Below are 57,671 nucleotides of genomic sequence, written 5' to 3' on the forward strand. Positions count from 1 at the left end.
TCGAAAAAGCACAGGCCGTGGCCGCGCCGGGCCTTGACCTGGTACATGGCGATGTCGGCCTGCTTGAGCAACTCGGCCGCCGACTGCCGCGAGTCGCCGAACACGGTGGCGCCGATGCTGCAGTTGCTGTGGTGCGTCTGCGCCCGCAACTGGTAGGGCTTGCTGAGCGCCAGCAGGATCTTCTCGCCGATGCGCCGCGCCAGCGTGGCGGCCTCCTGCGGGTCGCGCGCCAGATCGCACAGCATGACCACGAACTCGTCGCCACCCAGCCGCGCCACGGTGTCGGTGGTGCGCACGCAGTCCTTCAAACGCACCGCCACCTGCTGCAGCAGCAGGTCGCCCACCTCGTGGCCCTGCGTGTCGTTGAGGGTCTTGAAATGGTCCAGGTCCAGGAACAAGAGCGCGCCCAGTTCCCGCGAGCGTGCGGCCGTGGCGGCGGCCTGGTTGAGCCGGTCCAGCAGCAGGCGCCGGTTGGGCAGCCCGGTGAGCAGGTCGTAGAAGGCGAGGTTCTCGATCTCGGCGCTGGCCATGCGCAGGTCGGTCACGTCGTGGTAGGAAATCATCAGCCCGCCCTCGGGCGTGGCGCGCTCGGTGATCTGGATGAAGTGGCCGTTGGGCAGCATCTGCTCGTGCGTGCCCTCCGGGTGGCGCTGGAGCGCCAGGCGCTGCTCGACCCATTCGCGCCGCTGCCCTGCGCTGGCCTCGGGCAGGTGGTGCAGCACCGTCGCCTCCAGCAGCGAGCGGAACGGCAGGCCATCGGTCATCACGCCGCGCAGCCAGGGAAAGATGTCTTCGAAGCGGCGGTTCCACTGCAGCACCTCCAGATCGCGGCCCAGCAGCACGAAGCCGGTCACCATGGAGCCGAGCGCCTGGTCAAGCGTGGCCTTGGAACTGGCCAGCGCCATGCGAGCGCGGTTCATGCGCGTGAGGTAGGCGATGGTGAACAGGCCCGCGGCGGCCACGGTCACGGCGAAGAACACCGCCACGATCAGAATGGCCGTGCGCTCGCTGCGCCAGGACGACAGCGCCGCCGCTTCGGGCAGGCTGGCCGATATCCAGAAATCCGGGTACAGGATGGGCCGGGCCACCACCAGCGACGACACGCCGGTGATGCGGGCGGCACGGCCCCAGTCGCTGATGGCCACGCCGGCCTCGCTCAGCGGGTGCACCCGCGCCCGGTGGCGCGCGTCGCCCCGGCCAGAGAACCCCAGCAGCATCTGTCCCTGGCCGCGCTCCAGGGTGATCTCCAGCCCCGAGATGTCCACCGCCTGCGTGAGCACCGACACCAGCATGCTGGTGGGCACCTGCGCCACGGCGACCAGCCGTTCGCCGCCCACCGAGCGCACGTGGCGGGCCACGTACAGCACGCGCTCGGAACTGGCGAAGCTCACCGTCGGCACGCTGATCGCCAGCGTGGGCACGGGCTGGCCCATGACCTCTTCGAAAAAGCCCGAGGGCAACTCCATCCCCACGCGGGCGCCGGCTGCGTCCGACGAGGCCACCACCTTGCGCTGCCCGTCCAGCAGCGCCACGTAGCGCACCATGAGGTTCTGGCGCGCGGCGGTGCGCAGCAACTGGCTCACCGCGCCTGGATCGCCGGATTCGTGCATCTGCTGGCGCAAGGCCATCAGGTCGGCGGTGCTGGCCAGCAGCACATCCAGGCCGAGCAGCGCCCGGTTGACCGCGGCCTCGGCCCCGGTGGTGAAGCGCGTGACCTGCGCCTCGCTCTCCGCCAATGCGGACTGCCGCGTGCTCCACACGAGCCAACCGGCCGATCCCGCCAACGCCAGCAAAAAGATCGCGACGACGCCGCCGACGGCGATCCGGATGCGCCTGGAGAGCGACGGCATCACGGGGTCCGGGGGGCGGCGATGCCGCGCGCGGGGCCGACCGTGCGGTTCCAGAGATCGACGCAGACCGGGCCGCAGCGGCGCTGCCAGTTCGCCAGCACGGTGGTGCGCAGGATCTCGACGCGGCGCGCATCGTCGGCGGCCGACACGGGCACCACCACCATGGCACCCTTGGCGCCCTTCACGCAGGTGGGCCGGCCCGTGTTGCAGGCCAGGCCCTCGGTCGTCTCGCGCTCGGCATCGGCCCAGATGGCGGCCTCCAGCCGGGGCACCTCGCGCTGCAGCAGGGTGCGCAGGTCGGCGGGCAGCGAGTTCCACACATCGCGGTTGGCTCCGAAGATCGACAGGCCCCAGGTGAGCGGCATGGGATAGACGTACTGGGTGACCTCGTACAGGCCCATGGTGTTGCCCGACATGGTGCCGGTCACGGCGCATTCGCTGTCGCCGGCCTTGAGGCTGGCCACCATCTGGCCGAAGCCCGTATGCACCGGGATACCGCCCACCGCGCTGATGAAATCCGCCTGCGAGGCCGAGGCCACGCGGATGCGCCGGCCGGACAGATCGGCCAGGCCCGTCATGGCGTTCTTGCAAAAGACCACCTGGGCGGGATAGACGTAGATGGCCAGCAGCTCCATGTTGCGCTCCTGGCGCAGCGCGTTCTGCAGGTAGGGGCGGAAGGCCGCCACCGTGGTGCGCAGGCTGGCCATGTCGGGGCTCAGGCCCGGCAGGTCGGGGGCGGTGTATTGCGGGTACTGCGCCGTGAGCGAACTCATCAGCACGGTGCCGAAGGGCACCACGCCCAGCTCGACCAGCCGCAGCATCTCCATGCCCGGCACGCCCGCGCGGTCGAACGGCACGATGGTGGAGGAAAACCGCCCGTTGCTCAGCCGGGCCAGCTCTTGCGTCCAGAACGGCGCCTCGCGCTGGGTGTATTGCGACAGCGCCCCCAGGCTGCCGACCACGCGCAGCATGAAGGGGGCGGGCACGGGGGCGAGAACGGCTGCGGTCCCCGGCCCTGCGGCGTTGCTGGCGGGAGGGCTCTGGGCGTGCCCCGCCAGCGGAACGCAGCAGAGCCAGGCCCATGCCAGTCGGCACAGTGCGCGGGTCAGGAAATGGTGTTGCATGAAGGAACGCCGTAGTTCTTTTTACCGTGTCGCCGCCAGGGATTTCTCCATCCCCGGCTTTTGTACCATCTTGCTGCGATTTGACCAATGGGGCCGCATCCCAGTAACGCCCCGCTTAAACAACACCCGCACCGCCCACGGGGCGCACCGCTGCGCACCGGCCTTGCGCCCGCCCCGCTCAGACCCAGCCCGCCCGCCGGAAGCGGTAATAGAGATACCCGCACACGCTCAGGATCAGCACCAGCGCGGCCGGGTAGCCGTAGGCCCATTTCAGCTCGGGCATGCCCTCGAAATTCATGCCCCAGATGCCTGCGAACGCGGTGCAGACCGCGAAGATGCTGGCCCAGGCCGCCAGGCGCTTGGTGATCTCGTTCTCTTCGATCGTCACCATGGACAGGTTCACCTGGATGGCCGTGCCGATGGTGTCGCGCATGGCATCGATCGAGCCGTTGATGCGGCTCAGGTGGTCGAGCACGTCCCGGAAATAATCCTGCGACCCCATGCACACCTGGGGCACGCGCCCGCCGTGCAGCTTGCCCACGCCCTCCATCAGCGGCGCGACCGCGCGCTTGAGCACCATGGCGCGGCGCTTGAGTTCATAAAGGCGCTGGATGTTGTTGTGCGGCGCGCCCTTGGTGAAGATCTGCTGCTCGATCTGCTCCAGTTCCACCTCCAGCGCGTCGATCACCGGAAAGTAGCGGTCCACCACGGCGTCCAGCAAGGCATACAGCACGAAGCCCGAGCCGGTGCGCAGCAGCTCGGGCTGGCGTTCGCAGCGCTCGCGCACGCCCAGGAAGCCGAGCTTGCTGCGGTTGCGCACCGACAGCACATAGTTGGCGCCCACGAAGACATCGACCTCGCCCACGTTGATGCCGCCCTGCTCCGCGTCGGGCTCGATCAGGTGCAGAACGGCAAAAAGCGAGTTGCCGTATTCCTCGATCTTGGGGCGCTGGTGGCCGTGCTGGGCGTCCTCGACGGCGAGTTCGTGCAGGCCGAACTCCTGTTGCATCTCCTGGAGCTCCTGGGGCGTGGCATCGGCCAGCGCCACCCAGACGAAGCAGCCCGGCAGGGAGACGTAATCGCTGATGTGGTCAACCGAGATATCGGCCAGCTTGGCACCGTTTTGGTAGGCAACGCAATTGATCAGCATGGAAGGCAATTCAGGTCGGCGGCAACGGCCTGGATCTTGCCACGCCTGGGACTACGTTTCGGCGTTCCCGAGGTCCCGCGGAGGCAACGGCAGAAAGGCCTGCAGCCGCGCGTCGTAATCCCAGCGCGTGAGCCGGTGGTGCGCGGGCAGCACCCGAGAACCGGGCAGCGCAGGGGAAGGCTGCTCCAGCGTGACGAGGCTGTTGGGCGCATGCGCGCGCAGGCGGACCGACACGGCCGTGCCGGCCCGGGCCGCCCACAGCCCGGGCAGCACCTCGGCCAGGCCGGGCTCGTGCGCATGGCCGGACAGCAGCAGCTGCGCGCCCGCCTCCCGCCAGCGGGCGAGGGCCTCGCCCGCGCGGTGGGGCCGGTGCTCGGTGTCGCTGGTGGGGTGCACCACCAGCGGGTGGTGCGTGACCACGATGCGCCAGCGGTCGCGCGGGGCCGATGCCAGGCGCTGCGCCACCGCGTCGATCTGGGCATGCGACAGGCTGCCGCGCTCGTGGCGCCAGGGGCGCGTGGTGTTCACGCCCACGGCGAGAAAGCCCTCCACGTCGCACACGGGCTCCAGGTCGCGTCCCCACCAGCGCTCGTAGCGGCGGTAGGCCCGGCCGAGCCGCTCCCACCAGGCGAACAGCGGAACGTCGTGGTTGCCGGGCATGACCAGCCGATGCGGCACGCCCAGTCCGGTGATGAATTCATGCGCCTGCGCGAATTGCTCGGCCGTCGCGCGCTGGGTGAGGTCGCCCGAGACCACCAGCAGCGACACGTCCAGCGTCTTGACCAGCCGGGCCACCGCCGCGCAGACACGCGGGTCGTGCGCACCGAAGTGCAGGTCCGACAGGTGCATGAGAACGCTCATGGGCAGCCCTCGGGGCGGGCGGCTCAGCCGGCCGCCAGGCCGGGCACGGCCGCCGGGGCGCCCTGCGGGACGGCGGCCACCGGATCAGCGGCCACCGGCACGGCGCCCTCGGCTGCGGGATCGTCGTCGCGCACCGTGGCGGTGGGGGCCACCAGCCACAGCGGGCGCTCTTCCACCCGAAAGCGCAGCGGCGGCGCCATCCATTCGCGCTCGCCGTCGAAGGCCACCTTCACGCGGTGCGGTCGCCAGGTGGGCTCCACCACCATCTCGGCGCAGGCCAGGCTGATGACGGCCTCGTCGCGCGCGAGCTGGCCCACGGCGGCATTCCACACCGTGCGCGCGGTGGCGGCACGGCTTTGGGGCTTGAGCAGCAGCACGGCCAGGCGGTCGCCGTCGGCCACGTCCTGGGCCTGGGGAATGCCCAGTCGCTCCAGTTGCAGGGGGTTGTTGCCCACGAACAGCGTGGAGGCGAAGAACTCTTCGCGCGTGGGGTCGGCCACCCGGTGCTGGCGCAGCGCCACGCGCCAGCGCCGCGCCGAGGCCGGCCGGAAAAAGCTCCACACCGCCGACACGATGGCCACCCAGCGCGAGCGTCCGAAGCGGCGCGAAGCCATCTCGCGCTGCTCCAGCAGGCGCGGGTACAGCCCCACGCTGGCATTGACGAGGAACATGCGCTCGTTGACGAAACCCACGCTCACCGGACGCGCATCGCCCGAATCCATGGCGGCGAAGATGTCGTTGGCCGCCTGCTCCGGATCGAGCGACAGGCTTTGCTCGCGCGCGAAATAGTTGAAGGTGCCGACCGGGATCACACCCATGCGCACCTGGTGCTTCCAGGCGGCGGTGGCCACCGCGTTGATGGTGCCGTCTCCACCCGCCGCCGCCACCAGGCCCCCATCGGCCTTCGCGGCAAGGGCGGCCTCTTCGGCGGCCTGCACGATGCCGGCCCGCTGTGCCGGCACATGCCACTGCACGGCGTTGCTCTGCAAGGGCGCCAGCCCCTCCAGCCTGGCTCGCAGTTGCCCATGGTCGGCGCCGGGCCGGTGGGGCACCACCAGATGGATCGGGCCACGGCCTCGGGGCATGGACGCTGGCAGGTCGTTGGATGGCATGTTGAGAGGGCTTTCGAGGGGTCGGGCTCGGGGTCGGCGCCCGCACGGCGGGACGCCCGATTCTGCACAGGCCCCAAGCCCGGATGCATCGGCAGGCAGGCGCACCCCTTGTCAGCCATGGCCGACAGGGCCCTGGCCGCTTCGGGCTTGCCCCGGCGCCCTGCCGCAAACCCCGACGAATTGCCGGGAAATGGAGTGGCCTGCCGAGCAGCTCCCTGCCACCATTGCCGCCCTGAACCACTCCCCTAGCCGCGCGATCCATGCCACAGCCCCGCCGCCGTCACCGCCCTGCCCGCCTTGCGGCAACCTGCCCCGTCACCCGGCCCGCCTCGCAGCAGGCCCACGCATGATGGACGCACAAGCCATGGCCCTGTGGGCTGGATCGCACCCGTTGACCGTCTGGGCCTGGGGCCTTGCCATCGCCTGGGTGGCCGCCGGTGCGGCCTGGGCCGCCAATGGGCCGCTGCGCACGCACGGTGCCCGCTGGGCCGCGCCCTGGGGCCGGCACTGGAGTGCCCCGCGCTACGCCAGCGCGCGGCTGCTGGCCACCCTGTGCGTGGCCGCCTTGCTGCTGCTGGCCTGCGCGCAGGCGCTGGCGGCCATCGCCGAGGAATGGGCCGCACCCACCGCCTGGGCACTGTTCGACGACACCCTGGCCGCCACCCTGCGCGCCACCGCCAGCGTGGCCACCCTCACCTTGTTCGCGAACCTGACCCACGCTGGCGACACCGCCGTGCTGACCGTGCTGACCGTGGCCGTGGCCGCAGCCCTGTGGCTGCGCCGGCACCGCCTGCTGGCCCTGGGCTGGACGGCGGCGCTGGCCGGCAACGGCCTGCTCACGCGCGGCTTCAAGCACACCTTCGAACGCGTGCGGCCGGTGCACACGCACGAGATCGCCGTGGCCGATGGATTCAGCTTTCCGAGCGGGCACAGCAGCAGCTCGCTCGTGGCCTACGGCATGCTGGCCTATCTGGTCCTGCGCCTGCTGCCCGCGCGCTGGCACCTGCCCGCCGTGTTGCTGGCGGTGGCCACCGTGTTCACCGTGGGCTGGAGCCGCGTGGTGCTGCAGGTGCACTTTGCCAGCGACGTGCTCGCCGGCTGGCTCACTGGCGGGGCGTGGCTCGTGTGCTGCGTGATGGTGATGTCGGGCATCGGCCACTGGCGGCGATCCCGCGCCACGCCCGTGGCTTGAGGGGCGTCAGCCCGCCGCGCGCCCGGCGCGCTCCGCCGCCAAAGACCACCCGAACACCGCCAGTCCGCCCAACGCCAACAGCACGCCCACCCAGCCGGTGGACGTCCAGCCCAGACCGGCCGTGATCGCCACGCCGCCCAGCCACGCGCCCAGCGCATTGGCGCAATTGAACGCCGAGTGGTTGAGGGCCGCCGCCAGGGTCTGCGCCTCGCCCGCCACATCCATCAACCGGATCTGCAGCGCGGGGCCGATGGCGACGATCGTGCCCAGCAGGAACGTGGCCGCCGCTGCGGTGACCACATGGTGCGCCGCGAACACGAAACCGCCCAGCACCACGATGGACCACAGCAGCAGCCCCCCGATCGTGCGCATCAGCGACTTGTCCGCCAGGCGGGCACCCACCAGGTTGCCCGCCACCATGCCCGCGCCGAACAGCGCCAGCACCAGCGGCACACCGGCCAGCGGCAGCCCGGCCACCTCGGTCAGCGTGGGCTTGATGTAGCTGAACACCGAGAACATGCCGCCGAAGCCGATCGCCCCGATGCCCAGCGTCAGCCACACCTGCTTGCGCCGCAGCGCGCCCAGCTCGCGCCAGGGGCTGGCGCCTTCGGCCGGCGGCTGGTAGGGCACGCCCCGGCGCACCATGGCCATGGCCGCCACCGCGATCAGCCCCACGAAGACGAACGCTGCGCGCCAGCCGAACACCTGCCCCAGCCACGCCGCGATCGGCACCCCCAGCAGCGTGGCCCCCGTGAGACCCAGCATCACCAGCCCCACCGCATGCGCCCGCCGGCCCGGCGGCGCGAGCGATGCCGCCACCAGCGCCGCCACGCCGAAGTACGTGCCGTGCGGCAGCCCCGTCACGAAGCGCAGCACGTTCAGCGACAGATACCCCGGCGCCATGGCCGAGGCGAAATTGCCCAGCGCGTACACCCCCATCAGCGCGATCAGCAGCGCCCGCCGGCCCCACCCCGCCGCCAGCACGGCCAGCACCGGCGCGCCGATCACCACGCCCAGCGCATAGGCGCTGATGACGTGGCCCGCCTGCGGAATGCTCACGCCGATGTCGCGCGCCACCTCGGGCAGCAGGCCCATGATGACGAACTCGCCCGTGCCGATGGAGAACCCGCCCAGGCCCAGCGCCAGCACGGCGCGCAACAGCGTGCGGTCGTCCCGAGCGGGAGTGATGGAAGGGGTTGCCGACGAGGCGTCGGCGCTAGAGGAAGGCGTGGAAGGCGTGGTCATGGGAGAAAGCGGTGTGCGCGCCTGCCGCAAGAGGAACATCACCGAGCGGCAGGCGAGGAAATCAGGGTTAACCCGTAGAGCAGTGACCATATCACGGGCCTGCCCGCTTTGCAGCCCGCAAGGCATCCGGGCCCGCCGCTATGCTGCAACCGCTTTCCTGTCGAACCTTCCCTTTTTTCCTTTTTGCCTCGGCAAAGGAGACTCCATGAGCGACCCATCCTGGCACGGCGTGCGCGTGCTGGCCTTCGACATCTTCGGCACCGTAGTGGACTGGCACGGCAGCATCGTGCGCGAGGTGCAGGCCCTCTACCCGCAGGTGGACGCCGACGCCTTCGCCATCGCATGGCGCGAGGGCTACCAGCCCGCCATGCAGCGCGTGCGCAACGGCGAACTGGGCTGGACCCGCATCGACGAACTGCACCGGCTCATCCTCGACGAACTGCTGCCCCGCTTCGGCCTGCAGCACCTGACCGAGGCCGAGCGCCAGCACCTGAACCGCGTATGGCACCGCCTCGACCCCTGGCCCGACAGCGTGGAGGGGCTGCAGCGCCTGAAGCGCCGGTACACGATCACCACGCTCTCCAACGGCAACATCGGGCTGCTGACCGACATGGCCAAGCGCGCGGGACTGCCCTGGGATTGCATCCTGAGCGCCGAGGTGTTCCGCGCGTACAAGCCCGACCCGGCGGTGTACCTGGGCGTGGCCCGCACGTTCGACCTGGCGCCCGGGCAGGTGATGCTGGTGGCAGCGCACCATGAAGACCTGGCGGCAGCGCGGGAATGCGGGCTGCGGACGGCGTACATCGAGCGGCCGTGGGAATTTGGGAGGTCCAGGCCGAAGGACGTGTCACCGCGGGCAGGGAACGATTGGCATGCGGAGAGTCTGGAGGGGCTGGCGGATCGGCTGGCGGCATGACTGGGCTTCGGGACGTGAGCATGCCGACCGCCTCTCGCTCGCCCTGACGCTTCGGCCAGCGCTTCGGATTTCGCCCCCACAAGTTCGCGCTGAACATTCCCATTTTTTGCAAGGCCGCCATAGTCAGCGCACTCCTCATTGGCAGAAAGTTCGATATGGGTCTTTGCCTTACCAAACACAGCGGGTCCGGCGCTACCAGGCGCCATGATCCCTCCCCTTCGGTGCAATCGTCGCCATCGCCGGCGTCCTCTCCCAGCGCAAGCCAGGCTTCGCCGCATGCCTTGTCATCGCGCCCGCAGGCCACTTCCAGCACGGCGATGGCACCACGCCACGGACTGAGCGCGCTGCACAACGCATCACCCCAGGCGCTGCAAAGGCACAGAGACCAGTTGATGAAAAGAGTCCTGTCCGAAGGTTCGAACTTCCGTTCGACCCAGGAGGAACGGGCGGAATGCAAAGCGGCCTATTCTGCTAAGTACGGAAGAGAAAACGCTGAATACATATGGAGCGAGACCGCGCAGATCATGGCCTCGGTGAAAGCAGGCGATCCCGCTTTGGAACACGTCGAACTGGATGACCTCGTGGCCCTGCGGCTGTGGACCACCGGCGAGTACATCGACGTCCAGGATGTCCTGGAACCCACCCACACCCCCAAGCCAATGGGCCTGGCGCAAGCCAAGCTGCTCATTTCGGCGCTTCACTCGCTGCCCGACAGCTACACCCATACCGGGGTCACCGTATTCACCGGAGAAAACCAGACGGCGCAGTGGGTCCAGGCAAGGTACGGCAAGGGAAAGACCGCCGTCAATCAGCGATTTTTCGCCACCTCGGAAACGAAGGAAGGCGCCTGGCAGAACATGTCCGTGGAGTGGGAAACCCAATCCTTGAGCGGCAAGCGGATCTCGGCCTTCTCAGCCAACCCGCACGAAAAGGAAGTGCTGTTTCCGCCCGGCACCCGCTTCAAGACCAACCAGATAGAGCCGTTCGACGGCAACAGAATCAAGATTTACCAAAGCGAAGTGACCTCCTAGGCTTTCAGGTTCCTGCAGCGTCGCAACACGGAGCCGGCGTAGCGCCCAGGCTGGCGCCCTCACTCAACCCGCCACCATCCCCTGCACGAACCGCCGAACCCGCGCATCGAACTCCGCGCTGGTCGCGGTGAACTCCACCCCCGCCAGCACCTGGTCGCCCGCCGGCTTGAGGGTGACCACGCGGGCATACACGTCCCGGGCCGGGTAGTGCACCAGCGGCAGGTCGAAGGCCAGGCGCAGCTCGCCGTGCAGCGGTACGGTGCCGTTCAGTTCCAGCAACGCGCCGTGGTAGCCCATGTCGCGCAGGATGCAGGGCACGGCGTGGGGCATGACCATGCCGTCCTGCACCAGTTGCCAGCTGCACGGCAGGCGCGCCTCCACGCGGTGGCTGCGGCGAAACTCCTGGCGCGGCACCTTGAGCTTGCGGCTGGGCACCGCCACCAGTTCGCGCACGGACAGCGGCTCGTCGCGCCCCTTCACGAAGACCTGCATGGGCGGCGCCACCGAGGCCATGCTCCAGCAGCGCTGGTACACGGCCTCGCTGACCAGCACCTGCCCGCGCAAGGCGAAGGTGCGCAGTTGCTGGGCCTCGACCACCACGTCGCCCAGCAGCACCGGCGACTGGCGCACGCCCGGCGCGTTGCCGAACCCGCCCACCAGGGCCGGGCCGCAGGCGATGCCGATGCCCAGGTAGATGGCCGGCAGCCGGTCTTGAAGAAACGCATCGTTGAGATCGCGCGTGGCCATTTGCAGCGCCAGGGCGCACATGGCGGCGCGGTGCACGTCGTCATCGCTGCTGCCGCTGTGGGCAGGATCTGCCGCTGGCGCGCCGGCTGGCGAGGCCAGGCCGAAGATCACGGCCCCCGCGTCGCCGGTGAGGTGGTCCACCTCGGCGCCGTAGCGCGCCAGCACGCCGTGCAGGCAGGCCAGGATGCGCTCGGCCCACGCCAGGGATTGATCAGGCGGCAGCTGGGCGGCCAACTGGGAGAAATCGCGCAGGCCGATTTTCAGCAGGGTCACCTCGCGCGGCTGCAGGTGCGGCCCGGTGGCGGCTGGCAGCGAAGGGGCGGATGAGGGGAGCGCGTGCGGCACCGCCGGGGAATCGCCAGGGGGGAAAGAGGACATGGGAGCGCAGTGCTTTCTCTTCGGGATGGCCTTGAGGGATTGCGTGCGACGCGCTGGCCTTCTTTGCAGGGAGGATGACGGACGGCCCCCGGCCGCGCGGCCTGCGCTCGCAGGGCAAGCATAGAGGGCCGGCGTTGCCATGGTCAAGGCCGGCGGGCCGTCCCGGGCGCCGGGTGTGTGGTTCGCTGGCAGCACGCCAGCGCGGCCTCAGATCGCCACGAGCTGCCGGATGCCCTTGGCCTGCATCTCGCTGCCCGGGCCCCGGGCGATGACTTCGCCGCGCTCCATCACCAGGTATTCGTCGGCCAGTTCCTCGGCGAAGTCGTAGTACTGCTCGCACAGCAGGATGGACACGGGGTGCCCGTCCAGCCCGTCGTTGGCCAGCTGGCGGATGACGCGGCCGATGTCCTTGATGATGCTGGGCTGGATGCCTTCGGTGGGCTCGTCCAGGATCAGCAGGCGCGGGCTGGGCGCCAGCGCCCGGGCAATGGCGAGTTGCTGCTGCTGCCCGCCCGACAGGTCGCCGCCGCGGCGACCGAGCATCTGCTTGAGCACCGGAAAGAGTTCATACAGGTGGGAGGGCACGGGCGTGGAGCCGCTCTTGTAGGCCAGGCCCATGCGCAGGTTTTCCTCGACGGTGAGGCGGCCGAAGATCTCGCGGCCCTGGGGGACGAAGCCGATGCCTGCGCGGGCACGGTCGTAGGGGGTCTTGGCCTGGATGGGGTGGCCTTCCCAGGCGATGGTGCCGCTCTTGATGGGGACGAGGCCCATGAGGCTCTTGAGCAGCGTGGTCTTGCCGACGCCGTTGCGGCCGAGGAGGACGGTGACTTTGCCGGGGGAGGCGGTGAGGCTCACGTCTCGGAGGATGTGGGAGCCGCCGTAGTACTGGTGGAGGTTTTGGACGGTGAGCATGGGTTTTTGATGTCTTTTGGGCTTGATGCCCTAGGGTTTATTGGCTTTATTGCTATTGTTTTTGTAGTGGTTTGCTGGTTTGGGTTCCGGGGCCGGGTCTCGGCCCGGCGGCCGAGGTACTTTTCTTTGCTTCGCCAAAGAAACGTACCCAAAAGAAAGGCGACCCTACTGGCTGCGACCCTGCGCTTCGCTCCGGGCAACCTGCGGTGCTCGTTCGCGGGGTGCGCCGTGGAACTCGCTTCGCGCTGCGCGCTGCGCTCGGACAGCCACGGCGAGTCAGATCACGAAGCAGGTGTGTCCTGCGGCACACCTGCCCACCCCGCGCCCTGCGCTCCTCGGCGCATCCAGAAGGGAACCCTCCACCCGGGCCATCGCTGCGCTTGGCCGGGCGTGCGCGGCGCAAGGCGCTCGCGCACCGGGGGCCGAGCGAAGCGTTGGCCCGCGCGGGCAGTTGGGCTGCCGGGTTCCCTTCTGGCCGTGCCGAGGAGCGCAGCGGCTGGCGGAAAAAGGGCCGCGCGCTGTCTGAGCGCAACGCAGTGGAGCGAGTTTGCGCGGCCCCCGCCAGCCGCGAGCACCGCAGGTTGCCCCGGAGCGCAGCGCAGGGGACACGGACAGTAGGGTCGCCTTTTCTTTGCTTACTTTCTTTTGGCGCAGCAAAAGAAAGTGAGTGCGCCGCCGGGCGCAACCCCCGGCCCCGGAACGTAACTAAACAGCAAACACAAAAAACAACCCAACCCATCACCGCCCCAGATAAACCTCAATCACCCTCTCATCCCCCTGCACCTGATCCAGCGTCCCCTCCGCCAACACCGCCCCCTCGCACAACACCGTCACCTTCTCCGAAATCGTCCGGATGAACGACATGTCATGCTCCACCACCATCAGCGAGTGCCGCCCCTTCAGGGTGAGAAACAGCTCCGCCGTCCGAGCCGTCTCCTCGTCCGTCATCCCCGCCACCGGCTCGTCCAGCAGCAGCAGCTTCGGGTCCTGCATCAGCAGCATCCCGATCTCCAGCCACTGCTTTTGCCCATGGCTCAGATTGCCCGCCATGCGTGCCACGCTGCCGGCCAGATGGATGGTGTGCAGCACCTCCGCCAGCCGGTCCGACTGCGCGGAATCCAGGCGAAAGAACAGGCTCGACGCCACGCCCTTGTGCGTCTTCAGGGCCAGCTCCAGGTTCTCGAACACGGTGAGCTGCTCGAACACCGTGGGCTTCTGGAACTTGCGGCCGATCCCTAAGCCAGCGATCTCCGGCTCGTTGTGCCGCAGCAGGTCGATGGTGCTGCCGAAGAACACGGTGCCTTGGTCCGGCCGGGTCTTGCCGGTGATGATGTCCATCATCGTGGTCTTGCCCGCGCCGTTGGGGCCGATCACGCAGCGCAGCTCGCCGGGGGCGATGTCCAGGTTCAGGCCGTTGATGGCCTTGAAGCCGTCGAAGCTCACGTGCACGTCTTCCAGGTACAGGATGCGGCCGTGGGCCACGTCCACCTCGCCGGGCACGGCCACGCGCGAGAAGCCGGCGGCGCGGCCACCGGAGGCGGTCTGGCCGGTAGGTGGGGGCGCCTTGGGGCCGCGCAGGCGCTGTGCGCCCTGCTCCATCAGGTCGGGGGTCATCGCGCACCGCCTTTCCGCAGGCGCTTTACCCAGCCGATGGCGCCGCCCGGTTTGCGCAGCAGGCCGACCACGCCTTGCGGCAGGAACAGGGTGACGGCGATGAACAGCGCGCCCAGGAAGTACAGCCAGAATTCCGGCGCGGTCACGGTGAGCCAGCTCTTGGCGCCGTTCACCAGGAAGGCGCCCACGATGGGGCCGAGGAGCGTGGCGCGCCCGCCCACGGCCGCCCACACGGCGATCTCGATGGAGTTGGCGGCGCTCATCTCGCCCGGGTTGATGATGCCGACCTGCGGCACGTACAGCGCCCCGGCCACGCCGCACATCATGGCGCTGATGGTCCAGATGGTGAGCTTGTAGGGCAGCGGCGAATAGCCCGAGAACATGACGCGCGTCTCCGCATCGCGCACCGCCTGCAGCACGCGGCCGAACTTGGATGCCACCAGCCAGCGCCCCAGCAAAAACGAGCCCAGCAGCGCCAGCCCCGTGAGCACGAACAACAGCATGCGCATGTTCTGCGTGGCGATCGGCTGCCCCAGGATGCGCTTGAAATCGGTGAAGCCGTTGTTGCCGCCGAAGCCCGTCTCGTTGCGAAAGAACAGCAGCATGGCGGCATACGTCATGGCCTGCGTGATGATCGAGAAATACACGCCCTTGATGCGCGAGCGGAAGGCGAAGTAGCCGAACACGAAGGCGACCAGCCCCGGCACGGCCACGATGAGGACCAGCGTGGCGACGAAGCTGTCCGACAGCGCCCAGTGCCAGGGCAGTTCCTTCCAGTCCAGAAACACCATGAAGTCCGGCAGGTCGCTCCGGTAGTTGCCGTCGCGGCCGATCTGGCGCATGAGGTACATGCCCATCACGTAGCCGCCCAGGGCGAAGAACAGGCCGTGGCCCAGGCTCAGGATGCCGGTGTAGCCCCAGATGAGGTCCATGGCCAGCGCACAGATGGCATAGCACATGATCTTGCCCAGCAGCGCCACCGCATAGTCGGACAGGTGCAGCGGGCTGCCGGCGGGCAGCCACAGGTTGAGCACAGGCGCCACCGCGCACACGGCGATGAGCGCGACGATGAACGCCGACCAGCCGGACCGCGTGAGCAGCGGCGCTGGCGCAGGAAGGGAGATGTCTCGATGGGGCATGGGCTTCTTCTAGACAGGCAGAGGCAGGTGGCGCGGCGGGCGGCGATGACGACGACGGCGGGCGGTCATGCTTCCCGCCCTTTCATGGCGAAGATGCCCTGCGGCCGCTTCTGGATGAACACGATGATGAAGACCAGCACGGCGATCTTGGCCAGCACGGCGCCCGTCCAGCCTTCGAGGAACTTGTTGAGCACGCCCAGGCCCAGCGCCGCGTACACGGTGCCCGCCAGTTGGCCCACGCCGCCCAGCACCACGACCATGAACGAATCGACGATGTAGCCCTGGCCCAGGTCGGGCCCCACGTTGCCGACCTGGCTTAAAGCGCAGCCGGCCAGGCCGGCGATGCCGGAGCCGAGCGCGAAGGCGTAGGTGTCCACGCGGGCGGTGTTGACGCCCATGCACGAGGCGATGGGCCGGTTCTGCGTGACGCCGCGCACGAACAGGCCCAGCCGCGTGCGGCCGATGAGGTAGGCCACGCCGGCCAGCACCGCGAAGGCGAAGGCCACGATGATCACGCGGTTCCAGGGCAGCTGCAGGTTGTCCATGAGCTGCACGCCGCCGCTCATCCAGGCGGGGTTTTCCACGCCCACGTTCTGCGCGCCGAACACGGTGCGCACGAGCTGCTGCAGCATCAGGCTGATGCCCCAGGTGGCCAGCAGCGTCTCCAGCGGCCGGCCGTAGAGAAAGCGGATCACGCTGCGCTCCAGCGCCGCGCCCATGAGGGCGGAGGCGCAGAACGCGGCCGGCACGGCAGCCACCAGATACCAGTCGAAGGCGCCGGGCAGGTATTTCTGGAACAGGCCCTGCACCACGTAGGTGGCGTAGGCGCCGATCATCATCAGCTCGCCGTGCGCCATGTTGATGACGCCCATCAGCCCGTAGGTGATGGCCAGGCCCAGCGCCACCAGCAGCAGGATGGACCCCAGGCTCACGCCCGAGAACAGCGCGGCGAGCTTTTCGCCCCACTGCAGCCGGCCCTCCACCGAGGCCAGCGCGGACTGGATCGCGGCCTTCACCTGGGGGTCGGTCTCCTGGCGCAGCTGCTCCAGCAGCACGGTGCGCGTGGCGGGGTTGCCGCTGCCGGCCAGGTACTGCGCGGCCTCCGTGCGGTGGGCCGCATCGCTGCCGGCCAGCAGCATGCGCGCGCGGATGGCTTCGAGCCGGCCGCGCAGGCCGGCATCCTTCTCGGCCGCCAGGGCTTTTTCGATGAGGGGAAGGCGCGCGGCGTCGGTCTCTTCCTTGAGCGACTCGATGGCGGCGCGGCGCTGGGCCGCGTCGGGCGACAGCAGTTGCAGCGAGGCCAGCGCGGCGTCGAACTCGCCGCGCATGCGGTTGTTGTTGACGATGTCCTCCGCGTCGTCGGGCACCGGCACCTCGGTGCCGGTGGCGGGGTCCAGCCCCTTGCCGTCCTTCACGACGATGGCGCGGTCGCCGGCGATCTTGACCGCATCGTCGGCCATGGCGCGGATGAAGGCGAGCGTCGCATCGTCGGGCGTGGCCGTGGCCTGCTGCAGCGCGGCGATGCGCTCGTCGGTCTCGCCCGCCGCCATGGCGCGCGCGGCCTGCGGCGTGAGCGCGTGCGCCTGCACCGCCACACAGAGCAGCAGGCAGGCGATCAGGCGGTGAAAGAAGGTGGGAAACATGGGGATGAGGGGGGTCTTCACGAACGAGGAAGGACTGCAACCACGGCTCTAACTGCGTCACGCCGTCTGCACCCGCGCAGCCCGAAGCCAGCAGACGCTGCGGAACCGGCTTCGCCGGGCCGCTGGCGCCGTCCCCCCTCCCGCGCAGCGCAGCGAAGCGAGAGAGGGGGTGAAGGCGCGCAGCGCCTCAGGGGGGTGTCACTCCGATTTCACTTCGATTTGCCTTCCGGCTCGTCTTTCTTCTTGTCGTTGCCTTCGATGTACGGACTCCACGGCTTGGCCTTGACCGGGCCGGGCGTCTTCCACACCACGTTGAACTGGCCGTCGGCCTTGATCTCGCCGATGAACACGCTCTTGTGCAGGTGGTGGTTCTTCTCGTCCATCTTGCTCACGATGCCGCTGGGCGCCTGGAAGGTCTGGCCGGCCATGGCGGCGATGACCTTGTCCACATCGGTGCTCTTGGCCTTTTCAACCGCCTGCTTCCACATGTGGATGCCGATGTAGGTGGCCTCCATCGGGTCGTTGGTGAGCGGCTTGTCCATGTGGCCGGGGATCTTCTTGGCCTTGGCATAGTCGCTCCACTGCTTGATGAAAGCGGTGTTGGTGGGGTTCTTGATGGACATGAAGTAGTTCCATGCCGCCAGGTGGCCCACGAGCGGTTTCGTGTCCACGCCGCGCAGCTCTTCCTCGCCCACCGAGAAGGCGACGACCGGCACGTCCTTGGCCTTGAGGCCGGCGTTGCCCAGTTCCTTGTAGAAGGGCACGTTGGAGTCGCCGTTGATGGTGGAGACCACCGCCGTCTTGCCGCCCTGGCTGAACTTCTTGATGTCGGCCACGATGGTCTGGTAGTCGGCATGGCCGAACGGCGTGTACTTCTCGTCGATGTCGCTGTCCTTCACGCCCTTGGATTTCAGGTAGGCGCGCAGGATCTTGTTGGTGGTGCGGGGGTACACGTAGTCGGTGCCCAGCAGCACCCAGCGCTTGGCACCGCCGCCGTCCTTGCTCATCAGGTAGTCCACCGCGGGAATGGCCTGCTGGTTGGGCGCGGCGCCGGTGTAGAACACGTTCTTGGACAGCTCTTCGCCTTCGTACTGCACGGGGTAGAACAGCAGGCCGTTCATTTCCTCGACTACGGGCAGCACGGACTTGCGGCTCACCGAGGTCCAGCAGCCGAAGATGACCGAGACCTTGTCCTGGCCCAGCAGCTGCTTGGTCTTTTCCGCGAACAGGGGCCAGTTGGAGGCCGGGTCCACCACCACGGGTTCGAGCTGCTTGCCCAGCACGCCGCCCTTGGCGTTGATCTCGTCGATGGCCATGAGCACGGTGTCTTTCAACACGGTCTCCGAGATGGCCATGGTGCCCGACAGGCTGTGCAGCACGCCGACCTTGATGGTGTCTGCGGCATGGGCCGGCAATGCCGACAGGCCCGCCAGCGTAGCGACGGCCGCGAGGGCCTTGAGAGAGTAACGACGTTGCATGGATGCATCTCCAATGGATGGGTTCAAACCGCTTCGCCCGGTGCCCCGGATGGGGGCTTTGATCGGTCGATGGAATGGATTCTGGAGACTGCACCCCTGGCCGGAAATACGCCAAGTGGCGTACACGGGTGCCCCAGGCTCGCCGGCATGCGGCGTTCGGCACCCTTGAGCGCATGCACCGTGGTGACCTTGCGCACGGGACTCAGCGCCAGCGCATCGACCACGGTCTGCAGGTCCTCGGCATGGATTCGAACAGCTTCACCGATGGCGCGATGCACCGGGCAGGCTGTCACATTGCTGACAATCCCAGGGGATTGGGCGGCCATGCGCGAGGCCTGCGCGCAGTGGATCGGCCATGCCAAATGCCAGCGCTTCCCTGCGGATCACGGGCGTCCCGCGGGGATCGGCGTGCCGGCGCGCTGCATGTACGTATTTCCCACCATGTGGATTCCCACAATCGCGCAGGCCATGGAGCGGGCATACATTCACGCACCTCCAAAATGAGCGCTGCTGGCGACGGTACGCGCAGACCTATGCAAGAGACACGCACGCTCCCTCCCAAGAGACCCCTCTACCGCTCGCTGTACATCCAGGTGCTCTTCGCCGTCGTCGTCGGCGTGCTGCTGGGGCACTTCTACCCCGCACTGGGCGAGCAGATGAAGCCGCTGGGCGACGGCTTCATCAAGCTGATCAAGATGATCATCGCGCCCATCATCTTCTGCACGGTGGTGATCGGCATCGCGGGCATGGAAGACATGAAGAAGGTCGGCCGAACCGGCGGCCTGGCCCTGCTGTATTTCGAGATCGTGAGCACGGTCGCGCTGATCATCGGCCTGATCGTGGTCAACGTGCTGCAGCCCGGCGCCGGCATGAACGTGGATGCCTCCACCATCGACACCAAGTCGATCGCCGCCTACACCGCGCCCGGCAAGATGGGCACCACCACCGACTTCCTGATGAACATCATCCCCACCACGGTGGTCGATGCGTTCGCCAAGGGCGAGATCCTGCAGGTGCTGCTGATCGCCGTGATGTTCGGCTTCGCCCTGCACCGTTTCGGCGGCCGCGGCACGCTGGTGTTCGACTTCATCGAGAAGACCTCGCACGTGCTGTTCACCATCGTCGGCTACATCATGAAGGTAGCGCCCATCGGTGCGTTCGGCGCCATGTCGTTCACCATCGGCAAGTACGGCGTGGGCTCGCTGCTGTCGCTGGGCAAGCTGATGGGCTCGTTCTACCTGACCTGCCTGCTGTTCATCTTCATCGTGCTGGGCACCATCGCGCGCTTGCATGGCTTCTCGATCTGGAAGTTCATCAAGTACATCAAGGAAGAGCTGCTGATCGTGCTGGGCACGTCGTCCAGCGAATCCGTGCTGCCGCGCATGATGGAAAAGATGGAGAACCTGGGCGCCAAGAAGACCACCGTGGGCCTGGTGATTCCCACCGGCTACTCGTTCAACCTGGACGGCACCTCCATCTACCTGACCATGGCCGCCGTGTTCATCGCGCAGGCCACCAATACGCCGCTGGACATCACGCACCAGATCACGCTGCTGCTGGTGCTGCTGCTCACCTCCAAGGGCGCGGCCGGCATCACGGGCAGCGGCTTCATCGTGCTGGCGGCCTCGCTGTCGGCGGTGGGCCATGTGCCGGTGGCAGGCCTGGCGCTCATCCTGGGCATCGACCGATTCATGTCCGAGGCGCGCGCGCTCACCAACCTGGTGGGCAATGGCGTGGCGACCATCGTGGTGGCCAAATGGACCGGCGACCTCGACGAGAACAAGCTCAAGCAGCGCCTGAATGACCCCCACTGGGTGGACGCCCAGGCGCCAGAGGTGCTGCTGGACGCCAAGACCGAACGCATGGACACCAGCGGCAACCGCTGAGGCGGTGCGTCAGAGGGCCCTCGTGCCCCGCCCCACAGGCCGGCTCTCGCCGGCCTTTTTGTTGCGCGCTCAGGAGCGGGTTAAAGCGCCGAAGTGTCGGTGAACACGTCAGGGTCCGGCAGGTGGTCGGCGAGCCAGCCAGGGTCGAGCTGCAGCGCCTGCAGCAGTTCTTCCGGCAGCGCGCCGATCGTCTCCGCCACGCTCGATTGGGGGCCCACGGCGATCTCCGCCAGCAGCGTGGCCACATGCACGATGGCGCCCAGGCGGCTGAACGACGGGCTGGCCAGCGGGTCGGAGGCCGTCTCCAACGCCCGCACCACTTCGTCGGGGAATTTCCACTGCCGCGCCAGTTCGGCGGTGATCTGCCCTTCGGTGAAGCCCAGCAGGCTCTGCTCGCGCTGCCAGCGGCCGCCAGGCAGGTGCGGCAGGCGCTCGATCTCGACGATCTCGCCCGGCGCCTTCTGGGCAATGATCAGCTCGCCCAGCCGCACCATGAAGCCGGTCAGCCAGGACTGCTGCACATCGGTGCCCAGCGCCCGCGCCAGCCAGTGCGCGTAGCCGGCGCAGGCCATGCTTTCCTTCCAGAACTCCTGCCGGTCCACGCCCGGCGCATCGGCGAACGAGCCCGTCATGCATGCCGCCAGCGCCAGCGTTCGCACCTGGTTGAGCCCCACCATGTTGATGGCGTCATCGAGCGAAGAAACCTGGCGCGGCAGCCCGAACCGCGCGCTGTTGGCCATGCGGACCAGCTTGGCGGTGAGCGACGGGTCCTTGGAGATGGTGGCGCGCACCTTCTCGAAGGGAATGTCGTCGTCGTGCAGGGTCTGGATCAGGCTGTGGGCCACCTCGGGCATGGTGGGCAGCTTGACCTCCTGGAGGAAAGCGGCGAGAGCGGGCATGCGGGACGACCTTTTCTTGAAGCGGGTGTGCAGGCCGGCCTTCCAGCCCACTGGTGTTTTGTATCACCGACTCAGCACCCGCTGGGCAGGGAATTCACCAGCCTGCGGGTTTGTGCGGGCGTAGCAACGGTGGGCCCGGGCCTGTCCCGCGCCCCTGCGGGCGTTTGCAGCGCTCGCTGCCGGGCGCCTATGCGCCCAGGCGGAAGGTGCGGTCCAGCGCGGCGATCAATCGGTCGGTCAGCCGGTTCGATGCGGCCTGCGTGGGGTGGATGCCGTCGGTCGTGTCCTTGTCCACCGAAAACGGCATCGAATCCCATCGCGCATGCACCGTGCGGGTCTCGGCCGCCACCTGGTGGATGACGCCATTGATCGCCTTCATGGTGGCGAGCGCCTCGGGGCCGAAAATCTTGTCGGAGACCGGCGTGATCCCCGTCACCACGGCGGCATGTCCCAGCGACCGCACCCGCTGGATGAGGCCGCGGTAATCGTCCTCGAAAGCGTCCAGGTCGAAACCCGGACGGGCGTGGTCGTTCACCCCCGCCTGGAACACCACGATGCGCGACGGGTGCGGCTCGGTATCGAAAGGGCCCTGCGGCCCCCGGGGAAAGAGCGCGGGTGGCGCGTCCTCGAAAGGCGCTTCGTAGCCGCGCACCAGGTCATACACCCGCAGGCCAGCCGCCGTGCGGTCATCCACGACCCAGCCGGGGCGCTTGGCCAGGATGCGCTGCGCCGGCGTTTGCGCGTGCCGCCAGGTCGCGGAGGCGGGATCGAAGCCGAACAGGATGCTGTCGCCATCGAGTTCCACCGTGTATGGCCGCTTGGGGCCAAAAACTGCTTCTGCCATGGATTGCTTCTTTCTCGGGTTGCGTTTTCTCGGCGGGCGAGAGCAGGTGCCACCGAGTGGCTCCGAAGTCCACCACAACCCGATTGAAACCACAACGGATGCAGAGCCAGATAACCGCACATACATCTGGATGCAATTTAAGCTGTTGCGCTGCACAAACGCGCTGTGTTGACGGCTATGCCTCAACAGCATAATGCGGACCCGATTCAACGCTCAGAAACACTTTCTCGCATGACTAATCGCCGCGTAACAATTCAAACGCCTTTGGGAGAGGCGCTGCAATTCAGGCAATTGAAAGGAAGCGAGGCGCTGTCCGGGTTGTTTGAATTCGAGATCGACCTGATCTCCAAGAACAAGGGCATCGACCCGAAAGCCTTGCTGGGCCTGGCCAGCACGGTGGTGGTCGAGACGGAAGGGCTGGGCCGGCGGTATCTGGACGGTATTGCCACGGGCTTTGGCATGCAGGGCCAGGACACTTCGGCCAATTACTCCTACCGCATGGTGCTGCGCCCCTGGCTGTGGCTGGCCACGCGGCGCAGCGATTTCAAGATCTTCCAGGAAATGACCGTCCCGGATATCGTCGAGAGCGTGCTGCAGAAATACGGCCAGCCCATGCAGAAGAAGCTCTCGCGGGCTTATCGCGTCCGGCCTTATACCGTGCAATACCACGAGACCGATTTCGCCTTCATCGCACGGCTGTGCGAATCCGAAGGCATTTACTGGTATTTCGAGCACCAGCCCGGCAGCCACACGCTGGTGTTCGCCGACGACGTGATGGGCTCGCACAGCCCGCTGCCCGGCGGCCACGTGATTCCCTTCCACCCGCCCGGCAAAACGGCCCTGGCGGACCGCGAACACATCTTTTCCTGGCACATGGGCCAGCAGGTAGAGCCCGGGCGGGCCTACCTGGACGACTACGACTTCAAGAAGCCACGGGCCGACCTGTCCGACATGCGCCAGTCCCCGCCGGGGCATGCCCACGACAGCTACGAGACGTACGAATGGCCCGGGGGCTACACCGAGTTCTCCGACGGGGAAACCTACACCCGGCTGCAGATGGAAACCGGCCTGTCGGGCCACCACCGCGCCCAGGCCAAGTTGAACAAGCGCAGCATCGCGCCCGGCTACACCATCGTGCTGGACAACTACCCGCGCGAAGACCAGAACCAGCAGTATCTGGTGGTGTCGGTGGATTACTACCTGGAAGAAAACGCCCAGGCCAGCCAGGGCCTGAACGGGGTCGGGCAGACCCAGGGCGGCTCGATCCAGCGCTTTTCGATGGAGGTGCACCCCACCTCCAAGCCCTACCGCCCCGCCGTCGCCACGCCCCGGCCCCGCACCACCGGCCCGCAGACCGCGGTGGTCGTGGGCCCGCCGGGCGAGGAAATCTGGACCGACCAATACGGCCGCGTGAAGGTGCAGTTCCACTGGGACCGCATCGGCGCCATGGACGAAAACTCCAGCTGCTGGGTGCGCGTGTCCTCCACCTGGGCGGGGCCGCAGTTCGGCAACGTGTTCATTCCGCGCATCGGCATGGAGGTGATCGTCGATTTTCTGAACGGCGATCCCGACTACCCCATCATCCTGGGCTGCGTCTATAACGCCGACAACATGCCCCCGTGGGGCCTGCCCGGCAACGCCACGCAATCGGGCATCAAGACCAAATCGAGCAAGGGCGGCGCCTTCGGGCCGGGCCTGAAAAATGGCGCCGGCGACGCGAACGCCCTGCGCTTCGAAGATAAGGCCGGGGCCGAGCAGCTGTGGCTGCACGCGCAGAAGGACCAGCTCACCGAGGTCGAGAACGACGAGGACAAGTGGGTCGGCAACGACCGGCGCAAGACCATCGACCGGGACGAGACCAACGTGATCCACCGGGACCGCACGGAGACGGTGGATCGGGATGAAAAAATCACGGTGCACAACAACCGCACGGAGCGGGTGGACCATGACGAAAAGATCAGCATCGGCGACAACCGGCGCGAGGACGTGGGCATCGACGAGACGGTGAGCATCGGCAAGAACCGCACCAAGACCATCGGCAAGAACGAGAAGGACAAGATCGGCAGCAACTGGTCGATCAAGGTCGGCAAGTTCAAGACCGAGACCATCGGCATCGCCTACATGCAGAACGTGGGCGTTGGCCGCATGGAGAACGTGGGCGTGGTCTACAACCTGAACGTGGGCGCCATCATGGCCACCATCGTGGGCAAGAACCAAAGCACCACCGTGGGCAGCGACCAGGACGTCAAGGTCGGCACCAACCAAAGCACGGTAGTGGGCACCAAGTACAGCCTCAATGTGGGGGGCGGGGGCGGCGGAGATGCCGGCGGCGGCGACGGCGGCCTGGCCAAGAATTTCACCGCGCCATCCCCTTCGGACGGTGGCGAAGGCGGCGGGGGAGCCGGCTCCAGCATCACCATGGATGCCGAGACGATCACCCTGAAGGTGGGCGCCAGCTCGCTCATCCTCCAGGCCGACGGCACCATCACCGTCAACGGCAGCACCATCCGCCTCATCGGCTCCAGCGACGTGACCACGCTTTCCGGAGCCATCCATGAAAACTGATCCCCGCACGCTCCGAAGCAGCCAGCCCGCAGCGGCTGCGTTTCCCGACGCTGCCATCGCATGGTCGCTCCTGCCCGCCCAGGTGGTGCGCCAGGATGCGGATGGCGCCGTCGTCCTTCGATGCCAGGGCCGTGAACACCGTGCGGAACTGTCCTCACAGGTGCCCGGCGTGATCGAAGGCCAGTTCGTGCTTGCAGCCCTGGCCTCTGGACAGGAGCCGACGGTGCCGGATGGCAGGGCCCTGCCCTCTCTGATCGTCGCAGCCTGGCCCAGCCCCGGCGCGCCGGCCACACCGCCCTGGCAGTTCGACCGGGCCACCGGCGCGCTGTCGCTCGAAGTGACCCAACTCGACCTGAGCGCGGTGAGCAGCGTGCTGCTGCGCTGCGCCGATGCGCGCATGCAGTTCTCGCAGGATGGATCGGTCGAGACCCGAGGCCACCAGATCACATCGGCGGCGGTCGAAACCCATCGCATCGAGGGCGGCTCCATCGAGTTGAACTGACCCGGTCCGCTGCGGTGAATCGCGCCTGCGTCCGCTGCGCGATGCCCGTGCCGCCATCCCGGTTTCAACGGCGATGTCTCCACGGTGCCGCTGCACCCCCTTGCCTTTCTCTGCCTGGCCCATGATCACTCGCCTTCGCCCCTCCACGCCCCCTCCACTGCCCGGCATGCTGGCCCGGCAGATGGGCATTGCCGTGCGCGCCTATGGCCGCCGCGCGGGACTGCTGCGCCCGGCCTACACGGTCCGGGCCCTCAAGGCCGTCGATCAGCGGCTGGACGCGCTGATGGACGTCTGCCGCTACTACGGCATGGCCTGCCTGGACGAGGCAGCCTCCGTGGAGGCACAGGCGCAGGCCCGTCCCGAAGAAATCGCGGGCGCGGCCTTCGTGCGCATCGCGCTCGCGGAGCGGTATGAGCCCGACGCGTCCGTTCGCCTGGATCGGATTGCCGGCATGCTCGTGGCGCAACCCGTGGCCGTTCGGGATGCCCTGTGGTTCTATGCCGCACCGGATACCTGCGGCCACCTTCTGGCGTCGGACGACGCGCAACTGCTGGCGTGCGGCGTGGAGCTTGCGGGGCGGCTCGCATTGCCAGAGCACATCGCCGCGGTCCATGCGGCAGCGGGGCGCGGGGCGGACCAGGACGCCTGCCTGCTGGCCTGTGCGCGCATGGGGCATGTACCACCCCGGGCCGAAGAGCGCTGGAAAGCCGTGCTGCAGGGCCAGGACCTTGCCCGGCAGATCACCACGCTGCAGGCCCTGGGCGTGATGGGCGGACACCGGCTGCAGCCGGAACTGAGCCGCTACATCGAGCGCATCACCGCCGCAGACGGACCCAGCGACCAGTCGCACCCGGTGGGCTGGGCCGCTGCGGCCGATGCAGCGCTGGCGCTGTGGACCGCGCGCGAACCCGACGCGGCCCTGGGCGCCATCTTGAAAGGGCTTCGGGTTCCCAACGACACCGCATTGCGGGTGGTGGCCCTCACGGGACGCATCGACGGGCTGCTGCCGGTGCTCGACTTCATCGAGCGGCAAGACCGGCCCGTGGAGGCCGGTGAGCGCGGCGTGCTGCAGCTGGTGTTCGGGCACTTGCCGGGTGAACTGGTGAACACCCAAGGCACCGGCGCCGAGCGCAAGCGGGCATTGCGCGCCTTCGCCTGCAAAGTGTTCGCGGCCAACGGGTGTGCCGGGCTGGAGCCGGACCACATCACCCACTGGACAGATCCCGCACTCAAGGATCGCCTTTGGGCGCTCGGTGCCATCCGCATGCGCTCGGGCCAGCCGATCACGCAGACCCATCGCCTGACGCAGGCCTTCGACGTCGGGCATGCGCTGCGCAGCTGGCTTTACGTGGAGCATGCCGCGGTCACCCACCGCTCCTTTCCGCTATCCCACGAAGACCTTGCCGCCCGCCAGATGGCCGCGGTGGAAACAGTGCAGTTGGTGGCCAGCCTGCAAGCCGATCCGCCACCGCCATGACGTGCCCGGTCCTCAACCACACGCCGTTCCGTGCGCAGGTGTTTCCGCACCAGGACGCCGAGCGGCGCAACACGGCGCTGCTGATCGTCAAGGGAACGTGGCAACTGTCTGGGGCGGCAGGCCTGCCGCCCCGGCTCGCGGCGGCACAGGACCAGGCCGCCATTTTTCGGGAGGGTGTGCGGCAAACGTTGGGCAGCCTGCCCCTGGAGGCAGCACAGGCTGCCGCCATCGCACCTCGCCAGCATGAAGTCTGGACCTGCCTGGAGACCGAGTACGTGCCGCCCAAGCCGTGCTTCGATCTGATCGTGAATGGCTGGGCCGTCGCACCGCAAGGGCGGCCCGTCGCAAGAATCGACGCTGCGGTGGATTACCTGGCCCATGGCGCATCGCAGCGCCTGATCGAACTGCGGGCCTTTGCGCCACGCGCCTGGTTGCCCGAACTGGGGGCCATCGGCAGGCTGCGGGCCTCCGGTGAAGCCACGGCATCGCGCATCCCTCTCCTGCGCCCCTTTGCCTTCGGCGGACAGGAGAAAGACCCGCAGACCGGCCAGGTGCATGCCTTCGAGCGCAACCCGGAGGGCATGGGCTACTACCGCAGCGCCGCAGCCGCCAAAGGCGCACCGCTGCCGTGGATCGAACCGCTGGACCGCTCCCTGGCGTCGTGGGACGACACCCTGGAGCCCCTGGCCCTCGGCCACGTGCCGCCCCACCACCTTCCACGCCGTGCCTTGCAAGGCACGTTCGGCGACACCTGGCAATCGACCCGTGCGCCCGACCTGCCCGAAGATTTCGATCCGCGCCACCACAACGCTGCGCCCGATGCGCTGCAGCTGCGCGAGCCCCCCCGACCGGGCCACACCCTGGCCCTGCATGGCATGTCGGAAGAAGGCCCGCTGTGTTTCACGTGGCCGCAACTGGCACTGACCGTGCAGGCGGAGACCGCAGGCGGCACATTGCTGCCTCCGCAGGAACTGCGTTGGGACACGCTGCTGGTGGACACCGAGGCCCGGCGCGCCTCGCTGCTGTGGCGCGCAGTGATCGTGCCGCCCGCGCTGGAGCGGATCGGCCTGGCCCATGTCACGGCCCAAGCCCGCGCGCCGCGTGCCGCCCCTTCGGCCGCCGCCATCACCCCGTCTTGAATCGCTTCGACATGCCCACCCCTTCCATGGCCTTCGCCACTTCAGCCACTCCAGCCGCACCAGGTCTTTGGCACATCGCGCACGCCGGCGCCATCACCTCGGTCGGCACCAGCGCCTGGCAGTCCGCAGCGTCCTGGGTGGGTTTGCAAAAACGGTTCCAAAAAAAAATCCACCCCGGCGTCGGCACCCAGGCGATCACGACCGCTCCGTGCCCGGAGATCACGGTGGGCCAAGCGGGCATCGCCCGGCTGCTCGGCGCGGCGCTGGCCGACATGGTGTCGTCGATGACCGGGCAGGAGAACGACCCCGCACGGATCGCGCCCAACCGCATCGCGCTGGCCCTGCCCGAGCGGCTGAGCGACAGCGAAGGCACCGATCTTTGGCAGCAGGCCCTGGCCGAACTCGGGCGTTGGGCCGGCCCTGCGGCCAGCGCAACGCTCGGTGCCGTGCCGAGCCGCTTCGTTCGCGGCGGGCACACGGCAGGCTTTGCCGCACTGCAGGCCCTCGGCCCTTGCGATCCGGCGCGCGGCGCGGCACTGCTGATGGCCGTGGACAGCCTGCTGGACACCGCCACCCTGCAAGACGGCTATGGCCGGGGCGCACTGCTGACAGAACGCAATGCCGATGGAGGCATCGCCAGCGAAGCCGCCGCCGCGCTCTGGCTGCAACCCGCCCCGGACACACGGGACGCCACCGGCCGCGGGCTGGTGCTGCACCCGCCCGCGCTGGCAACGAATGCCACCGCGCATCGCCGCCCCCAACAAGCCCCGGAGCCCGAGGCGCTGCAGCAGGCCATGCGCTCTGCCCTGAGCCATGCCCGCTGGCAGGCAGACAACGTGGGCTACACCGTCTCGGACTTCGATGGGTCCACCTGGCGCGCCATGGCGCAGATTCCCGCACGGGGCCGAGTGGCGCAGGGATGGGACCCCATCGACTGGGAGCCCGCCGCCGTGATCGGCCAGGTCGGTGCCGCCACGGGCCCGGTGCACTGGGCACTCGCGGCGCAGCGGGTGCGCCACGACGCACGCGCGCCCAACTCCATCCTGTCGTGGGCACTGGACGAAGGCACCGCCGCTGCCGCCATCGCGCTGGAGCGAACCATCGGCACCACGGCACCCACGCAAGGGCGCCCCGGGGCGCAAAGCCCCGGCACGGGCGCAGCGGCACCGACCTACTCGGCCCGCTTTCTCCAAAACAAGATTTGAACGATTGCACAGGGAGTTAACGCATGGGCACGCACATATTCAGCGGAGGAGATGGCGCGATCACGCAGGTGGCCAACGGCTGGACATTCGATCCGGCCACGCCCGTCAAGCTCAAGACCAGCGGCCAGCAGGGCGTGGCCTGGCACAGCAACAACAGCGCCGCCATCCGCATCCCGCTGGGCACCATCAAGGAGCACGGCACCGACATGTCCAACCGCTACGGCGCCATGGACCAGGGCCAGCACGATCCCTCCAGCGTGATCGTGGGCTGGTTCACCAACGTGCGTGACCACGTGAACCAGCACGTCACCTACGTCAAATCCGTGGTGCACGAGGCCGGCGAGATGGTCGTCAATGGCGTGACCACCCTCACCAACGCCATCCTGGTCCGGCTCTCGCCAGAGACCCAGAAGATGATCGACAACGCCGGCAAGGTGTTGAAAGGCATGGAGGCCCGCCACTTCGGCCAGGCGGCGCAGGAAGAGGTCGATGCGATCCTGGAGATGCTCAAGGACCCGTCCACCTACGTGGGCCTGGGCGTGTCGATTGCGGCCACGGCCGTGCAGGGCGTGCCGATCATCGGCCAGATCGCCGGCGGCGCCGTGATGGCCGACCGCGTGGTGGGCACCGGCCAGGCGGCCGTGCAGGCGGCCGAGGAGATCCGCTCCATCACCGAGACCTGGGGTTCGGAGATGACCCCCGAGCAGCTGGAGGCGGCCCGCGTGCGCCTGGCCAAGTGGCTGCTGGGCAGCGGCGCGGCCTTGCTGGCCGCGATCGCGGGCAAGCGCTTCAAGCGCAAGACGCAGACCGAGGGCAAGAACGACACGCACCCCACCACGGAGCACAGCAACCGCAATAACCCCAATGGCAAGGGACCGTGCGAGTTTTGCGCCACGGGCGGGCCGGTCATCCTCTCCAGCGGCCAGAAGCTCATGGACGAGACCGACTTCACCCTGGCCGGCCCCATTCCCCTGGTCTGGCGCCGCCGCTACCGCTCCGGGCTCGCCGAGGATGGCCCCTGGGGGCGCGGCTGGAGCCATCCGGTGGCGCAGGAGCTGCGCCTGTCCGCCGACGGCATGGTGCTGCTGGACGAGGCGGGCCGCCATGTGCCGCTGCCCCACGTCGCCGTGGGCGGCGAGTGGTTCGATCCTTACGAGAAGTTCACCGTGCGCCATCCGCAAGATGGCCTTTGGGTCATCGCGCACAAGGGGGGCGTGGAGCACCACTACCGCCAGCAGGTGCCCGAGCAGTGGCGCCTGCCCCTGGCCCGGCTGCAGGATGCGAACGGCAATGCGGTTGCGCTGCACTGGGCGGCGGGTGATGCGGATGCCGCCACGGGCGAGGGGCTGACCTGGAGCGCCCGGCAAGCGCGCGAGCAGGCCATGGCCGATGGCACGGAGCATGGCGCCGCCAGTGCGGGAGCGTTCTCCTCCCCCTTCTCGCTGCCGCGCCTGATCGGCCTGTCCGATTCGGCGGGACGTCAATTGCGCCTGTCCTGGACACCGCCCACGGCCGATGCACTGCCCACCGACCCGCTGGGGGGCGCACGCCTGGCCGCCGTCGAGCTGCTGGCGCCCGGCCAGTCCGCGCCCCAGGTGCTGGCCCGCTATGCCTATGACGCGCAGGGCCAGCTCGTCGCCACGCACCACGGCGACCTGCCCTACCGCCAGTACGCCTGGCGCTCGGGCGTGCTGGTGGGCTACCGCAAGGCCAGCGGCCACCGCTACTTCGCCCAGTACGACGCGGAAGGCCCGCAAGGGCGCGTGCTGCGCTCCTGGTGCGCCGATGCGCCCGTGCCCGGCCAGGACGACGACCGCTTCGCCTACCTGCCGCACGAACGCATCACCCGCCACACCGACGGCCTGGGCCGCGTGACGGCCTACCACTGGGATGCGCGCTTCAACATCGTGGCCACCGTCACCGCAGAGGGCACGCCCGAGGAAGTGCGCGAGGAAACGCCGTTCGATGCCACCGGAACGCCCCGGGGCAGCACCGACCCGCTGGGCCGGCGCACCACGCTGCGCCACGACGCGCGCGGCAATCTCACGCAGATCACCAATGCCCTGGGGCAGTCCACATCGCTGCAGTACAACGCGATGGACCTGGTGACCACGCTGCGCGATGCCATGGGCTTCGAGTGGCGGCGCACTTACGACCGGCACGGCAATCTGGTGCAGATGACCGATCCGCTGGGGCAGGAGACGGCGTACCGGTACGACGGCCTGGGCCGGCCAGTGGAAGTCATCGATGCCAAGGGCGGCACCAAGCAATTGCGCTGGGATCAGGCGGGCAATCTGGTGGCCTACACCGACTGCTCGGGCCGCACGACACGCTTTGCCTACGACGCGATGGGGCAGCTGGTGCAGCGTACCGATGCGCTGGGGCAGGCAACGCGCTACACCTACGACAGCGCGGGCCGGCTCGTCCATGTGGCCGAGCCCGGCACGGACAGCGCCACCGCCTTGCACCAGTACACCTGGAACGGCGAAGGCCACCTGCTGGCCTATACCGATCCGATGGGCGCCACGACCCGCTACACCTACGACGGCGTGGGCCGCCCCCTGACCCGCATCGACGCAGCCGGCAGAAGTTTGGCCTACCACTACGACCGCGCGGGCCGCCTGATCGCCCTGGACAACGAGAACCGCGCACAGACCACCTTCCGCTACAACCTGCGCGACCAGCTCACCGACGAGATCGGCTTCGATGGCCGCTGGCAGCGCTACGTGTACAACGCCGCCAGCGAGTTGACTCACCTGATCGAAGCCGGCGGCAGCGAGGCCGGGCCGGGCAAGGTGACGCACTTCGAGCGCGATGCGCTGGGCCGGCTGCTGGCCAAGCGATCGGCGGGGTCGAATGGCGAGGCGGTCGATGAAACGATCTATCGCTACGACGCGCTGGGCCGACTCACGCAGGCGAACAATGGCGCTGCCCACCTTGCATTCGCCTATGACCCTTTGGGGCAGTTGCTTAACGAAACGCAAACGCTCATCGGCCAGGGTGGCCCTGGCCTGCCGCCACGCACAGGCCGCGCCGCAACGGCCGGCCGGCAGGATATGCAGCGCAGCTTGCGCCACCAATACGACGCGCTGGGCAACCGCACGCAGACCCTGCTGCCCGATGGGCGCACGCTGAACTGGCTGTTCTATGGCTCCGGCCACCTGCACCAGATCAACATCGCCCAGCCCGGACAGGAAGGCGCGCACGAGGTCATCGCCGATATGGAGCGCGATGCCCTTCACCGCGAGATCGAGCGCAGCCAAGGGGTGGCATCGAGTCAATACGAGTACGACCCGGCTGGGCGGCTTGTCCACCATCGCGCCGGTCACCGAGCCAGCGGCAATCTCGCGGCGCAGCCGGTGCTGGAGCGGGCCTACGCCTATGACCTCTCAGGGCAACTGGTGGCCCGGGGCGACACGTTGCGCGGGCGCCAGGACTTCCGCTACGACCCCACGGGCCGCATCCTGGCCGCGTTACCCGGGGCAGGCAGCCATCAGCCGCGAGAGCTGTTCGCGTTCGACCCGGCAGGCAACCTGCTCGATGGCGACGAGGCGCAGGTCGGGCGGCAAAGCAGCAGTGGCGCCAGGGCCGGCCTGGGCGTGGTGGGCGACAACCGCCTGCGCTTCTATCAAGACATGCACTTCGAGTACGACGTGCACGGCAATGTGACCAAGCGCACGCGGGGCAATCAGAAAGGCGGCAACGCCAGCGTCACGACGCTGCGATGGAATGCAAACCATCAATTGGTCGAAGCCATCACAGAACGCCATGGCGTGACGCAGACCACCCGCTATGCCTACGACGCGCTGGGGCGGCGGGTGTCGAAAGCGGACTCCTTCGGCACCACGCACTTCCTGTGGGATGGCGACCTGATGGTGCACAGCCAGCGCGGGGGCAAGGAGGCGCTGTTCGTGTACGAGCCCGACAGCTTTGTGCCGCTGGCCAGCATCCAAGGCACCGAAGAAAGCCGGCGCACCTACTGGTACCAGTGCGACCAGATCGGGGCGCCGCTGGAGTTGACGGATGCCCAGGGGCGCATCGCCTGGGCGGCGGATTACAAGGTCTGGGGGGAAGCCACGCTGCGGGCGGTGGCGAGGACGGGCACCGATGACGGTCCTGCCCGGCGCCGCATTGGATACGGGCCAGGACTGCATGAGGGCGACAGTGCCAGCGGCCGTTCATCCGCCCCGCCGCCCATCGAGCAGCCGTTTCGGTTTCAGGGTCAGCAGTTCGATGAAGAGACGGGGCTTCATTACAACCGCTTCCGGTACTACGATCCGGCTGTGGGGCGTTTTGTTAGCCAAGATCCCATTGGCTTAGGAGGTGGATCAAACCTATTTCAATATGCGCCTAATGCATTAATTTGGCTCGATCCTTGGGGACTTGCGAAATCTGGTCGATGGGAAAAAGTTGGCCAAGGCAGAGTTCGGATTGATCCCCCGCACGTAGAAAACACCAATCAACAGACGCATGCTCACTGCCAATGTCCATCAAGAAAAAAAGAAATAGTTATTAATAAAGATGGATCACAAAGCCATGGATCAAGAGGCGATACATCAGATTTAACAAGAGCCGAAAAGAAATACCTTAAAGATAAAGGTTTTAATATTAATGACTAAGCTACCCTCATTCAAAGCAACTGCCACCGAGAAAGACTGCCAAAATAGCCTCAGAATCGACGAAATCACGTTGCATGGCACGGCAGAAGCATTTCGTGCTATTGGAATATTTTTTATAAATGCGGCGCATGAAATGGATTTAAATGATACAGATCATGTTCATCTACAAGATAGTATAAAAAATTTCTCATCAAAAAAACATTGCGACATAATACTTGTAAATGAGAAAATTATTAATAATCTTTAAACGAAAGCACGCCAACGCCGCATGTTCAAACTAGAGATATTAATTTAGGGCCAAATGGTCAAATAACCACATCTAAAAAGACAGAAGTCACCACGGCTGCAACCAAACAAGATGTTAGAACAGCAAGACGCCTTGCCAAAGAAAAAGGACTTTGCAGATGAAGTCATCAAATGCAATTGAAATCATTACAAAATGGTACCAAATCAAATGCGATGGCCAATGGGAGCATGAGTTTGGAATTGAAATTAAAAATATTGACAATCCTGGATGGTGCATTCAGATAAAAGAGGATAAAAAAAATTACCCTTCACCTACGAAGTAGAATTTTCAGATGAGAACTGGGTACATATCAAGGCCACAGAATATAATTTTTCCGCCTATGGCGGACCCATTAATTTAAATGAATTATTGGAACAAGCAGCGAAGTGGTTAAATAATGAATAATTAAAGTAGAACCACCTCGATCTTGATTTCAACAACCTGGAGGTTGTAACTTCAAATCTGCCACGTGCTATCGCACCCTGCTTTAAAAACCCAGCCCTGCAAATCCAACGAACTGCACCAGCGCGAACTGGCAAAGCCATCCGCTGACTTCTACGAGCTTGTCGGCTCAGAAGCAATCTGCTATTTATTCAATAGCAACCAAGTCAATCAGGACTAGGGCATCAGGCACTTTTCACCCTTTTCTTCGGTGTGCGTGATTCCGTCAATCTGCTTTCGCTCCTAGATCGATAGCATCCAAGGCATATTCCACTAGGGCAACGGCCTTAAAACACCCTCAACCGCCTTTGCGGCTCTTTTCCCCCTCTCTTTCCCCACCTTTTCCCTCCTCCCCCCTCCACTTTCCAGTCCATGGGCACGCACATATTCAGCGGCGGCGATGGCGCGATCACGCAGGTGGCCAACGGCTGGACGTTCGATCAGGCCACGCCCGTCAAGCTCAAGACCAGCGGCAAGCAGGGCGTGGCCTGGCACAGCAACAACAGCGCCGCCATCCGCATCCCGCTGGGCACCATCAAAGAGCACGGCACCGACATGTCCAACCGCTACGGCGCCATGGACCAGGGCCAGCACGACCCCGCCAGCGTGATCGTGGGCTGGTTCACCAATGTGAAAGACCACGTGAACCAGCACGTCACCTACGTCAAATCCGTGGTGCACGAGGCCGGCGAGATGGCCGTCAATGGTGTGGCCTACCACTGGGATGCACGCTTCAACATCGTGGCCACCGTCACCGCCGAGGGCACGCCGGAGGAAGTGCGCGAGGAGACCCCATTCGATGCCACCGGAACGCCCCGGGGCAGCACCGACCCGCTGGGCCGGCGCACCACGCTGCGCCACGACGCGCGGGGCAATCTCACGCAGATCACCAATGCCCTGGGGCAGTCCACATCGCTGCAGTACAACGCGATGGACTTGGTGACCACGCTGCGCGATGCCATGGGCCATGCGTGGCAACGTGAGTACGACACCCGGGGCAATCTGGTGCGGATGACCGATCCGCTCGGCCAGGCCACGGCGTACCGGTACGACGGCCAAGGCAGGCCAGTGGAAGTCATCGATGCCAAGGGCGGCAAGAAGGTGCTGCGCTGGGATCAAGAGGGCAATCTGATTGCCTACACGGACTGCTCTGGCCGCACCACAAGGTTCGGCTACGACGCGATGGGGCAACTGGTGCAGCGCACCGATGCGCTGGGGCAAAGTACCCACTACCGGTACGACAGCGCGGGCCGGCTGGTGCATGTGGCCGAACCCGGCACGGACAGCGCCACCGCCTTGCACCAGTACACCTGGAACGGCGAAGGCCACCTGCTCGCCTATACCGATCCGATGGGTGCCACGACACGCTACACCTACGATGGCGTAGGCCGGCCCCTGACCCGTATCGACGCTGCCGGCAGAAGTTTGGCCTACCACTACGACCGCGCGGGCCGCCTGATCGCCCTGGATAACGAGAACCGCGCACAGACCACCTTCCGCTACAACCTGCGCGACCAGCTCACCGACGAGATCGGATTCGACGGCCGCTGGCAGCGCTACGTGTACAACGCGGCGAGCGAACTGACCCACCTGATCGAGGCAGGCGGCAGCGATGCCGGGCCGGGCAAGGTCACGCACTTCGAGCGCGATGCGCTGGGGCGGCTGCTGGCCAAGCGTGCCCAGGGACATGAAGGTCCGCCCGAGGAGACCACCTACCGCTATGACGCGCTGGGGCGGCTGACGCAGGCGAACAATGGCGCTGCCCACCTTGCATTCGCCTACGACCCTTTGGGGCAGTTGCTTAACGAAACGCAAACGCTCATCGGCCAGGGTGGCCCTGGCCTGCCGCCACGCACAGGCCGCGCCGCAACGGCCGGCCGGCAGGATATGCAGCGCAGCTTGCGCCACCAATACGACGCGCTGGGCAACCGCACGCAGACCCTGCTGCCCGATGGGCGCACGCTGAACTGGCTGTTCTATGGCTCCGGCCACCTGCACCAGATCAACATCGCCCAGCCCGGACAGGAAGGCGCGCACGAGGTCATCGCTGACATGGAGCGCGATGCGCTTCACCGCGAGATCGAGCGCAGCCAAGGCACGGCCTCCAGCCAATACGAATATGACCCGGCCGGCCGGCTGATCCACCACCGCGCCGGCCATCGTGCCAGCGGCAATGCTGCGCAGCCGGTGCTGGAGCGGGCCTACGCCTATGACCTCTCAGGGCAACTGGTGGCCCGGGGCGACACCCTGCGCGGGCGCCAGGACTTCCGCTACGACCCCACAGGCCGCATCCTGGCCGCCCTGCCCGGGGCTGGCAGCCACCAGCCGCGGGAGTTGTTCGCGTTCGATCCGGCAGGCAACCTGCTGGATGACCACGGCGGGCGGGTTGGGCGGCAGACTACCGCCGATGGAAGTGGCGGTCTGGGCGTGGTGGGCGACAACCGCCTGCGCTTTTACCAAGACCTGCACTTCGAGTACGACGTGCATGGCAATGTGACCAAGCGCACGCGGGGCAATCAGAAAGGCGGCAACGCCAGCGTCACGACGCTGCGATGGAATGCAAACCATCAATTGGTCGAAGCCATCACCGAACGCCATGGCGTGACGCAGACCACGCGCTATGCCTATGACGCGCTGGGGCGGCGGGTGACAAAATCCGACAGCTTCGGCACCACGCACTTCCTATGGGATGGTGACCTGATGGTGCACAACCAGCGCGGGGGCAAAGAGGCGCTGTTCGTGTACGAACCCGACAGCTTCGTGCCGTTGGCCAGCATCCAAGGTACAGAAGAAAACCGGCACACCTACTGGTACCAGTGCGACCAGATCGGGGCGCCGCTGGAGTTGACGGATACCGCAGGGCACATCGCTTGGGCGGCGGATTACAAAGTGTGGGGAGAGGCCACGCTGCGGACCGTGGCGCGAACCGGCACAGATGACCGACCTGTCCAGCGCCGAATTGGACACGGGCCAGGACGGCATGAAGGCGACAGTGCCAGCGGCCAGCAATCCGCTCCGCGGCCCATTGAGCAACCCTTCCGCTTTCAAGGCCAACAGTTCGATGAGGAAACCGGGCTTCATTACAACAGGTTCAGGTATTACGATCCGGGTATAGGGAGGTTTGTCAGCCAGGATCCGATTGGGATACTTGGTGGCAATTTGCTATACAGATATGAATCCAATTCATTAAACTTAATAGATCCTTTAGGATTAAAAAGCAAACAAGGCCGATATCACGGCCCGAAACCTGATTACGCCAATCCAGGACACCATCAACCTGGAAGCCCCGAATACCGCGGGGGTGGTGCAAATAAAACGGCGACAATTTCACCTTGTGCCGAAAAATTATATAAAAAAGCCGTCCCGGATAAAGATGGAAAGCACTGGTTTGCAATTGATGAAAAGGGCATAATTCATCAATTTAGAAATGGAAATGATGGCACAGTTCATTGGGCGGGAGATGAATCTCAAGGAAGGGGTCTCCAAGGCATTCCAAACGATGTTGAAAAGCGACTACGCCAAATGCACAAAGAAGGAAAAGGAGTAAAACTTGACTGCTGAGCATATCATCACTCCGCCATTTTCGACAAGCTTCAATACTGTTATCTCAGAAAATGGCGGGCACATCTTTATTGAGAATTTTCAGTTTAAAGTCGAAGGACAAAAATTATCCGACCCATCTCAAAGGGCCATTTTAGGAACATATATTGTTGACTTGCAAAAAGAAAAAGAAGAAGAATCAATACAAGATACAGCACAAAACGCAGTAATTTTTGAATATGCACTCAACACAACATCTATTCCAAGCGCCACTCGTGAAGAAAAACTTCTTCAACTACTGGAGCAAAAATATCAAAATTACAGAATACTAAATGGTCCGGAATTCTTTTACGGCTATTATGGGTATCTAATAAAACTTCCGGACGAAGATATCTTTATCGGTGGATGCAAACAAGCTTCCACAGAATCAATTCTCATCAAGGCCAAAATAACCAAAGGCAGTTACAACGAGCATACCCAAAAAATACTTAACTGCCTCACATCCACATTCAAAAAAAAACACCATGAAGATTTTTTAAAATTCAAAATATCCCACGAAAATTTATATTTTTTGCCATCCCCATCGATCCATGAAATATCAGAAAAAACCATTATAAATATAATTAAGTTTTTTCACGAAAACAATTTAACAGACAACCCTTCAATTAAAAAAAATTATTTGAAAGAATTGAAATACTCTGATCTAAATGAATTGGGCTGGGCAGCAAGTAAATTTATAGAGAAGAAATGGCTTCATACAAAAACAGTTAAAAGTGGGAATCCGGACTTCAATACTTTGAAGAAAGAGATCGACACCCTTAAAGAAAAATTGGAAATTAACTGAGATTTCAGGAGCTGTCCTCGTCCACACGAACAGCGGTACGACGCAATTGGCCTCCATCTATGGCCCCGTGGGACAGCTCCTGAACGAAACGCAGACCGTTCATCGGCCAGGGCGGCCCCGGTATGCCGCCACGGATAGGCCGAGCAGCAACGGCCGGCCGGCGGGACAAGAGACAGCCAAGGTCGCATAAAGAAGTCACCGTATTTCCGCCGCGCAGCTGCCGCCGCACCAGCCGTGCCCAGCTCCCCAGTGCAGCACACACCACATCAGGAGTCCGAACCATGAAGCTCTCTTCGAAGTACGCATTTCTCTGCGCATCGCTCACGCTGGCCTGCGCCACTTCGGCACAGGCCTTGCCTGATCTGGTGGTGCCCAGCGTTGATTCGCCCAACCTCGATGGCGGTGTCATCACGGTGCAGGTCAAGAACCAGGGCGCAGGGCCCTCGGCGGCCTGCTACCTGGCGCTGCGCGTCGTGCCGCCTGGCGGCAGCCTGAAGGTGTTCAGCCCGAAGATCCCGGCGCTTCAACCCGGCCAGCAGGTGGCGCTTTCGGTTCAAACCGGGTTCCTGCTGTCGCAAGCCGAATACGAGGCGATTGCGGACCGTTCCAACACGGTCCAGGAGACCAACGAGGCCAACAACCGCAACAAGGGGCAGTTCGGCGGCAAGCCCTGACGCCCTGGTGCGAAGGGGTGCATGCGCCCTGCCGATCAGTCCATGGCGGCGAAGCGCTTGCCTTTGATCGGGAACGGGCTACCTGCCGGCACGCACCCACGCATGACATGGGCGCCAATGCCACGCGCGTTGCGCACGTGTGCTTTGGCAAGAGACGCCCGCGTCTGCGCCTCAATCCATCCGCCCGGCGATTGGGCTCGGCCCGGAGCGGTGGCACGGCCGATGCCTTGCCACCGCTCCCGCGCATGCCGACATCAGGTGAAGTTCAACGACCGGACGCTGGCGCTGGTTCTCACGTCGTGGCGGATGCCCATCATCCCGTTCACGCCCCGGATGTCGCTGGCCGACTGTTCGTTGGCGTTGATCAAGAAGCGCGCCTCGCGGTAGCCGGGGTCCTTGTGGATGGTGTTGATCTCGCGCTCGGCGTGCTTGGCGGCTTCCTTGTCGCCCAGCTTTTCGGAGAGCGCGCGGTCCGCCTCCAGCAGGTTGCTGGTCTCCACATGGTTGGGGCCCCACTCCCAGTACAGCTGCGATGTGCCGGTCAGGTCGCGGTGCTCGCGCAGCCGGCCGGCGAATTCGCCGAGGATCTTCTTTTCGGTCTGCACGGCGTGGTCGCGGTCCGCCCCGTGCCGTGCGGGGAAGAACTTCTTGGCTTTGTCTTCCGCGAAGTTCTCCACGTCTGCTGCCAGGTTGTTCACGAAGTCCTTGCTGGTGACCAAGGTCTGCGTGGCAAAGCTGGTGGGCAGTTCCTGATCGTCGTACAGGATGCGCGTGGTGGTGCGCGTCTCGCCATCCCGGAAAAGATCGGCGGAGGCGGAGCCGAAGGTGGCCGCCCCCAGCGATGTCATGCTGGTGACGGCCTCCTCGGGAGGCTGCCCCGGGACGGCTTCCGGCGCGGTGACGCCTTCGATCAGGCCACTAAGCGATGCCAGGGCGCCCGTCACGTTGGCCTTGAACGCCTTGGATTCGGACTCGCGAATGACCTTGAGCGTGCCCGAGGTGTCGCGGTATTCGAGGGTACCCAGCCGCATCTCCCCGCCGACGCTTGCCTGGGGCAACCCCACGCGCAAGTCGCCCAGCGTCGTCCCGACGCCTCCGGACGTGCTGCCGGTGAGGCGGTGGTCCTTTTGCCGCACTTCGAACGCACCGATGGAGATGCTGTCGCCAAACTCCTGGTAGGCGCGCTTGACGAGCGAAGACTGGTCTTCCTTGTTGCCCGGGGTCTTGTAGGCGCCGGCTTCATCGGGCACGCCGATCAGCAGCTTGATCAGGCGGGCCTTTTGCTGTGCCAGGTCCCGGTCGCCGCCCACGCCGCCGGACTTGTGACGGGGAAATCCGAACACGGCGCCTTCCTGATCCAGCAGTTCGTAGCTGTGGCCCACATCGCCACCGACAAAGGCGGAAAACGATGCGGCCTCCGTCATGCCGATGTTGAAGCCCACCGAGGCGCCCGCCCCTTCCTGCACCCGCTTGACGGTGGACACGCTCATGCGCAGCGAGCTGCGGTCGGTGGAGACCCCGGATTCGAAGGAGACGATGCGGGTGCGCCCGCCGCCCAGGTCGGCACGGACGGACAGGGTGCCTGCGGACAGGACGCCCGAGATGACCTCGGTCACGTTCCGGCTGGTGCCCTGGGTGTTGCCCGCGTTGGCCAGCGAGAAACCCGACCCCAGTTCTTCGCCGCGAATCATCGAGGCGAGGATTTCTGCCGCTTCGACCCGGGTCTTGCCCTTCATCGCGGTATTGGACGGCACGCTGACCTGAGGGTCTTGCGACACGCGGGCGAACGCGGTCGAAAAGCCCTTCCAGTCGGGCTGGCCGGCCTCGGGGCGGTAGGTCTGCATCTCCAGCGCCGACTGCGCGTCGGACGGTCCGCCCGCATCGCCGGACCACGCCAGCAGCCGGGCGGGGGTGAGGGGCAGGTTCTGTTCGGCGAGCGCGGCGTCCACCAGTTTCCCGATCGGGTCGGCCAAGCCGGCGTCGCCGGTCGCAGCCTCCGGCAGCTGGATGGCCGCCATCACCGCCTGGCGCACCTGGGCCATGGCGGGTTCCGGGAGGTTGTCGCCGCGCGCCAGGCGGGGCAGCAGCAGCGCCTCCGCCTTGGCGCGCTGAAGGATTTCGGCGCGCACCATGTTGCGCAGCAGAGAGCCGCCCACGCCGCTGTCGTCCAGCAGCGCCTGCGCGTCCACCGTGTTCTGCGCACTGGGCAACGCGCCGTTCTCCACGCCTCCGCGCGCCTTGATCGTGGACTCCAGCACATCGACCATGTCCTTCATGGCCCGGCCTTCGTGGATGCCGCCGATGTGCGACAGCTCGAAGCCCATGTTCTTGCCCCGCGAGGAAACGATGGCGTCGTAGCCGTAGAAGGGGCTCTTGCCGTGGTGCAGCGACCCGTAGCGCAGCGTGTCCGCAATGCGTTGAAAGCCCTTGGGCGATGCGATGGCGCGGTTCAGGTGCATGCCCACGCCCTTTGCAGCGCGCGACTCGGTTTTGTGGAACTCGCTCTTGCTGCCGTCCGGATTGCGGGGCTTGTCGGTCACCATGCCGCCACGGGCCATCTGCACCGCGAAACGGCAGCCATGGACCTCCTGGATGGCGGGGTCAAGCTCATCGCGCACGGCCAGCAGCGCTTTCTCGGCGAGCGAGAGCGAGGATCCGTTGGCGATGGGCGCACCCGCGCGGCCGGGCCAGCCATTGGGCGTGGCCTCTACGGCCCTGCCCAGACGGCCATGGGCGAACATGCTGACCGGATCAAGCGCAGGAGCGGTGTTGCCCGCAGCGCGCGCCACTTCTGCGGCGGCACGCAGGTAGGCGCGCATCGGGCCGCGCTGCGCCGCAGTCAGAGCGGGCGCGCCATCCGCCGCGCCCTCGGGCTTTGCAGTGACCTTGCTTAGAAGGTCCAGCCCCTTGCCCCCCGGCATGCTTTCGATCTCGGCCGCGAATTTCCAGGCCATTTGCACATCGGCGCTGACGCCGTCCGCGGGCGGTGCCAGCAGGTCGGCCACCAGGCGCACTTGTGGCAGCGCCTGCAGGAGGCGCTCGGCTTGCGCCGTGTCCTTGCTGTGGGTGGCGAGCGCCTTGACCAGGACGACGGTCTCACCCGCCGACATGCCCGTGGCGGCCTTCAGTTGCAGGACGCTGGCTTCCAACGCCTTCTTGCGGTTGGCCGGACCGTCGAAATGCTTCGTGATGGAGCCGAAGATGGTGGCGTCTTTTCTGAGGGCCTCGGTGACTGCGCCTTCCTTGGGCAAGGTGCGGCCGACGCGGGGCGCGGCCTGCTGCAGCGTTTTGGGCACCTTGACGGCCGAAGCGCCTTCCTGGCCGACGAAGCTGCCGAACTTCGGCGCTGCAGATGACACCTTGCTCTGGAACGGATTCCAGGGTGGCGATATCGTGGTGCTAGATACGCCGAAACCGTGCTTGAACGCACCTTCCTTGAGGCCCTCGGTGACCTTTTTCAGCTTGGACAGGCCGTCCTGGCGCCGCAGGTCCTGCGCAGGGGCCTCGCTCGCGATGGGCCCATCGGCAACCGACGAGGCCGAACTGTGTCGACTGCTGACGCTGTTGCTGTCGCCGTCGCCGTCACCACCGCTGTCGTCGCCGAATCCCCGCACCTGCTGCTTGGCGCCGATCTCGACGATTTCATCGCTCTCGGCCATGTCCAATGTCTCCGTCCCATCCTCGGGCTTCGAGACACTCTCCAAGGGGTTGGTCGCCCCACCGGAGGTCGATGCATAAGCCGTTTGAATGGAAGGCTTGCGGAGGGGCCACCCCGCACTAGCTTCATCCACCCCAGAAGCTTTGCCACCCGCATTACCGGAAGGTGGTGGCGTTTTCGGTGCCTCTGATTTCGAGGATTTGATGCCTACCGCTTTCTTGATGTTGCTTGCGAGCTTGGCCTTGAACGATTTGCGGGGTTTGGACTGACCGAGGACTGTAGATTCCTCATCCGCTTTCGGCACATTCTTGTCTGCTGCTGCGGCCTTCAGGTCCTTCAGCGTCTGGGCCGTGACGGGATCGCCACCGTTGTTGGTGACGTGGTTGTCCATGAAGTCCTTGGTCAGGACGTTCTGTTCGAAGTCGCGCACCTGCTTGCGCGACGCCACGAACACGCGGTCGTAGGTGCCGTTGAGCACGTCATGCTTGGCTTTGGCGCTCATGCCCTGGAACAGGCCTTCGTCGTACATCTTCTTGGTGGCTTCCCAGGTGCCGGTTTCCTTGGGCGCCAGCGTGTCGGAGCCAAAGCAGATGCGGTGACTGTGGTCCTGGATGAAGCCGCGCCAGGCGGTGAGCGACTGGTCGTCCTTGCCGATCTGCTTGGCCACTTCGCTCCACGAAATATCGAGGTTGAGGTTGGGGCAGTCCGCCAGCAGCTTCTTCAATGCATCGAGATGGCCTTCGCCCTGCTGCACGAAGCGGCCCAGGCCACCGCCGTGCGCCCAGACGATCTGGGTGTCCTTGACACGCGGGTCGCTGAACATCTTGCGCAGCCCTTCCAGGTTGGCGGGCGCCCGGGCTTCGGTGGACTTGCCTTTGCCGTTGAACTCCTCGACCTGATCGTGCAGGTTGTCGATGTCGCAATGCAGCACCACGGGCGTGCCGACCACCCCCGCCACTTCCAGCAAGCGCGTGAGCGGCTTCATGCGGCCGGTCTGGGTGCTGGCCTGCAGCAGGCCACCCGCGAACATGTCTTCCACCAGTTCCTTGTGGACCGTGATTTCGCCGATGCCGGTGAAGGTGCCCTTGGTCTTGTACAGCTCGTACAGCAGGCGGTCGCTCACGCGCGGGTCGCCCAGGTGCAGGCCGGTGATCATGGGATCCAGACGGCTACGCTGCGCCTCGCTCATGCTGGAATTCTTGATGACCGTGGCCAGATCGGTGTTGACGGCAGTGTCCACATACAGGATGGACGCATCGACGATTTCCTTGATCAGGCCCGGGTCCTTGCGAAAGTCGTCGATGTCCAGCTTGGGGCGGCTGGCCAGTTCTTCGCTCGTGCGACCAGCCAGCACACGGTCTTCGATCTTCTTGGGCACGTAGTAGAACTCGAGCGGGCCGCAATGGTGGGCATGCTCGCTGCCGCCCAAATGTTCGGAGATTTCGTGGGGATTGAGGGCGGTGGTCGCGCCGTCGGCACCGGGCAGCTTGGCTTGCAGCAGCGACGTGGGGATGGGCATCAGCGTGGTGTTGCGCACGCCGATGTCGTCCATCATCTTCAGCAACTGCTCGGGGTTCAGCCCGCGCTGGACATAGTTGGTGGGGTGCATGTGGCTGTCGCTGTGCGCTTCCAGCCCGCTCGACATAACGAAGCTCGGCACATCGAAGTGGTTGCCGACCGTGATCGGCTCGCCAGCCTTGGGGTGGTCCGGGCCATGCTTGATGACCGCACCGGAGTGCCGCTTGCCCACCAGCGAGTCGGGGCGCACGCTGCCGTCGCTGAAGCGCTGGGGCTGGCCGACCACCATGCTGTCGGTGGAGGAAGGCACGGAAGCCGATTTACCCGATTTACCCGACCTAGTGAATGCGGTGCGCAGGCCGTCGAGCACGCCACTTCCACTGAACTTGGAAGACTTATTCGTGGACGAAGCCCCACCACCCTTTTTTGACGTCGTCTGTTGCAATGCAGGGGAGGTGACGGACGCTTTCGACAATGACGATTTGCCAATGGCCATATATATCTTTCAGTTGTTAACAAAGACAATCCAATTGATATTAATTTTTCTCCCTTGCTGCCCAAACCTTGCTTTGCGAACGAAAGAAACGACAGCCAAGCGAACCTTTGCCTTCGCGCCCGGAACTCCCGCCTTATTAATCGTCTATATGCTACCCATGAAGAAAATGCCGGTTCTGGTCACCCAGATACCGGCATTTTTGACATTCCCAAATGCGATGCCATTTGAAAATGGCGGCAGGACAAGGACTTAGCGAGGGATTTCCAAGCTATTTATCCGCTTCGAATTCATCATTTTCGGACACCATCGGGATATAGGCGCGGACCCATTCCTTGTCGTTCGACACGATCTTCCAGCTGTGGCCTTCGCCCTGGGTGTCCTCGGCCAGCAGAACCGTTCCCGGGGCCAGGCGGAAGGTCGAGCCATCGCTCACGCGAAATTCCAGCACGCCCTGCAGCGGGACGACATATTGCCGCCGAGGCGCCGGATGGGTGTTCTGCTCCCAGGCCTCCACGGAGTTGCTCAGCCAGAACTGCTGGCTCTGGATCTTGTGCAGTGCCGGCACCGTGCCACGCATGAAGGCGGCATGGTGGTCGGGAGTGGAGTAGAGCTTGATGGCGGGAATGCGCGCGGCCGCTTCGTCACCCGCCCATGCGCAAGCCGTTGCGCCCACCATCGCAGCGAGGGCCAGCGCGCTGCGTGCCACGGGCGCACATCGATTCATCAGGGGTCTCATAAAACCTGTTTCATCCTTGTTCATCTTGAAAAATGAGAGGGCGCGCCCTGCGCATCCGTTGAAGGCACCGAAGTGCGCACGCACGCCCATGAAAAAAGGGCCGGCCCTGCGCAGCGGTGTGCGCGGGTTCCGGCCCTGGCCGCCCACGGCCCGAGGGCCATGGTGGAAGGCTTACTGCTTGACGGCTTCGATCTGCGCCACGATGCGCACGTTCTTGGGGAAGCCGTACTGCACGCCGTAGTCGGCGCCGAACTGGGTGCGGTCGATGGTGGTTTCGAAGTCGCCGCCGCACACTTCACGCTTGAGCATGGGGCTTTGGTAGCAAGCGAACTGGTTGGCCTTGAAGGTCACGGGCTGGGTCTTGCCCTTGATGGTCAGGTCGCCGGCCACCGACACCAGCTTGTCGCCGTCGAACGTGAACTTGTCGCCCACGAACTTGGCCGTGGGGTACTTGGCAGCGTCGAAGATGTCAGCGCCTTGCAGGTGCTTGTCGAACGGTGCCACGCCCGTGTTGATCGAGGTGATGTCGATCGTCAGCTCGACCTTGCCGGTCTTGGCGGCCTTGTCCAGCTGCACGGTGCCTTCCTTCTTGTCGAAGCGGCCGCGGTTCACGCTGGCGCCGAAGTGGCTGATCTCGAATGTGGCGAAGGTGTGCGTCGGGTCCACGGCATACGTGGCGGTCTGGGCCTGCACGGCGCCGGCGGCCAGGGTTGCAGCCACGGCGGCGAGGGCGAAGAGGGATTTGCGCATGTCGATATCTCCGGTTGAAAAAACAAAAAACGGAACAGGAACAGAAAAACGGTCTCAGCGAGCGAAGGCGCGGATCAGAGCTTGCCCACGCCCGTCAGTGCGAGCTTGAACTTGACCTGGACGTCGTCGGCGACCATGGACGTATCGGCCCACTCGTTCTCGCCGATCTTGAAGGCCAGGCGCTTGATGGCGAAGGCGCCGGTGGCCGTGGTGGTCGCGCCGCTCTGGGTCAGCGTGACGGGCACGGTGACATCCTGCGTGGCGCCCTTGATGCTGAGCTTGCCGGCCACTTCGTACTTGCCGGCGCCCACGGCCTTGATGGCGGTGGACTGGAACGTGGCCTGCGGGAACTTGGGCACGTTGAACCACGTGGCCTTGGGCAGTTCGGCATCGGACTCCTTCACGCCCAGGGTGGCGCTGCCGGTATCGACGGTGAAGGCGATCTTGCTGGTGCCCAGCTTGGCCGGGTCGAACGCGACCTGGGCATCAAACTTTTTGAACTTGCCTTCCACCGGCACGCCCATCTGCTTGCTCACGAAGGTGATCTCGCTTTGTTCGGGCACGAGCTTTTGCTGGGCGAATGCCGGTGCGGCCGCCAGCAGCGTGGTGGATGCCAGCGCAAGGCCGGCCAGCGTCATCGAATATTTCATGGACAGGACTCCGTCAGTCAACAACAAACCAAAAATTCAGGAAGAACCGGCCGAGGGAGCCGGGAACCCCGGCGCCTGCACGGCCCGCGAAACGATCGGTCAGCCCCGGCCCGGCAGCATGCGCGACAGCAGGCCGTCGCGGTCGATGGCCTGGTGCTTGACCACCGCTGCCACGTGCAGCACGACCAGCGCAGCCAGGGCATAGGCGGTGATTTCATGCCAGGGCTTGATGGCCTCGGCCAGCTCGGGGCTCACGGGCACGAAGCTGGGCAGCGGCAGCACGCCGAGGAACACGATGGGGAAGCCGGCCGCCGAGCTGTAGGCCCAGCCGACCAGCGGCACGATGAAAAAGAGCGCGTACATCAGGTGGTGGGTGCCGTGGTGCGCGATGTGCTGCCAGCGGGGCATGGCGGACTGCACGGCCGGTGGCAGCGCCGGGGGGCGGTGCGTGAGGCGCCAGACCAGGCGCAGGACGGAGAGCGCCAGGATGGTCACGCCGGCCCACTTGTGCCAGTTGTAGAGTTTCAGGCGCTGGGGCGAGAACGGCAACCCCGTCATGTACCAACCCACCGAGAAGATACCCACCAGAGCCAGGCCGAGAATCCAATGCAGGGCAATGGCCGTGCCCCCGTAGCGGGACGATCGTGGCAGAGGAGGCGTCATGGTCTTGGATTGGGTTTCGTAGGATGGAATGCTGCATCGCAACACTCCGACATGGCGCAGTGTAGATAGCCTTTTGTGCGCCAAGTTTCAATGGAATTGACGCAATGGTTCAAAAAATATGAATGTTCAGCCCTGCCGTGGCGGAAGAAGAACAAGGCTCGGCAGGGGTCGAGGCTCGCGGCCGGGTGCAAAGACTACCTTCCGTCAGGCCATCCGCCAAGCCCTTGCCGCGCCGTAGCGCAGACGCCGGCCCACTGGCATGGGCATGCATGCAGATGAAGGCCACGCCAAACGATGGGTCTGCCCACTTGGAGCGGCTAACAGAACCCTTCTGGCGTCGTTGCCGCAACTTGTCGTACCGCATGGACTGCCTGCGATGCGGCGCCTGGCCAGAACCGCTTCGCTGGGTTCTGTTAGCCGCTCTTGGCCTCCGCCGTTAACGCATGCATGTGACGGGCATCGGTTCCAAATAAAAATAGCCGCCAGCGCATATTCATCTAGCGCGAGCAGCTATAAAAATAGGAGCATTCTGGCGGCAAGATGCCAGAAGCCCCGTCGTCCGGACGCAGAAGGTGCGCTCCTTCGGGGCGCTGTCCGAGCGCCTTACTTGGCGTCCTGGATGCGCGCGATGGCCGTGCCGGCCGCGTGGTAGCTGCCTGCGGCAGCGGCGAGGGAAATGGTGCCCGCACGGTGCGCGGTGACCTGCATTTCCATCTTCATGGCTTCCATCACGGCGATCACGTCGCCCTTGGCCACGGTGTCGCCCTCGGCCACTTTCCAGGTCTGCAGCGTGCCGGCGATGGGGGCGCCCACGGCGTTGGGGTCTTGCTCGGCCTTTTCGCCAGCCCCTGTGCCTGCTGCCCCCGCTGCAGCGCCGCCCGGCACGGACTGCAGGCCACGCAGCAGTTCCGGTGGCAGGCCCAGGGAGACGCGGCGCCCGTCGATCTCCATCGCGGTGCGGATCAGGCTGGTGTCGGCCACCGGCTCGGCGCGCATCGCAGCCGCCAGGTCGGGGGCGAAGTCGGTTTCGATCCAGCGGGTGTGGACCTTGAAGCCATCGGCGCCCACAAAATCGGGATGGCCGATGACCGCCCGATGGAACGGCAGCACCGAGGCCACGCCTTCGATCTTGAATTCGCGCAGCGCGCGCTGCGCACGGGCGATCGCCTGCTCGCGCGTGGCGCCCGTCACGATGAGCTTGGCCATCAGCGAATCGAACGTGCCCGGCACGACCGAGCCGGACTGCACGCCGCTGTCCACGCGCACGCCAGGGCCGGAGGGCGGTGCGAAGTGGTGCACCGGGCCAGGCGTGGGCAGGAAGCCCCGGCCCACGTCTTCCGCGTTGATGCGGAACTCGATGGAATGGCCCAGCGGCTTGGGCGTTTCGGTGACGGTGAGCGCATGGCCGTCGGCGATGCGCAGTTGCTCCAGCACCAGATCGATGCCGGTGGTCTGCTCGGTCACCGGGTGCTCGACCTGCAGGCGCGTGTTCACTTCGAGGAACGAGATGGTGCCGTTGCCGCTGAGCAGGAATTCGACCGTGCCCGCGCTGGTGTAGCCGGCTTCGGCGCAGATGTCGCGTGCGGACTGGTGGATGCGCGCGCGCTGCTCTTCGGAAATGAACGGGGCCGGGGCTTCTTCCACCAGCTTCTGGTTGCGCCGCTGCAGCGAGCAGTCGCGCGTGCCCAGCACCAGCACGTTGCCGTGGGTGTCGGCCAGCACCTGGGCCTCGATGTGGCGGGGCCGGTCGAGGAACTGCTCGACGAAGCACTCGCCACGCCCGAAGGCCGTGACGGCCTCGCGCACGGCGGAGTCGTACAGCTCGGCCACTTCGTCCATGCGCCAGGCGACCTTCATGCCCCGGCCACCGCCGCCGAACGCGGCCTTGATGATGATGGGCAGGCCGTGCTGCTCGGCGAACGCCACGACTTCGCTGGCGTCCTTGACGGGCTCGGAGGTGCCGGCCACCAGTGGTGCGCCGACCTTGAGCGCGATCTTGCGGGCCTCGACCTTGTCGCCCAGGCGCGCGATGGCCTGGGGCGAGGGGCCGATCCAGGTCAGGCCCGCGTCGATCACGGCCTGCGCGAACGCGGCGCTTTCCGACAGGAAGCCGTAGCCGGGGTGCACCGCGTCGGCGCCGCTGCGCTTGGCGACGGCCAGCAGCTTTTCGATGTTCAGGTAGGTGTCGGCCGGCCGGTCGCCGTCCAGGCCGTAGGCCTCGCCCGCCATGCGGGCGTGCACGGCGTCGATGTCTGCGTTGGCATAGACGGCCACGGAGGCCACGCCGTAGTCGGCGCAGGCGCGGGCGATGCGGACGGCGATCTCGCCACGGTTGGCAATGAGGACTTTTTTCATTTCAGTGGGCTCGGTAATCGGTAAGGGGGGGATGCTCGGCGCGCGTTCAAGCGGTCACGCAGCGGCGCCGCGCGTGATGGCCTCGAAGGCCCGGATCGGATTGAAGCGCACCCAGGCGTTGACCGGGATCTGGCCCGCGCGGTCCAGGTGGTGGGGCGCGACGGTGCCGATGACAGGGTAGCCGCCGGTGAGCGGGTGGTCGGCCAGGAACAGCACGGGCTGGCCGCTGGGCGGCACCTGGATGGCGCCGATGCAGGTGCCTTCGCTGGGCAGCTCGCCGCCCACGGCACGCGCCAGCGGCTCGTCGCCCGCCAGGCGAATGCCCACGCGGTTGGACTGCGGCGTGACGCGCCAGCGCTGCGCCGCCAGCAAAGCGACGGCTTCGGGCGTGAACCAGTCGGTGCGCGGGCCGAGCACCACGTCGAGCGTGATGTCTTCGTGCACCGTGGGCAGGCAGGCCGGCGGTACTTCGGGCGCGCCGACCACGGCGCTGCCCACCACGGGCCGCACGGCCAGCACGTCGCCGTTGGCCACGGCCGCCGGGCCCACCCGGGCCAGCGTGTCGGTGGCGCAGCTGCCCAGCACGGGCTGCACGGCGAAGCCGCCGCGCACCGCCACGTAGCAGCGCGTGCCGGCCACCGGCTCGCCCACGGTGAGCGTGTCGCCGTCGCCCAGGGCGATGGGCTGGTAGTTGGGCACGGGCCAGCGCAGGCCGGCCGCGTTGGTGAGGGTCAGGGGCGCATCGGCGCCGGTCACGGCCACGACGGTGTCGCCGCGGCTGCGCAGTTGCAGGCCGCCGTTGACCGTCTCCAGGCAGGCGCCGTCGGAGGCATTGCCGGCCAGCCGGTTGGCCGCCTTGCAGGCGGCCTGGTCCATGGCGCCGGAGGCCGAGACGCCCTGCCCCGCCTGGCCATGGCGGCCCACGTCCTGGAACAGGGTCTGCAAGCCGGCCGAGACCACTTCGAGCGCCGCGCCCGAGCCGGAATCGGCGGACACGGATGGGGATGCAGCGAGGTCTGCCGGTGCACTCGCCGCTGAAGGTTCGGCACCTTTTTGGCCTCCAGCGCATGTTTCACTAGGGCGTTCTGCTACATTTTTAGCAGCAATATCCACAAAGCGCACGCGGTCGCCGGGCTGCAGCAGCGCCGGCACGGGGCGACCCAGGTCCCACATGGCCGTGGGTGTGGTGCCGATGATCTGCCAGCCGCCCGGGCTGGCCTGCGGATAGACGCCGCTGAAGGTGCCGGCCAGCCCCACCGCGCCCGCCGGAATGCGGGTGCGCGGCGTGGTGCGGCGCGGCACGTTCAGGCTCGGGTGGCCGCCCGTGAGGTAGCCGAAGCCCGGCGCGAAGCCGGTGAACGCCACGGTGTATTCGCTGCCCGTGTGGCGCGCGATCACCTCTTCGGGGGTGATGCCCAGCATGCCCGCCACTTCGGCCAGGTCTTCCCCGTCGTAGTGCACGGGGATTTCGATGAGCGTGGTGCTGCGCTCGGCCTGCGCGCTCACGTCGCGCTGGGCAATGGCTTCCACCAAACCCGAAAGCGACTGCACGGCGGGGCGAAAGTGGATGAGGATCGTGCGGGCGGCGGGCACCATTTCCTCGATGCCGGCGATGGGCTCGTGCCGCAGCGAGGCCAGCAGCGCCAGCGTCTGGTCGAGATCGTCCAGCTCGACCATGACCGCGTTCAGGTTGACGGGCAGAAAGCGCATCATGCTGCGGCCTGCCCTGCGAACGATGCGATGGTCACGCCGGCCTGCTCGAAGCGCGCGCGCACCTGCTGCGCGATGGCGACGGCGTCGGGGCTGTCGCCATGCACGCAGATGGAATCGGCCCCGATGCGCACCTGGCTGCCGTCGATGGCTTCGATCACGCCGTCGGACACCAGGCGCAGCATGCGCTCGGCGATCAGCTCGGCGTCGTGCAGCACGGCACCCTTTTCGCGGCGCGAGACCAGCGTGCCGGCCGGGGTGTAGGCACGGTCGGCGAAGGCTTCGGCCACCACGCGCAGGCCAGCGTCGCGCGCCCAGCCGATCAGCGGGGAGCCGGCCAGGGCCACGAGCACCAGGCGGTCGTCGATCTCGCGCAGGGCGGTGATCACGTCGCGCGCCTGGCGGGCGTCGTGGGCGATGGTGTTGTAGAGCGCGCCATGGGGCTTCACGTAGCGCACTTCGGTGCCGGCGGCCTTGGCCAGGCCCTGCAGGGCGCCGATCTGGTAGATGACGTCGGCCACGAGGTCGGCGCTTTCCACGTCCATGTTGCGGCGCCCGAAGCCGACCAGATCGCGGTAGGCCACGTGCGCCCCCACCACCACGCCGCGGGCTTTGGCCTCGCGCAGCGTGCGCAGGATGCCGGCGGCATCGCCGGCGTGGAAGCCGCAGGCCACGTTGGCGCTGCTCACGATGCCGAGCATGGCCGCGTCGTCGCCCATGCGCCATGCGCCGAGGCTCTCGCCCAGGTCGCTGTTCAGATCCATTTTCATCGTCGTTCTCCTGGCGGTCGGTGCCGCCGATATCTCAAACCCGCAGGGCGCTGCACGCAGCGCCCCGGCTGTATCAATGCAATTGGCCCGCGGTTTCCCGCACGTCTTGGCGCACGGCCAGCGCCGTGCGGATGACAGCGCGCAGGGCCTGCGCCTGCGTGTCCAGCGCCATGCTGGGCGCGCCGCCGCCCACGCGCGCGGCCTGCTCGGGCAGGTAGGGCACGTGGATGAAGCCGCCGCGCGCAGGAGCCGCCGTGGCCGGCAGCGTGGCGGCGCCTGCGGCCCGCTGCGCCAGGCGGTGCATCAGCGCGTAGAAGATGTGGTTGCAAACGAAGGTGCCGGCCGTGTTGGACACCGCGGCCGGCAGGCCTTCGGCGCGCAGGTCGCGCACGATCGCCTTGATGGGCAGCGTGGAAAAGTACGCTGCCGGAGCGCCCGGCACCACGGCGGTGTCCACCGGCTGCTGGCCGGCGTTGTCGGCGATGCGGGCATCGTCCAGGTTGATGGCCACGCGCTCCAGCGACACCTCGGCGCGGCCACCGGCCAGGCCCAGGCAGATCACCAGCTTGGGCTGCCACTGCGCCAGCGCCGCGTCGAGCGCCTGCGCAGCCTTGCCGAACACGCAGGGCAGCTGCACCGCGCGCACGGTGGCGCCGGCATGCTGCCAGCCGTCGAGCGCACGCGCCACCTCCCACGAGGGGTTGACCGGATCGCGCTCGAAGGGCTCGAAGCCCGTGAGCAGCACAGTGTGGGGGGCGGCGTCGGACACGGGGCGGCCTCTCTTCGTCTATCGGAACATCAGGAAGTACATCAGGAACACGTTGCACGTGAGCAGCGCCAGGGCCGTCGGCACCTGTGCGCGGATCACCGCATTCTTGTCCGGCAGCTCCAGCAGCGCGGCGGGCACGATGTTGAAGTTGGCGGCCATCGGGGTCAGCAGCGTGCCGCAGTAGCCCGAGAGCATGCCGATCGCGGCCATCACGGCGGGGTCGCCGTGGTACACGCCCAGCAGGATCGGCACGCCCACGCCACCCGTCATGACCGGGAAGGCGGCGAAGCCGTTGCCCATGATGATGGTGAACAGCGCCATGCCGATCACGTACACGGCGCAGGCCACGAAGCGGATGTCCATGTTGATGTAGCTGGTCGTGATGTACGCCACGGCCTTGCCCACGCCGGCATCGGAGAACACCAGGCCGAGCATGCCCAGCATCTGCGGCAGCACCAGGGCCCAGCCCAGCGCGTCGGTCAGGCGGCGGGATTCGCGCAGGCCCTGCACGGGGGTCTCGCGGGTCAGCCAGCAAGCCAGCGCCAGCGACAGCACGCAACCCACGCCCAGGCTCACCAGGGTGGTGTTCTTGGGGTCGATCAGCGGCACGCCGCCCACCATCAGGTGCTTGGCCGACAGCGTTCCGATCATCGTGATGAGCGGAATCGCCAGGGCGGGAATGAACAGCCGGTTGCCCAGGCGCGTGGCACTGGTCTGGTACTCGGCCGGGGTGCGGGGCGTGTGCTTGCCCGCGCCCACGCCGCCGAAGCCGGCGATGAGGGCCATCACCACGGCGCCGGTGCCCACCCAGATGGGCGGCAGCAGGTCGCCGACGAGGAAGACCAACGAATACAGCGCCCAGAACAAGCCGCTGGAAAAGCGCTTGGGGTTGCTGCGATCGGCCACGGTCATCACCGCGGTGACGGCCAGGATCGCGCCGACGAGGTAGTACAGGTGTTGGATGGTCAACGTCATGCTCATGCTCCCTTGGCACCGGAGACGGTGGCGGCGCCGTTGCCGGCAGCGGTTTCAGCAGCGGCGTGTGCCGCGAGTTCGCGGGCCAGCACGCCGTCCAGGCGATGCAGGCGCCAGGCGTGGATGGCGAACGCGCAGATGGCGGTCGGAATGCCCCACAGCGCGATGTGGATCGGCTCGACATCGACGCCGGCCTCATGCAGGAAGGTGGACATCAGAACGATGGCGCCGAAGGCCACGAAGATGTCTTCGCCGAAGAACAGGCCCACGTTGTCGGTGGCCGCGGAGAACGCGCGCAGCTTGTGGCGGATGCGGTCGGGCAGCTTGCCGTAGCGCGCCTCGGTGGCGCCTTCGGCCATGGGGGCGAGCAGCGGACGCACCATCTGCGGGTGGCCGCCCAGGCTGGTCAGGCCGATGGCGGCCGTGAGCTGGCGGGCGCCCAGATAGACGATGAGCAGACGGCCAGCGGTGGCCGACTTGATGCTGCTGATCCAGTTCTGCGCATGCTGGCGAAGGCCATGCCGCTCCAGCAGCCCGATCACTGCCAGGGGCAGCAAGATGATGAGCGGCAGGTTGCGCGTCTTGATGAAGCCGGTGCCGATGGTGGCCAGGATCTTGTCGATCGGAAACCCGGCGGCGAACGCCGTCGCGATGGCCGTGACGATCACCACCAGCATCGGGTTGAACCGCAGGATGAACCCCACGATGATGACCGCCACCCCGATGAGCGGCCACAGATTGACTACGTTTTGCATCTTGAACTTCCTTGAATACGTACAGCCTGGCCGGTCCGGTCTTCGCCTGGCCTCTCCGCTGGTGGCGGAAAAAAGGTGCGGCAGCGAACCGTTGGGCCCCATTGCCGGTTCAGGCGTCGCACGGGCAATGGGAGGTTGCTGCCCGTGCGCGGTCTGGACCGGCACAGCACACAACGCAAATTGCGTGCCAATCAATGAACAACAAATGGGCGATCAACCCTTGAAAAACTTCAAGTTGTTGAACAATCAGTGAGCTATGAAGCTACAACACGCACCAATTTGTTTCACGATCGCCTGATTTTGCCCAACAACAGGGCAAGGGGCTGACCCGGACAAACCCTAGGAAAAGGGGTTTAGAAAGCGGTATTCCACAGGGCGGATTCTTGCGAAGCGGGCCGATCTGCTACAAAGTACGAACCCCCCGATTTCGGCCCGCGCGCCGCATCGCGCCGCACGCCATCCAACCACCCAGGCATGACCACCGAAACCCCAACGAACGCCCAGACCCTGAACGAACGCACCGCGGAGCTGATCCGCCAGAAGATCGTGAAGGGCGAGTTCTCGCCCGGCCAGCGGCTGTCCGAGACCGCTTTGAGTGAAAACCTGGAGATTTCGCGCAACACGCTGCGCGAGGTCTTTCGCCTGCTGACCCAGGAAGGCCTGGTCAAGTACGAGCCCAACCGCGGCGTCTCAGTGGCCATCCCGAGCATCGCCTCGATCATCGACATCTACCGCGTGCGCCGGCTCATCGAGTGCCAGGCCATCGCCCAGGCCTACCCGCGCCACCCCGCCAAGAAGCACCTGCGCGAGTCGGTGGACGCGGCCCTGCGCTGCCGCGAGGCGGCCGACTGGCAGGGCGTGGGCACGGCCAACATGGAGTTCCACATGGCCATCGTGGAGCTGGCCGACAGCGAGCGCCTGAACGTGATGTTCACGCACATCCTGGCCGAGCTGCGGCTGGCCTTCGGGCTGCTGAACGACCCCGAGTTTCTGCACGCGCCCTATGTGGACATGAACGTGAAGATCGTCGATCTGTTCGAGGCGGGCAAGCTGCAGGAGGCATCGGCGCAACTCAACGAATACCTCGTGCACTCCGAGCGCATCGTGCTGGCCGTGTATGCCCGGCGCATTTCCGACACCAGCCAGGACCGCTGAGCGGCACCGCTGCGCACCCCTTCACGATGTCCAGCATGGCCGCGTCATCGCCCATGCGCCATGCGCCATGCTCCGAGGCTCTCGCCCAGATCGCTGTTCAAATCGATCGTTGCCTTTTTATTCCTGTTGTTAGTCAACTGCCCGCAGTCACGACGGTTCGCTGCCTAAACGAAACCGGCCCATGGCGACATTGAGCCGGAGAGCTTGGTCCTGCAGGCTTTGGGCGGCTGCAGCACCTTGCTCCACCAACGCGGCGTTTTGCTGGGTGACTTCGTCCAGAGCAGTCACCGCAAGGCTGACCTGGGCGATTTCGTCGCTTTGCCCGAGGCTGGCTGCGCTCAGGCCGGACAGGATTTGCGTCAGTTGGGCAACGCTGACCACCACTTCGGACATCGTGGCGCCTGCCCGGGCCACGAGCTCGGCCCCCTCGTCCACGCGAACTACGCTGCTGTGTATCAAGTCCCGAATCTGCTTGGCCGCTTCGGCACTGCGCCCGGCCAGACTGCGCACCTCGCTGGCTACCACGGCAAACCCCCGGCCTTGCTCGCCCGCACGCGCGGCTTCCACCGCGGCGTTCAGCGCCAAAATGTTGGTCTGAAACGCAATGCCGTCAATGACGCCAATGATGTCGGCGATGCGCTGGCTGCTGTGGTGAATGTCATGCATCGTGCGCACCACTTTCTGCACCACATCGCCCCCTCGATGTGCCACTCGAGCGGCCTCTTGGGCCAGTTGGTCGGCATGGCGGGCTTGTTGTGCGTTGCCGTCCACCGTAGCCGCCAGCTGCTCCAAACTCGCCGCAGTTTGCTGCAAGTGCGCTGCCGCGCCCTCGGTGCGCCCGCTCAGGTCTCCATTGCCCGCCGCAACCTCTGCACTGGCCGTGTGAATGGATGCACCGGCGCTGCGCACCTCTTGCACCACATGGTGCAGGGCTCGCGCCATCTGATCGAGCGTTTGCAGCAAGTCCCCAATTTCATCGCCAGAGCGCGCCTGCAGCCGCACGGTCAAGTCGCCCCCGGCCACACGGGCAGCGGCAGCGCTGGCCTCTTGCAGCGGCCGCACGATGGAGCGACGCAGCAGCCAACTGCACATAGCCGAAAGCACCACCACAAACGCGACTGCCATGGCACTGACCCACTGGGCACGATGCGACTCGCCCACCATGGCTTCGGAGCCCTCCAGCGCTGCGCGTTCAGTCTGGGCCAGCAACACATCCAGGGCGTTCAGGTAAGCGGCCAGTGCCTCTGCATGCCCCTGCAGCTCACGCTGGCTGATCACTTTGGATTCGAGCGAAGCGGACATCAGTGCATCGCGCAGGCGCCCATAAGCCATGCGCTGCTCCATCGCTGCGCGCATCGCAACGCGAACCGACTCTGGCACGCTGGGTTGGGCCATGGC

At 66.1% G+C, this 57,671-nt stretch carries 44 protein-coding genes and 1 pseudogene (2 of these 45 cut by a window edge); 17 read left to right on the plus strand and 28 right to left on the minus strand.

The window, feature by feature from the left end:
* The 5 genes from M5C98_RS17530 to M5C98_RS17550 all read right to left on the minus strand — a co-directional run.
* Window positions 1–1,850, minus strand: partial view of a bifunctional diguanylate cyclase/phosphodiesterase gene (locus M5C98_RS17530; RefSeq protein WP_272548740.1) — the 5' portion only. It extends 826 nt beyond the left edge of the window; 1,850 of the gene's 2,676 nt are visible here — the first part of the coding sequence; it begins with the start codon at window positions 1,848–1,850; its stop codon lies beyond the left edge, outside the window.
* Complete coding sequence (locus tag M5C98_RS17535; protein ID WP_442867194.1) at window positions 1,850–2,974, minus strand: TRAP transporter substrate-binding protein; 1,125 nt, start codon at window positions 2,972–2,974, stop codon at window positions 1,850–1,852. Before M5C98_RS17535 ends, M5C98_RS17530 begins: the two co-directional genes overlap by 1 nt.
* A gap of 178 nt (window positions 2,975–3,152) precedes the next feature.
* Window positions 3,153–4,124 (minus strand): magnesium/cobalt transporter CorA, encoded by a 972-nt coding sequence (gene corA / locus M5C98_RS17540; protein WP_272548741.1) that lies wholly within the window; start codon window positions 4,122–4,124, stop codon window positions 3,153–3,155.
* Window positions 4,125–4,175: 51 nt separating this feature from the next.
* Window positions 4,176–4,985, minus strand: coding sequence for a metallophosphoesterase family protein (locus M5C98_RS17545; protein WP_272548742.1), 810 nt, complete (start codon window positions 4,983–4,985; stop codon window positions 4,176–4,178).
* Window positions 4,986–5,008: 23 nt separating this feature from the next.
* Complete coding sequence (locus M5C98_RS17550) at window positions 5,009–6,097, minus strand: diacylglycerol kinase family protein (protein ID WP_272548743.1); 1,089 nt, start codon at window positions 6,095–6,097, stop codon at window positions 5,009–5,011.
* 346 nt (window positions 6,098–6,443) lie between these two features.
* Between M5C98_RS17550 and M5C98_RS17555 the strand changes: the two genes are divergently transcribed.
* On the plus strand, window positions 6,444–7,289 hold the full coding sequence (locus M5C98_RS17555; protein ID WP_272548744.1) for a phosphatase PAP2 family protein: 846 nt from the start codon (window positions 6,444–6,446) through the stop codon (window positions 7,287–7,289).
* A gap of 6 nt (window positions 7,290–7,295) precedes the next feature.
* Here M5C98_RS17555 and M5C98_RS17560 read toward each other — a convergent pair whose 3' ends face one another.
* Window positions 7,296–8,534, minus strand: a complete 1,239-nt coding sequence (locus M5C98_RS17560; RefSeq protein ID WP_272548745.1) for an MFS transporter — start codon at window positions 8,532–8,534, stop codon at window positions 7,296–7,298.
* A 205-nt stretch (window positions 8,535–8,739) separates the two neighbouring features.
* Between M5C98_RS17560 and M5C98_RS17565 the strand changes: the two genes are divergently transcribed.
* Both M5C98_RS17565 and xopAI read left to right on the plus strand, forming a co-directional pair.
* Window positions 8,740–9,450, plus strand: coding sequence for a haloacid dehalogenase type II (locus M5C98_RS17565; protein ID WP_272548746.1), 711 nt, complete (start codon window positions 8,740–8,742; stop codon window positions 9,448–9,450).
* Between the two features lie 317 nt (window positions 9,451–9,767).
* Window positions 9,768–10,481 (plus strand): type III secretion system effector XopAI, encoded by a 714-nt coding sequence (gene xopAI / locus M5C98_RS17570; RefSeq protein ID WP_272548747.1) that lies wholly within the window; start codon window positions 9,768–9,770, stop codon window positions 10,479–10,481.
* A 63-nt stretch (window positions 10,482–10,544) separates the two neighbouring features.
* On the opposite strand, the gene M5C98_RS17575 is transcribed toward xopAI, so the two are convergent.
* From M5C98_RS17575 to M5C98_RS17605, 7 genes are all read right to left on the minus strand, one after another.
* Window positions 10,545–11,606, minus strand: a complete 1,062-nt coding sequence (locus M5C98_RS17575) for a PilZ domain-containing protein (protein ID WP_272548748.1) — start codon at window positions 11,604–11,606, stop codon at window positions 10,545–10,547.
* A gap of 207 nt (window positions 11,607–11,813) precedes the next feature.
* Window positions 11,814–12,518, minus strand: a complete 705-nt coding sequence (urtE, locus tag M5C98_RS17580; protein WP_272548749.1) for an urea ABC transporter ATP-binding subunit UrtE — start codon at window positions 12,516–12,518, stop codon at window positions 11,814–11,816.
* Window positions 12,519–13,256: 738 nt separating this feature from the next.
* Window positions 13,257–14,132, minus strand: a complete 876-nt coding sequence (urtD, locus tag M5C98_RS17585) for an urea ABC transporter ATP-binding protein UrtD (RefSeq protein ID WP_272548750.1) — start codon at window positions 14,130–14,132, stop codon at window positions 13,257–13,259.
* Window positions 14,129–15,271 carry an urea ABC transporter permease subunit UrtC gene (gene urtC, locus M5C98_RS17590; protein ID WP_272548751.1) on the minus strand — a complete coding sequence of 381 codons (1,143 nt, stop codon included), beginning with the start codon at window positions 15,269–15,271 and terminating at the stop codon, window positions 14,129–14,131. The genes urtD and urtC overlap by 4 nt, the downstream gene beginning before the upstream one ends.
* 65 nt (window positions 15,272–15,336) lie before the next feature.
* Window positions 15,337–16,914 (minus strand): urea ABC transporter permease subunit UrtB, encoded by a 1,578-nt coding sequence (gene urtB / locus M5C98_RS17595; RefSeq protein WP_272548752.1) that lies wholly within the window; start codon window positions 16,912–16,914, stop codon window positions 15,337–15,339.
* A gap of 209 nt (window positions 16,915–17,123) precedes the next feature.
* Window positions 17,124–18,392 carry an urea ABC transporter substrate-binding protein gene (gene urtA, locus M5C98_RS17600; protein WP_272548753.1) on the minus strand — a complete coding sequence of 423 codons (1,269 nt, stop codon included), beginning with the start codon at window positions 18,390–18,392 and terminating at the stop codon, window positions 17,124–17,126.
* A gap of 23 nt (window positions 18,393–18,415) precedes the next feature.
* Complete coding sequence (locus tag M5C98_RS17605) at window positions 18,416–18,718, minus strand: hypothetical protein (RefSeq protein WP_272548754.1); 303 nt, start codon at window positions 18,716–18,718, stop codon at window positions 18,416–18,418.
* Between the two features lie 207 nt (window positions 18,719–18,925).
* Between M5C98_RS17605 and M5C98_RS17610 the strand changes: the two genes are divergently transcribed.
* The gene (locus M5C98_RS17610; RefSeq protein ID WP_272548755.1) at window positions 18,926–20,278 is read left to right on the plus strand and encodes a dicarboxylate/amino acid:cation symporter; all 1,353 of its coding nucleotides are present in this window, start codon (window positions 18,926–18,928) and stop codon (window positions 20,276–20,278) included.
* An 80-nt stretch (window positions 20,279–20,358) separates the two neighbouring features.
* On the opposite strand, the gene M5C98_RS17615 is transcribed toward M5C98_RS17610, so the two are convergent.
* Window positions 20,359–21,177, minus strand: a complete 819-nt coding sequence (locus tag M5C98_RS17615) for an HDOD domain-containing protein (RefSeq protein WP_272548756.1) — start codon at window positions 21,175–21,177, stop codon at window positions 20,359–20,361.
* 187 nt (window positions 21,178–21,364) lie between these two features.
* Complete coding sequence (locus tag M5C98_RS17620; protein WP_272548757.1) at window positions 21,365–22,021, minus strand: SGNH/GDSL hydrolase family protein; 657 nt, start codon at window positions 22,019–22,021, stop codon at window positions 21,365–21,367.
* A gap of 231 nt (window positions 22,022–22,252) precedes the next feature.
* Between M5C98_RS17620 and M5C98_RS17625 the strand changes: the two genes are divergently transcribed.
* The 11 genes from M5C98_RS17625 (at window position 22,253) to M5C98_RS17665 (ending at window position 39,313) form a co-directional block, all read left to right on the plus strand.
* Window positions 22,253–24,586: a type VI secretion system Vgr family protein gene (locus tag M5C98_RS17625; RefSeq protein ID WP_272548758.1), complete on the plus strand. Its 2,334-nt coding sequence runs from the start codon at window positions 22,253–22,255 to the stop codon at window positions 24,584–24,586.
* Entirely contained in the window at window positions 24,576–25,088 is a 513-nt protein-coding gene (locus M5C98_RS17630) for a hypothetical protein (protein WP_272548759.1), read from the plus strand. The genes M5C98_RS17625 and M5C98_RS17630 overlap by 11 nt, the downstream gene beginning before the upstream one ends.
* 121 nt (window positions 25,089–25,209) lie before the next feature.
* Window positions 25,210–26,565, plus strand: a complete 1,356-nt coding sequence (locus M5C98_RS17635) for a hypothetical protein (protein ID WP_272548760.1) — start codon at window positions 25,210–25,212, stop codon at window positions 26,563–26,565.
* Entirely contained in the window at window positions 26,562–27,704 is a 1,143-nt protein-coding gene (locus M5C98_RS17640; protein WP_272548761.1) for a DUF2169 family type VI secretion system accessory protein, read from the plus strand. Before M5C98_RS17635 ends, M5C98_RS17640 begins: the two co-directional genes overlap by 4 nt.
* An 11-nt stretch (window positions 27,705–27,715) precedes the next feature.
* On the plus strand, window positions 27,716–28,909 hold the full coding sequence (locus tag M5C98_RS17645; RefSeq protein ID WP_272548762.1) for a hypothetical protein: 1,194 nt from the start codon (window positions 27,716–27,718) through the stop codon (window positions 28,907–28,909).
* A gap of 23 nt (window positions 28,910–28,932) precedes the next feature.
* Entirely contained in the window at window positions 28,933–33,528 is a 4,596-nt protein-coding gene (locus M5C98_RS17650) for an RHS repeat-associated core domain-containing protein (RefSeq protein ID WP_272548763.1), read from the plus strand.
* Window positions 33,521–33,775 (plus strand): Imm32 family immunity protein, encoded by a 255-nt coding sequence (locus M5C98_RS24815; RefSeq protein ID WP_442867195.1) that lies wholly within the window; start codon window positions 33,521–33,523, stop codon window positions 33,773–33,775. The genes M5C98_RS17650 and M5C98_RS24815 overlap by 8 nt, the downstream gene beginning before the upstream one ends.
* Window positions 33,776–33,932: 157 nt before the next feature.
* Window positions 33,933–34,097 (plus strand): Imm53 family immunity protein, encoded by a 165-nt coding sequence (locus M5C98_RS24820; protein ID WP_442867196.1) that lies wholly within the window; start codon window positions 33,933–33,935, stop codon window positions 34,095–34,097.
* A 734-nt stretch (window positions 34,098–34,831) separates the two neighbouring features.
* On the plus strand, window positions 34,832–37,816 hold the full coding sequence (locus M5C98_RS17655; protein WP_272548764.1) for an RHS repeat domain-containing protein: 2,985 nt from the start codon (window positions 34,832–34,834) through the stop codon (window positions 37,814–37,816).
* Window positions 37,806–38,639: a hypothetical protein gene (locus tag M5C98_RS17660; protein ID WP_272548765.1), complete on the plus strand. Its 834-nt coding sequence runs from the start codon at window positions 37,806–37,808 to the stop codon at window positions 38,637–38,639. The genes M5C98_RS17655 and M5C98_RS17660 overlap by 11 nt, the downstream gene beginning before the upstream one ends.
* A 281-nt stretch (window positions 38,640–38,920) precedes the next feature.
* Window positions 38,921–39,313 carry a CARDB domain-containing protein gene (locus M5C98_RS17665; protein ID WP_272548766.1) on the plus strand — a complete coding sequence of 131 codons (393 nt, stop codon included), beginning with the start codon at window positions 38,921–38,923 and terminating at the stop codon, window positions 39,311–39,313.
* Window positions 39,314–39,567: 254 nt separating this feature from the next.
* On the opposite strand, the gene M5C98_RS17670 is transcribed toward M5C98_RS17665, so the two are convergent.
* On the minus strand, window positions 39,568–44,799 hold the full coding sequence (locus M5C98_RS17670) for a hypothetical protein (RefSeq protein ID WP_272548767.1): 5,232 nt from the start codon (window positions 44,797–44,799) through the stop codon (window positions 39,568–39,570).
* Here M5C98_RS17670 and M5C98_RS17675 point away from each other — a divergent pair.
* A complete protein-coding gene (locus tag M5C98_RS17675; protein ID WP_272548768.1) occupies window positions 44,777–45,238 on the plus strand; it encodes a hypothetical protein in 462 nt (153 codons plus the stop codon). The genes M5C98_RS17670 and M5C98_RS17675 overlap by 23 nt on opposite strands.
* A gap of 15 nt (window positions 45,239–45,253) precedes the next feature.
* On the opposite strand, the gene M5C98_RS17680 is transcribed toward M5C98_RS17675, so the two are convergent.
* The 10 genes from M5C98_RS17680 to M5C98_RS17725 form a co-directional block, all read right to left on the minus strand.
* Window positions 45,254–45,709: a hypothetical protein gene (locus M5C98_RS17680; RefSeq protein WP_272548769.1), complete on the minus strand. Its 456-nt coding sequence runs from the start codon at window positions 45,707–45,709 to the stop codon at window positions 45,254–45,256.
* Between the two features lie 183 nt (window positions 45,710–45,892).
* Window positions 45,893–46,471 carry a YceI family protein gene (locus M5C98_RS17685; protein WP_272548770.1) on the minus strand — a complete coding sequence of 193 codons (579 nt, stop codon included), beginning with the start codon at window positions 46,469–46,471 and terminating at the stop codon, window positions 45,893–45,895.
* A gap of 74 nt (window positions 46,472–46,545) precedes the next feature.
* Complete coding sequence (locus tag M5C98_RS17690; protein ID WP_272548771.1) at window positions 46,546–47,121, minus strand: YceI family protein; 576 nt, start codon at window positions 47,119–47,121, stop codon at window positions 46,546–46,548.
* A gap of 99 nt (window positions 47,122–47,220) precedes the next feature.
* A complete protein-coding gene (locus M5C98_RS17695) occupies window positions 47,221–47,784 on the minus strand; it encodes a cytochrome b (RefSeq protein ID WP_272548772.1) in 564 nt (187 codons plus the stop codon).
* Window positions 47,785–48,387: 603 nt separating this feature from the next.
* A complete protein-coding gene (locus M5C98_RS17700) occupies window positions 48,388–50,139 on the minus strand; it encodes an acetyl/propionyl/methylcrotonyl-CoA carboxylase subunit alpha (RefSeq protein WP_272548773.1) in 1,752 nt (583 codons plus the stop codon).
* A 54-nt stretch (window positions 50,140–50,193) separates the two neighbouring features.
* The gene (gene pxpB / locus M5C98_RS17705; protein WP_272553323.1) at window positions 50,194–51,849 is read right to left on the minus strand and encodes a 5-oxoprolinase subunit PxpB; all 1,656 of its coding nucleotides are present in this window, start codon (window positions 51,847–51,849) and stop codon (window positions 50,194–50,196) included.
* Window positions 51,849–52,619 (minus strand): LamB/YcsF family protein, encoded by a 771-nt coding sequence (locus M5C98_RS17710; RefSeq protein ID WP_272548774.1) that lies wholly within the window; start codon window positions 52,617–52,619, stop codon window positions 51,849–51,851. The genes pxpB and M5C98_RS17710 overlap by 1 nt, the downstream gene beginning before the upstream one ends.
* Window positions 52,620–52,692: 73 nt before the next feature.
* On the minus strand, window positions 52,693–53,388 hold the full coding sequence (gene pcp / locus M5C98_RS17715; protein ID WP_272548775.1) for a pyroglutamyl-peptidase I: 696 nt from the start codon (window positions 53,386–53,388) through the stop codon (window positions 52,693–52,695).
* Window positions 53,389–53,406: 18 nt separating this feature from the next.
* On the minus strand, window positions 53,407–54,363 hold the full coding sequence (locus tag M5C98_RS17720) for a DUF979 domain-containing protein (protein ID WP_272548776.1): 957 nt from the start codon (window positions 54,361–54,363) through the stop codon (window positions 53,407–53,409).
* A 2-nt stretch (window positions 54,364–54,365) separates the two neighbouring features.
* Window positions 54,366–55,118 (minus strand): DUF969 domain-containing protein, encoded by a 753-nt coding sequence (locus M5C98_RS17725; RefSeq protein WP_272548777.1) that lies wholly within the window; start codon window positions 55,116–55,118, stop codon window positions 54,366–54,368.
* A 474-nt stretch (window positions 55,119–55,592) separates the two neighbouring features.
* On the opposite strand from M5C98_RS17725, the gene M5C98_RS17730 reads away from it, so the two are divergent.
* Window positions 55,593–56,273 (plus strand): GntR family transcriptional regulator, encoded by a 681-nt coding sequence (locus tag M5C98_RS17730; RefSeq protein ID WP_272548778.1) that lies wholly within the window; start codon window positions 55,593–55,595, stop codon window positions 56,271–56,273.
* 22 nt (window positions 56,274–56,295) lie between these two features.
* On the opposite strand, the pseudogene M5C98_RS17735 reads toward M5C98_RS17730, so the two are convergent.
* Window positions 56,296–56,380: pseudogene (locus tag M5C98_RS17735) on the minus strand (LamB/YcsF family protein); the annotation flags it as partial.
* A 40-nt stretch (window positions 56,381–56,420) separates the two neighbouring features.
* On the minus strand, window positions 56,421–57,671 hold the 3' portion of the coding sequence (locus M5C98_RS17740; protein WP_272548779.1) for a methyl-accepting chemotaxis protein. 423 nt of this gene lie beyond the right edge of the window; 1,251 of the gene's 1,674 nt are visible here — the last part of the coding sequence; its start codon lies beyond the right edge, outside the window; its stop codon occupies window positions 56,421–56,423.

Origin of the sequence: Acidovorax sp. NCPPB 3576 (assembly GCF_028473605.1) — a bacterium.
Lineage (GTDB): Bacteria > Pseudomonadota > Gammaproteobacteria > Burkholderiales > Burkholderiaceae_C > Paracidovorax.

Coding starts and splice junctions, on each gene's coding strand:
- M5C98_RS17640 (WP_272548761.1), top strand. CDS start 26,562: ATGACGTGCCCGGTCCTCAACCACACGCCGTTCCGTGCGCAGGTGTTT.
- M5C98_RS17555 (WP_272548744.1), top strand. CDS start 6,444: ATGATGGACGCACAAGCCATGGCCCTGTGGGCTGGATCGCACCCGTTG.
- M5C98_RS17630 (WP_272548759.1), top strand. CDS start 24,576: ATGAAAACTGATCCCCGCACGCTCCGAAGCAGCCAGCCCGCAGCGGCT.
- urtC (WP_272548751.1), bottom strand. CDS start 15,271: ATGCCCCATCGAGACATCTCCCTTCCTGCGCCAGCGCCGCTGCTCACG.
- urtD (WP_272548750.1), bottom strand. CDS start 14,132: ATGACCCCCGACCTGATGGAGCAGGGCGCACAGCGCCTGCGCGGCCCC.
- M5C98_RS17615 (WP_272548756.1), bottom strand. CDS start 21,177: ATGCCCGCTCTCGCCGCTTTCCTCCAGGAGGTCAAGCTGCCCACCATG.
- M5C98_RS17680 (WP_272548769.1), bottom strand. CDS start 45,709: ATGAATCGATGTGCGCCCGTGGCACGCAGCGCGCTGGCCCTCGCTGCG.
- M5C98_RS17560 (WP_272548745.1), bottom strand. CDS start 8,534: ATGACCACGCCTTCCACGCCTTCCTCTAGCGCCGACGCCTCGTCGGCA.
- M5C98_RS17700 (WP_272548773.1), bottom strand. CDS start 50,139: ATGAAAAAAGTCCTCATTGCCAACCGTGGCGAGATCGCCGTCCGCATC.
- urtE (WP_272548749.1), bottom strand. CDS start 12,518: ATGCTCACCGTCCAAAACCTCCACCAGTACTACGGCGGCTCCCACATC.
- M5C98_RS17605 (WP_272548754.1), bottom strand. CDS start 18,718: ATGGCCGCCCAATCCCCTGGGATTGTCAGCAATGTGACAGCCTGCCCG.
- M5C98_RS17685 (WP_272548770.1), bottom strand. CDS start 46,471: ATGCGCAAATCCCTCTTCGCCCTCGCCGCCGTGGCTGCAACCCTGGCC.
- M5C98_RS24815 (WP_442867195.1), top strand. CDS start 33,521: ATGACTAAGCTACCCTCATTCAAAGCAACTGCCACCGAGAAAGACTGC.
- M5C98_RS17565 (WP_272548746.1), top strand. CDS start 8,740: ATGAGCGACCCATCCTGGCACGGCGTGCGCGTGCTGGCCTTCGACATC.
- M5C98_RS17725 (WP_272548777.1), bottom strand. CDS start 55,118: ATGCAAAACGTAGTCAATCTGTGGCCGCTCATCGGGGTGGCGGTCATC.
- M5C98_RS17690 (WP_272548771.1), bottom strand. CDS start 47,121: ATGAAATATTCGATGACGCTGGCCGGCCTTGCGCTGGCATCCACCACG.
- M5C98_RS17535 (WP_442867194.1), bottom strand. CDS start 2,974: ATGCAACACCATTTCCTGACCCGCGCACTGTGCCGACTGGCATGGGCC.
- M5C98_RS17550 (WP_272548743.1), bottom strand. CDS start 6,097: ATGCCATCCAACGACCTGCCAGCGTCCATGCCCCGAGGCCGTGGCCCG.
- M5C98_RS17575 (WP_272548748.1), bottom strand. CDS start 11,606: ATGTCCTCTTTCCCCCCTGGCGATTCCCCGGCGGTGCCGCACGCGCTC.
- M5C98_RS17695 (WP_272548772.1), bottom strand. CDS start 47,784: ATGACGCCTCCTCTGCCACGATCGTCCCGCTACGGGGGCACGGCCATT.
- corA (WP_272548741.1), bottom strand. CDS start 4,124: ATGCTGATCAATTGCGTTGCCTACCAAAACGGTGCCAAGCTGGCCGAT.
- M5C98_RS17665 (WP_272548766.1), top strand. CDS start 38,921: ATGAAGCTCTCTTCGAAGTACGCATTTCTCTGCGCATCGCTCACGCTG.
- M5C98_RS17730 (WP_272548778.1), top strand. CDS start 55,593: ATGACCACCGAAACCCCAACGAACGCCCAGACCCTGAACGAACGCACC.
- xopAI (WP_272548747.1), top strand. CDS start 9,768: ATGGCACCACGCCACGGACTGAGCGCGCTGCACAACGCATCACCCCAG.
- urtA (WP_272548753.1), bottom strand. CDS start 18,392: ATGCAACGTCGTTACTCTCTCAAGGCCCTCGCGGCCGTCGCTACGCTG.
- M5C98_RS17655 (WP_272548764.1), top strand. CDS start 34,832: ATGGACCAGGGCCAGCACGACCCCGCCAGCGTGATCGTGGGCTGGTTC.
- M5C98_RS17635 (WP_272548760.1), top strand. CDS start 25,210: ATGATCACTCGCCTTCGCCCCTCCACGCCCCCTCCACTGCCCGGCATG.
- M5C98_RS17545 (WP_272548742.1), bottom strand. CDS start 4,985: ATGAGCGTTCTCATGCACCTGTCGGACCTGCACTTCGGTGCGCACGAC.
- M5C98_RS17625 (WP_272548758.1), top strand. CDS start 22,253: ATGACTAATCGCCGCGTAACAATTCAAACGCCTTTGGGAGAGGCGCTG.
- urtB (WP_272548752.1), bottom strand. CDS start 16,914: ATGTTTCCCACCTTCTTTCACCGCCTGATCGCCTGCCTGCTGCTCTGT.
- M5C98_RS17610 (WP_272548755.1), top strand. CDS start 18,926: ATGCAAGAGACACGCACGCTCCCTCCCAAGAGACCCCTCTACCGCTCG.
- M5C98_RS17710 (WP_272548774.1), bottom strand. CDS start 52,619: ATGAAAATGGATCTGAACAGCGACCTGGGCGAGAGCCTCGGCGCATGG.
- M5C98_RS17620 (WP_272548757.1), bottom strand. CDS start 22,021: ATGGCAGAAGCAGTTTTTGGCCCCAAGCGGCCATACACGGTGGAACTC.
- M5C98_RS17645 (WP_272548762.1), top strand. CDS start 27,716: ATGCCCACCCCTTCCATGGCCTTCGCCACTTCAGCCACTCCAGCCGCA.
- pxpB (WP_272553323.1), bottom strand. CDS start 51,849: ATGCGCTTTCTGCCCGTCAACCTGAACGCGGTCATGGTCGAGCTGGAC.
- M5C98_RS17675 (WP_272548768.1), top strand. CDS start 44,777: ATGCTGTCGGTGGAGGAAGGCACGGAAGCCGATTTACCCGATTTACCC.
- M5C98_RS17650 (WP_272548763.1), top strand. CDS start 28,933: ATGGGCACGCACATATTCAGCGGAGGAGATGGCGCGATCACGCAGGTG.
- M5C98_RS24820 (WP_442867196.1), top strand. CDS start 33,933: ATGAAGTCATCAAATGCAATTGAAATCATTACAAAATGGTACCAAATC.
- M5C98_RS17720 (WP_272548776.1), bottom strand. CDS start 54,363: ATGACGTTGACCATCCAACACCTGTACTACCTCGTCGGCGCGATCCTG.